Below are 47,536 nucleotides of genomic sequence, written 5' to 3'. Positions count from 1 at the left end.
GCGCGAAGCCGCGCGGCGATGCTAGCCGCAAATCCATGTCCGTAGATACCGCAACCGTGAAGAAGATCGCGAGCCTCGCCCGCATCGCGATCACCGAGGAGGACGCGACGCGCCTCGCCCCCGAACTGGGGAACATCCTGGGCTGGATCGAGCAACTGGGCGAGGTCGATACCCAAGGCGTCGAACCGATGACCGCGGTGATCCCGAACCAGCTTCGCCTGCGCGACGACGTCGTCAATGACGGCGGCATCCGCGACCTCCTCATGCAGAACGCACCGCAGGCCGAACATGGCTTCTTCACGGTGCCCAAGGTGATCGAATAATGACCGACCTGACCACGCTCGGCATCGCCGCCATCCGCGACGGCGTGCGCGACGGCCAGTTCAAGGCGCGCGAAGTCGCAGAGGCCTTCAACGCCAAGGTTGCGGGCGCCCGTGCGCTCAACGCCTTTCTGGTGGAAACCCCCGAGCACGCGCTCGCCGCCGCCGATGCGGCCGACGCGGCACGCGCGGCGGGCGAAACCCTCAAGCCGCTGGCGGGTGTGCCGATTGGCATGAAGGACCTGTTCGCGACCAAGGGCGTCGCGACCACCGCGGCCAGCAAGATCCTGGAAGGCTTCGTGCCGCCGTACGAGTCGACGGTTTCGCAGAATCTGTGGAACGCCGGTGCGGGCATGCTGGGCAAGCTGAACCTCGACCAGTTCGCCATGGGCTCCTCCAACGAAACCAGCGCGTTCGGCAATGTCATCTCGCCCTGGCGTCGCCCGAACGACACCGCAGCCCTCGCCCCCGGCGGCTCGTCCGGCGGGTCGTCGACGGCGGTGTCCGCTGGCCTTGCGCCGGGTGCGACCGGCACCGACACCGGCGGTTCGATCCGTCAGCCCGCTGCCTTCACCGGAATTTCGGGCATCAAGCCGACCTATGGCCGCTGCTCGCGCTGGGGCACGATCGCCTTCGCCTCCTCGCTCGACCAGGCGGGGCCGATGGCGCGCGACGTGCGCGACTGCGCGATCATGCTGGAGGCGATGGCGGGCTTCGACGCCAAGGACGCGACCTCGCTGAAGCTCGACGTGCCGAACTGGGAAGCCGCGCTGTCGGCGGACCTGCAGGGCAAGAAGGTCGGCGTTCCGAAGGAATACCGCGTCGACGGCATGCCCGCCGAAATCGAGGCGCTGTGGCAGCAGGGCATCGACTGGCTGCGTGATGCAGGTGCCGAGATCGTCGAGGTGTCGCTGCCGCACACCAAATACGCGCTGCCTGCCTATTACATCATCGCGCCCGCCGAGGCGTCGTCCAACCTCGCCCGCTATGACGGCGTGCGCTATGGCTTGCGCGAGCTGCCGGAAGGGGCGGGGCTTCAGGACATGTACGCCGCGACCCGCGCCGCCGGGTTCGGCGACGAGGTGAAGCGCCGCATCCTGATCGGTACCTATGTCCTGTCGGCGGGCTTCTACGATGCCTATTACACCCAGGCGCAGAAGGTCCGCACGCTGATCGCCCGCGATTTCGAGCGGGCGTTCGAGAGTTGCGACGTGCTGCTCACCCCGACCGCGCCCTCGGCGGCGTTCGCGCTGGGCGAGAAGCAGGCCGATCCGCTGGCCATGTACCTCAACGACGTGTTCACGGTGCCCGCCTCGCTGGCGGGGCTGCCCGCCATGTCGGTGCCGGGCGGACTGGACAAGGACGGGCTGCCGCTCGGCCTCCAGATCATCGGCAAGCCGCTGGACGAGCAGGGCGTACTGAATGCGGGCCTGGCCATCGAACACCGCGCCGGGTTCACCGCCCGTCCGCAGGCCTGGTGGTAAGCGACCGAGCCTTCAACGCCCGCAACATCGCCGTGTTGCGGGAGGCCCAGGGCGCCCTGAACGTCGCGTTCGGGGCGATCCTCAGCGCCTATGTCGGTGTGTCGTTGACCGATATCGACAATCACCCCTTCGACCACCACACGCTGGCGCGGTTCTTCCTGGGGGTGGCGTGCTTCATCCTGTGCCTGTGCGTGGGCAACAGCGTGATCCTGCGCGGGGAATTCCGGCTGGGCATCGCGTTTCTGATGCTGGGCGCGGGCGCGGCTTATATCGGGTTGATGGAGGCGCGGCATCTCGGTTTTGAAACCGCGATCCTGCGCATCCTGTCGACCTGCTGGATCGTCGCGCTGCTGGGCAGCAACGCCGTTCTGACGGCGATCAACTATCTTCATCATCGAGATCGAACATGAGCGAATATCGCATCCAGGGCGCGACGGGGGAATGGGAGGTCGTGATCGGCCTGGAAGTCCACGCCCAGGTCACCTCCAACGCCAAGCTCTTCTCGGGTGCGGCGACCGCATTCGGCGCGGAGCCCAACACGCAGGTCTCGCTGGTCGACGCCGCGATGCCCGGCATGCTGCCCGTCCCCAACATGGAGTGCATCCGCCAGGCGGTGCGCACCGGCATGGCGATCGACGCGCAGATCAACAAGTGGTCGCGCTTCGACCGGAAGAACTACTTCTACGCCGATCTGCCGCAGGGCTATCAGATCAGCCAGCTCTACCACCCGCTGGTGGGCGAGGGCGCGATCGAGATCAGCCTGGACGAGAAGAACCCCGACGGCCCGACCAAGTCGATCGGCGTCGAGCGCATCCATGTCGAGCAGGATGCGGGCAAGCTGATGCACGACCAGCATCCGACCCGTTCCTATGTCGACCTCAACCGCTCGGGCGTCGCGCTGATGGAGATCGTCAGCCGCCCGGACATGCGCTCGCCCGCCGAGGCCGGGGCTTACCTGCGCAAGCTCCGCGCCATCCTGCGTTACGTGGGTAGCTGCGACGGCAACATGGAAGAAGGCTCGATGCGCGCCGACGTCAACGTGTCGGTCCGCAAGCCCGGCGATGAGTTCGGCACGCGCACCGAGACGAAGAACGTCAACTCGGTCCGCTTCGTCATGGCCGCGATCGAATATGAGGCCAAGCGCCAGGTCGCGGTGCTGGAGGATGGCGGCAAGATCGTCCAGGAAACCCGCCTCTTCAACGTCGAGAGCGGCACGACGCGCTCGATGCGGTCGAAGGAGGATGCGCATGATTACCGCTACTTCCCCGATCCCGACCTGCTGCCGCTGGAGCTGACCGACGCCTTTGTCGAGGAATGCCGCGCCAGCCTGCCCGAACTGCCCGATGCCAAGCGTCGCCGCTATGAAGCCCTGGGCCTGACCGCCTATAATGCGGGCGTGTTGACCGCCGAGGTCGAGACGGCACGCTGGTTCGACGCACTGCTGGGCGCGCTGGAAGGCACCAGCGCCAAGCCCGCGCAGGCGGCCAACTGGGTCGCGGCCGAGCTGTTCGGTGCGCTCAACCGGCTGGGCAAGGACATCACCGAGAGCCCGGTCAGCCCTGCCCAGGCGGCCGAACTGCTGGCGCTGGTCGCCGATGGCACGCTGTCGGGCAGCCTGTCCAAGCAGGTGTTCGAGATCATGCTGGAAACCGGCGATGGCCCGTCCAGGATCGTAGAGGAACGCGGCCTCAAGCAGACCAGCGATACCGGCGCGATCGAGGCGGTGATCGCCGAGGTTCTGGAAAAGAACCCGAACCAGCTCGGCCAGTATCGTGGTGGCAAGGAAGCCCTTTTCGGTTTCTTCGTCGGCCAGACGATGAAGGCGATGGGCGGCAAGGCCAATCCGGCGGTCGTCAACGACCTGCTCAAGAAGGCGCTGGCCGGCAACTGATAATATCCTTCACGCTCCGCTACTTCTGGCGGGGCGTGAAGTATTGGCTCAAATTCCCCTGTCGAACCGTCGCCGGACGGCATAGACATGGCTCCGTCGAACATGGTGTTCGCCGGGGGTATTGGTATGAAATGGGGAATGCTGGCAGCCGCGTTGCTTTGCGTGGCGGCGCCCGCTGCGGCTGAAGTGTTGAACAATCAAATGGTTGTCACGCTGATCCGGGCGGGGCTGGGCGAAGAAGCGGTTATCGCGAAGATCAAGGCGTCACCGAATCGCTTTGATCTGGGCACCGATCAACTGATTGCGCTCAAGACGCAGGGTGTCCCGTCCGCAGTGATTGCTGCGATGCTGTCTGCGTCGCAGGAAGGCGGTGTGTCGGCCAAGGCGGCGTTGTCGGCGGACTCGCCCGACTGGCGCGTTCCGCATCCGTCGGGCATCTATCTGCTCGCGGACTGGGCGGCCGAGCCCAAGATGCTGCGGCTCGACCCCACAACTGCGAACCAGACCAAGACGGGCGGGATGCTCGGCTATGCGTTGACCGCGGGAATCGCGCCGATCAAGATGAAGTCGGTCATTCCCAATGACCATTCGCGCATCCGCTCGACCAAGGCGAAGCCCGAATTCTATTTCTTCTTCGATGAGGCCAATGCCAGCCTTTCGGGCGGCGCGAACAATGGTTCCTGGCTGACCGGACCGAACTCCACGATCACATCGCCCAATGAATTCAGCCTGGTTCGCTTTGATGTGAAAAAGGATCGCCGCGAGGCGCGGGTGGGCAGCTTCAACATCGCCGGGGCGAAATCGGGGGTGATGGACAAGGATCGCATCGCCTTCACCTATGACCGCGTCGCGCCGGGCGTGTTCCGCGTGACCCCCGACGCGCCTTTGGAAGCCGGGGAATACGGATTCCTCTATTCGGTCAGCGCGGGCAGCGGGCCGGGGATGTTCAGCAACACCATGACCACCAAGGTCTTCGACTTCTCGGTCGGAGCCTGAAAGCCGACACCCGGCGCGGAATGCCTCCGCGCCGGGGCGACGCCATTTGCCTATTGTGCGTCCAGATCCTGGTTGCGGACCACGCCGCCAGTGCCGCCGACACCGTCATGTTCGCCGTTGCTGGTGAAGGTCACCGGCTCCTCGCCGCCTTCGCCGCGCTTGACCGCGTCGGAGCGGGCCTCGACCGCCTGTTCGATATCGCTGCGCTCATCCTCGCGCGGCGGGCTGTCGGGATGGTTTTCGGGGTTGGTCGCCATGGGGCCTCCTCAAATCTGCAAGGGCTGCTGCGTGCCCGGATCGCCGGGGCCGACGCCGGGGGCGGGCTGGTCGATGTCCGGGCCGGGCGGCACGATCTCGGGCGGCGGCGCATCGGGCTGCGCCGGTTGCGTCGGCTGCGGGCTTTCGGGCGGCGGCTGGGTCGCCATTCTCGCTCTCCTGTCGGGGGTGGGGAGGGCATAAACGCACGGGCTACGCCGATGTTGCCTGTTGTCCCTTGCCCAAGCCGCCCATGGTGATATAGACGCGCGCCCATCGGCGGTGTCCTCGTGCGGGCGTGGCGGAACTGGTAGACGCGCTGGATTTAGGTTCCAGTATCGTAAGATGTGGGGGTTCGAGTCCCTTCGCCCGCACCAGTCCCCGGTCTAGAGCGGGGCGACAGCCACACGGAATTTCTCCAGATTGAAGGCCTTTAGATGCAGACTGTCGAGACGCTGAACGAGGGGCTGAAGCGCGCCTATACGCTCACCATCACTGCCCAGGACATCGAGAGCAAGGTCGATGCCGAGCTGAAGCGGATCGCTCCGCAGATGAAGATGCCCGGATTCCGCCCCGGCAAGGTGCCCGCGAATCTGGTCCGCAAGATGCACGGCCCGGCGCTCCTTCAGGACGCGCTGAACACCGCGCTGCAGGAAGGCGTGCAGTCGCTGATCGCCGAGCAGGGCCTGCGCCCCGCGATGCAGCCGCAGGTCGAACTGGCCGAGGGCTATGAGCAGGGTCAGGACGCCAAGCTGACCGTCACGCTCGAAGTGCTGCCGCAGGTGCCGACGCCCGCGATCGACGCGCTGAAGCTCGACCGTCTGACCGTGCCGGTCGCCGATGAGGCGGTGGACGAACAGCTCCAGAAGTTCGCCGACCAGCAGAAGCGCTGGGACGATGCCGGCGACAAGGCGGCCGAGCAGGGCGATCAGGTCACCGTCGATTTCGTCGGCAAGACCGCGGACGGCGTCGCCTTCGAGGGCGGCTCGGGCGAGGACATGGCGGTCGAGATCGGCGGAGGCCGTCTGATCCCCGGTTTCGAGGACCAGCTGGTCGGCGTGAAGGCCGGTGAAGAGAAGCAGATCTCGGTCACCTTCCCCGAGGACTATCCCGCCAAGGACCTGGCCGGTCAGCCCGCGACCTTCGACCTGACGATCAAGTCGGTGAAGACCGCCGGCGAAGCCAAGATCGACGACGAGATGGCCAAGAATCTGGGCCTCGAGAGCCTGGAGCAGCTGCGCGGCCTGCTGAAGGGGCAGATCGAGCAGGAGCATAACGGCCTGACCCGCACCTATATGAAGCGCAAGCTGCTCGACCAGCTCGCCGATGGTCACGACTTCGAAGTGCCGCCGTCGATGGTCGAGGCCGAGTTCTCGCAGATCTGGGCGCAGCTCGAACATGAAGCGACCCATGAGGAAGATCCCGAGGCCGCCAAGGCCGAGATGGAGAAGGAGCGCGACGATTATAAGAAGATCGCCGAGCGCCGCGTCCGTCTGGGTCTGCTCCTCTCGGAGATCGGTCAGGCGAACGGCGTCGAAGTGACCGCGCAGGAAATGAACCGCCTGATCGCGCAGGCCGCGCAGCAGTACGGCCCGGAAGATCGCCAGCGCTTCATCCAGTATGTCCAGCAGGAGCCGATGGCCGCCGCCCAGCTTCGCGCCCCGCTCTATGAGGACAAGGTCGTCGACTTCCTGTTCGGCAAGGCCGAGATCACCGACCGCGAAACCACGCGCGAGGAGCTGGAAGCCGCGATCGAGAGCGAGGACGGTTTCGCGACCGGCACGCACGTCCACGATCACGACCATGATCATGACCATGGCGCCAAGAAGTCGAAGGCGAAGGCCAAGAAGGCCGATGTGACCGAGGAAGCGGCTGCCCAGGACGCACCCGCCGAGGAAGCCCCGAAGAAGGCCACCCGCGCCAAGAAGGCGGCGGCCCCGGCCGAAGGTGAAGCCGAAGTGACCGAGGAAGCTCCGGCCAAGAAGCCGCGTGCCAAGAAGGCCGCCGCTCCGGCCGAAGGCGAGGCGGAAGCGGCCGAGGACGCCCCGGCCAAGAAGCCGCGCGCCAAGAAGGCGGCGCCGACCGAATAAGGACGGCATCGGACTTCGGTTCGTGACGAACAGGGAAGGGCGGTCGCGAAAGCGGTCGCCCTTCCTGCGTGAAGGCCTTCTCCCCTGCACGCGGAGGGGGGAGCCAGCGAAGCTGGTGGAGGGGCGTGACGTTCGTGCGTGTGGGGCTCCAGCCACGCGGATTCCCCTCCGCCAGGCCTTTGGCCTGCGACCTCCCCTTGCAGGGGAGGAATTCTGAACGGGCTGTCCCGCCCGGCCATGTTGGCGCATAGGGGCTTTGGGTTGTGACGGGGGGCCGGATCGCCCGCCCTTTGACGAGGATATGGTGTGAACGAACCCCGGATCGCGGTGCTGCTGCCCTGCTATAACGAAGAAGCGGCGATCGCGCAGACGATCGCGGGGTTTCGCGCGGCGCTGCCCTTGGCCACCGTCTATGTCTATGACAATAACAGCAGCGATCGCACCGTCGAGGTCGCGCGCGCGGCGGGCGCGGTCGTGCGGTCCGAGCGGATCCAGGGCAAGGGCGCGGTCGTGCGCCGCATGTTCGCCGATATCGATGCGGATATCTATGTGATGGCCGATGGCGATGCGACCTATGACGCGGCCTCTGCACCGGACTTGGTGCGCCGCGTCGTCGAGGAACAGCTCGACATGGTCGTCGGCCAGCGGATCAGCGAGGCGGAACTCGCCTATCGTCGCGGCCACCGCTTCGGCAATGCGATGCTGACGGGCATGCTTGCCCGGCTGTTCGGGCGGAGTTTCACCGATATCCTGTCGGGCTACCGCGTCTTTTCGCGCCGCTTCGTCAAGAGCTTCCCCGTCCTGTCGGTGGGGTTCGAGATCGAAACCGAGATCAGCGTCCATGCGCTGGAGCTGAAGATGCCCTGCGCGGAGATCGCGACCCCCTATTATGCGCGGCCCGAGGGGTCGGCGTCGAAGCTATCGACCTATTCGGACGGCTGGCGCATCCTGCGCACCATCCTGAAGCTCTATCGTATCGAACGCCCGATGTGGTTCTTCGGGGCGATCGCGGCGCTGTTCGCGGGCGTGGCGGTGCTGCTCGCGGTGCCGTTGATCCTGACCTATCTGCACACCCACCAGGTGCCGCGCTTCCCGACCGCGATCCTGTCGACGGGGCTGATGCTGCTCGCCGGGCTCAATCTTTTCACCGGGCTGATCCTCGATACCGTGGTGCGCGGGCGGCAGGAGGTCCGACGGCTCGCCTATCTGGCGCTGCCCGCGCCGGGGAATGGCCGCTAGTTCGATTTTCCTCCCTGAAAGGAACAATCGCCGCATCGCGACAGGGTCGGGATGCCGCCGGGGCTTGAATATGCGCGGGCATCACGCGACATAGGGGCTCTTCTGGGCATAAGAGAGAATTCCATGCACAATCCGTTCGAGACCGGCGATTTCGCGAGCCCGCTGGCGCAGGCTGGCGTCGGGCTTCGGCAGACGCAGGCCGGTCTGGTTCCGATCGTCATCGAGCAGTCGAACCGCGGCGAACGGTCGTTCGATATCTTCAGCCGCCTGCTCCGCGAGCGCATCATCTTCGTCACCGGCGGTGTCGAAGACGGCATGGCCTCGCTGATCTGCGCGCAGCTGCTGTTCCTTGAGTCGGAAAATCCGAAGAAGGATATCTACATGTACATCAACTCGCCGGGCGGTGTCGTCACGGCGGGCATGGCGATCCATGACACGATGCAGTATATCCGTCCGCGCGTCGGCACGCTGTGCATCGGCCAGGCCGCCTCGATGGGCAGCTTCCTGCTGGCCGCCGGTGAACCGGGCATGCGCTTTGCGACGACGAACAGCCGCATCATGATCCACCAGCCTTCGGGCGGGGCGCAGGGCATGGCGGCCGATATCGAGATCCAGGCGCGCGAAATCCTGCGCATGCGGCATTTCCTGAACTCGCTCTATGCGAAGTACACGGGCAAGCCGCTTGAGGAGATCGAGCGCGCGATGGACCGCGACAAGTTCATGAGCGCGGAGGAAGCCAAGGAGTTCGGCCTGATCGATCAGGTGTTCGACAAGCGTCCGGTTCCGGCCGAAGACGCATCGGCCGCCGCATAAGGCGGGTCGTTCAGCATGAACGGTTTATTTCGATTGTGACTTTATCGGGGTGCGGTACGATGCGCACCCCGGCAACGGTAGCGCACCAGTATCGGGTGCGAGAGGTGATTGATGGACAAGGTGAGCGGTGGCAACTCGAAAAGCACCCTCTATTGCTCGTTCTGCGGCAAGTCGCAGCACGAGGTGCGCAAGCTGATCGCGGGGCCAACCGTCTTCATTTGCGACGAGTGCGTGGAGCTGTGCAACGACATCATCCGTGAGGAGACCAAGTCCGCGCTGGTTTCCAAGAAGGATGGTGGCGTGCCGACGCCGCAGGAAATCTGCAATGTGCTCGACGATTATGTCATCGGGCAGAAACAGGCCAAGCGCGTCCTGTCGGTCGCGGTGCACAACCACTATAAGCGGTTGAACCACGGCGCGAAGGGCGCGGACGTCGAACTCGCCAAGTCGAACATCCTGCTCGTCGGCCCGACCGGCTGCGGCAAGACGCTGCTCGCGCAGACGCTGGCGCGCATCCTCGACGTGCCGTTCACCATGGCGGACGCGACGACGCTGACCGAAGCCGGTTATGTCGGCGAGGATGTCGAGAACATCATCCTCAAGCTGCTCCAGGCGTCGGATTACAATGTCGAGCGGGCGCAGCGCGGCATCGTCTATATCGACGAGATCGACAAGATCAGCCGCAAGGCCGAGAATCCCTCGATCACCCGCGACGTGTCGGGTGAGGGCGTTCAGCAGGCGCTGCTCAAGCTGATGGAAGGCACGACCGCCAGCGTTCCGCCCCAGGGTGGCCGCAAGCATCCCCAGCAGGAATTCCTGCAGGTCGACACGACGAACATCCTGTTCATCTGCGGCGGCGCGTTCGCAGGTCTGGAAAAGATCATCGGCGACCGTCTGCAGGGCAAGTCGATCGGCTTCGGCGCCTATGTGGCGGCTCCCGAGGAGAAGCGGACCGGTGAATATCTGCGCCAGACCGAGCCGGAGGATCTGCTCAAGTTCGGTCTGATCCCCGAATTCGTCGGCCGTCTGCCCGTCATCGCGACGCTGGAAGACCTCGACATCGCGGCTTTGGTCAAGATCCTGTCCGAGCCGAAGAACGCGCTGGTCAAGCAGTATCAGAAGCTGTTCGAGATGGAGAATGTCGAACTCGACTTCACCGACGATGCGCTGACCACGGTCGCCAAGAAGGCGATCGAGCGCAAGACGGGTGCGCGCGGGCTTCGTTCGATCCTGGAGGGCATCCTGCTCGACACCATGTTCGACCTGCCCGGCATGGACGGCGTCGACGAGGTGATGGTCGACAAGGATGTGGTCGAGGGCCGCAAGGAACCGATCCGCGTCTATGCCGAAAAGGCCAAGAAAAAGGACGGCGCGGCGGCCTGAGGGCTTCCCCGCGACGACCGGATGGATGACGGGCGCTCCTGCAAAGGGGCGCCCGTTTTCGTTGGGGTGAAGCGATGGTGACGATCCGTGATGCGCGGCCAGGCGACCGCGCGGCAGTGGCGGCGATGCTGGCCCGCGCCTTTGTCGACGATCCGGCCATGTCCTATATCTTTCCCGATGCCGCCGACCGGGCGAGGCGTTTGCCGCGGCTGTTCGGGCTGTTGTTCGACACCGATGCGGCGGGCATGCGGCTGGTCAGCCAGGCGGCGGACGCCGGAACCTTCTGGCGGCCACCGGGACAGGCCCATGTGCCGATCATGGCCTATGTGCGTCGCCTGATCCCGGTCCTTCATGCGCTGGGCGGCGCGCTTCCCCGCGCGATGCGGCTGGGCGAGGCGATCGAGGCGCATTTCCCCAAGGAGCCTTTCTGGTATCTCCACATCGCCGGGGTCGACCCTGCGCGACAGTGGTGCGGGCTGGGCGGTGCGTCGATCCGTGCCGGGCTGGCAAGGTGCGATGCCTCGGGCCTGCCGGCCTATCTGGAGACCGCGACCGAGAGCAATGTCGGCCTGTATGCGCGGTTGGGCTTCGTGCCGATCGGCGATTGGTCGGTTGCCGGGGGTGGTCCACGCTTCTGGTCGATGCGGCGTCCGGCGGGGGCACGATAAGCTCGTTTCCCGGGCGCTGTCCGGGCGGGCCCGGCCGTTTCGAAAACGCCGCCACGTGCGATGGCACCGATATATTGCGATATCGCAACGATTCGGTCGTTCACAAGGGAGCCAATGAGGCGGTTGGCGCATTGGCATAGCGGTGGGACCATGTCGGTCGCGCCTGATCCGATGTGGAGGCCTGACAAAGGATGAGCGAACCCGATGCCATCGTGACCGCCGGACAGAAGCGGGCGCTTCTCCATCGGCTGGTGATGCCCTGGTGGACGCTGGTATTCCCGCTGCTGGGGCTGCTGGCCATCGCTGTGTCGCTCTACAAGATGGGGACGGTGGGTACGGTCGCGGCGGCGTTCATCCTGTTCGGATGCGTGCTGGCGGCGGTGCATCAGGCAGAGGTCGTCGCCCACCGCGTCGGCGAGCCGTTCGGCACCCTTGTCCTGGCGGTCGCGGTGACGGTGATCGAGGTGTCGCTGATCGTCAGCCTGATGCTGTCCGATGCGGGCGATGCCTCCAGCCTGGCGCGCGACACGGTGTTCGCCGCGATCATGATCATCCTGAACGGTATTGTCGGCCTGTGCCTGCTGGCGGGGGGCGTGCAGCATGGCGAGCAGCGCTTCTCGCTCCGGGGTGCCAGTTCCTCGCTGAACGTGCTGACCGCGATGGTCGTGCTGTCGCTGGTCCTGCCCAATTATGTCTCGTCCGCGCCGGGGCCGACCTATGCGACGTCGCAACTGGTCTTCGTCGCGATCGTCAGTGTCATCCTCTATGGCACCTTCGTCATGGTGCAGACGGTGCGCCACCGCGAATATTTCCTCCCCGCGAACGAGGATATGCCCGCCGACGCCCATGCCGAGCCGCCGACCAATGCGGCGGCCTGGGCCGCGCTGGGCATGTTGCTGGTTGCGCTGGTCGGCGTGGTGCTGCTTGCCAAGGGGCTGTCGGGTATCGTCGAGGCGGCGATCCTGAATGCCGGGTTGCCGCTGGCGATCGTCGGCGTGGTCATTGCCGCACTGGTGCTGGCACCGGAAAGCCTGGCGGCCTATCGCGCGGCGAGGCGGAACCGGTTGCAGACGAGCCTCAATCTCGCATTGGGATCGGCGCTGGCGACGATCGGACTGACCATCCCGGCGGTCGCGATCGTGTCGCTGATGCTCGGATTGCCCCTGGCTCTCGGGATCGGGGCCAAGCAGATGATCCTGCTGGTGCTATCGCTGTTCACGATCACGCTGACGCTGGGCAATGGCCGGACCACCGTCTTGGGGGGCGCGGTGCATCTGGTGATCTTCGCGGCCTATCTGTTCGTGACGGTGGTGCCGTAAGCCGGTTCCGCCCCCCGGCCCGCCGTTCGGGCGGAACCGAGGGTGGGGGGCGGGGATCGTCCTAATTCGCCTTTTTCTTCGCCGCCTGCTCCGCTTTCCAGGCCTGGAACTGCTCGATCGCATCCGAGCGCTTCAGGATTTTCGCCCAGGGATCGATCACCACATGCGCGCCGGCGGGGATGGTCAGCGTGCCTGTGCCGTTCGTCATCGGCAGTCGTTCGATCCTGTCGCCCACCTGCACCTCGACCGGCAAGGGGAAGGGGCCACCGCCCGGCACTTTCCAGCTCAGGGTCAATTGATCGCCGACCCGCGTCTCGACGATATCGGGCAGCGCCGCCTGCCGCAGATAGACGTTGAAGAACCAGCCATAATCCTTGCCCGTCACCTGTCGGACGAACCCCTCATATTCCCTGGTCGAGCCATAGCGAGGCGTGAAATTCCCCGGCTTCGGATCGGTGCGGCCATAGACGGCGAGGCGCGTCACGTCCCAGAAGGCCTGGTCCCCGATCAGATTGCGAAGGGTATGGAGCATCCACGATCCCTTCATATAGATGTCGAGCCCCGGTCCGCCCTTGGCCGCTTCATAGACATCCTGCTCGGTCATACTGCGGTCATGGACGATGGGGGACTTGTTCGCGATCTGCCCGCGCTGCGCGTCCATCATCACGGCATAGCGCGCCTCGCCCTCGCGCCAGCGGCCATAGCTGGGCTGCATATAGCTGCCATAGCCCTCGTGCAGCCAGAAATCGTCCCAGTCGACATTGGTTAGCTGGTTGCCGAACCATTCGTGGCTGAACTCATGCTGGAACAGCCAGTCAAAGCCTTCGGGTGCCTTGGCATATTCATTGCCATAGGCGTTGATCGTCTGGTGCTCCATGCCCTTGTGCGGCGTTTCGACCACGCCCAGCTTCTCGTCGCCGAAGGGGAAGGGGCCGACCATCGACTCGAAGAAATCCAGCGTCGGCGCGAACTCGGCGAACAGCGCTTCCGCCTTCGCCTTCTCGCCCGGCAGATACCAGTAGAACATCGGGATGCTGTTGCCGAAGCGGCTCTTATACTGGCCCTCGACCACCTCATAGGGCCCGACATTGAGCGCGATCGCATAGGTATTGGGGTGCTTGGTCCGCCAGTTCCAGCGGGTGCGCCCGTCCGCCAGGGTATCGACGCCCAGCAGCACGCCGTTGGACGGTGCCTTCAACCCCTTGGGCACGGTGATGTGCAGCGTCACCACGCCGGGCTCGCCCATCGGATAGTCGAGGCAGGGCCAGAAAAGATCGCAGCCATAGCCCTGGCTGGTCGTCGCGAACCAGGGGCGGCCGTCAGGTGTTCTCGCCCAGACGACGCCCGTGTCCCAGGGCGCGCGCACCGCGACATGGGGCGTGCCGCCATAGCTGATCTTTGCGCTCACCTTCTGTCCCGTGCGAAGCGGGCGGGGCAGGGTGATGACCAGCCGCCCCTCGGGGTTGCTCCATCGATCGGACTTCAGCGGCTTGCCGTCGATCGCGATCGACCGGACCGGCAGATTCCTGTCGAGATCGATCATCAGGCGAGCGAGCGGCGCCCTGGCGGTAAAGTCCAGCACCGCAATGCCGTTCAATTCCTCGGTATCGGGCAGGACCTCGAACGACAGGTCGGCGCTGTCGAAGCGCATGGCCAGTTGCTCGGGCGGACGGACGCCGCCCGACACCATGGTTTGCGCGGTCAGCGGCGGCTCACCCTTGGCGGGAAGGGCCTTGGAGGCCTGGGCCGCGAGTGGCGCGCAAAAGAGCGAGGAGGCAAGCAGTGCGGCGGAGATTCGTATACGATCCATAGGCGAAGATGTTGCCCAACCCGTCCTGCTTGGCAAGGGGGCCGTTCGCTTGTCTCAGCGGGAATTGATGGATCGACAAACGTCACCATATATAGTGGCGAAGAGGCCCCGATCGGGGCCGACCGGAGTTTGCATGAACCAGTCCTATCCCGTCCTTCCGCTGCGTGACATCGTCGTCTTCCCGCACATGATCGTGCCCCTGTTCGTCGGACGTGACAAATCGGTCGCGGCGCTGGAAGCGGCAATGGCGGCGGACAAGGAGATTTTCCTGGTCGCCCAGCTCGATCCCGCCGAGGATGATCCCACGCGCGAGGATCTGTACGAAATCGGCGTCACGGCCACCGTGTTGCAACTGCTCAAGCTGCCCGACGGCACGGTGCGCGTGCTGGTCGAGGGCAAGGTGCGTGGTCGCCTCGCCGAACTGGACGAGTCGGGTGCCTTCCTGACCGCGACGATCGACGCGACGGTGGTCGAGTCCGACGAGGCCGCGCTTAAGGATCAGGCCGTCGAGGTGCAGGACCAGATGGCCTCGGTCGATCCGGCCCAGATCGCGGCGCTGATGCGCTCGGTGGTCGATCAGTTCGAGAATTACGCCAAGCTCAACCGCAAGCTGCCCGCCGAGACGGCGGTGCAACTGGCCGAGATCGAGGACGCCTCGCAACTGGCCGATGCGATCGCCGCCAACATCTCGGTCAAGGTCGCCGACAAGCAGGCGCTGCTGGTCGAAACCGATCCGGCCAAGCGGCTGGAGATGGCCTATGCCCTGATGGAGGGCGAACTCGGCGTCCTTCAGGTCGAGAAGAAGATCAAGAGCCGCGTCAAGCGCCAGATGGAGAAGACGCAGCGCGAATATTATCTCAATGAACAGCTCAAGGCGATCCAGCGCGAGCTGGGCAATGAGAGCGAGGACGGCGATGGCGACGAGATTGCCGAGCTGACCCAGAAGATCGCGACGCTCAAGCTTTCCAAGGAAGCGCGGACCAAGGCGACGGCCGAACTGAAGAAGCTGAAGACCATGGCGCCGATGAGCGCCGAGGCGACGGTGGTGCGCAATTACCTCGACGTGCTGCTTGGCCTGCCCTGGGGCAAGAAGTCCAAGGTCAAAAAGGACATCGCCGCCGCACAGGCGATCCTCGACCAGGATCATTATGCGCTGGAGAAGGTGAAGGACCGGATCGTCGAATATCTCGGCGTCCAGGCGCGCACCAACAAGCTGAAGGGGCCTATCCTGTGCCTCGTCGGCCCGCCGGGCGTCGGCAAGACCTCGCTGGGCCAGTCGATCGCCAAGGCGTGCGGGCGCGAGTTTATCCGCCAGTCGCTGGGTGGTGTGCGTGACGAGGCCGAGATTCGCGGGCACCGGCGCACCTATATCGGCTCGCTGCCAGGCAAGATCGTGACCAACCTGAAAAAGGCCGGCACGTCCAACCCGCTGTTCCTGCTCGATGAGATCGACAAGCTGGGCCAGGATTTCCGCGGCGACCCGGCCTCGGCACTGCTGGAAGTGCTCGACCCGGAGCAGAACGCGAAGTTCAACGATCACTATCTGGAGATCGATATCGATCTGTCGGACGTGATGTTCGTGTGCACCGCGAACACGCTGAACCTGCCGCAGCCTTTGCTCGACCGCATGGAGATCATTCGTCTGGAGGGCTATACCGAGGACGAGAAGGTCGAGATCGCCGAGCGTCACCTGATCGCCAAGCAGGTCGAGACGCATGGCCTGAAGGACGGCGAGTTCACGCTGACCCAGGAGGGCTTGCGCGCCCTGATCCAGCGTTACACCCGCGAGGCGGGCGTGCGCACCCTGGAGCGCGAGATCGCGCGTCTCGCCCGCAAGGCACTGCGCCAGATCCTGGAGGGCAAGGCGACGTCGGTGACGATCACGCCGGAAAATCTCCATGAGTTCGCGGGCGTGCAGAAGTTCCGCCACGGCCTGTCCGAGCAGGAGGATCAGATCGGCGCGGTCACGGGTCTGGCCTGGACCGAGGTGGGCGGCGAACTGCTGACCATCGAATCGGTGACGGTGCCGGGCAAGGGCCAGGTGAAGACCACCGGCAAGCTGGGCGACGTGATGAAGGAATCGGTGCAGGCCGCCTTCAGCTTCGTCCAGGCACGCAGTCCCAGCTTCGGGATCAAGCCGTCGCTGTTCCATCGCAAGGACATCCATATCCATCTGCCCGAGGGGGCGGTGCCCAAGGACGGTCCGTCGGCGGGCATCGGCCTCGTCACCTCGATCGTCTCGACGCTGACCGGGATCGCGGTGCGCAAGGATGTGGCGATGACAGGCGAGGTAACGCTTCGCGGACGTGTGCTGCCGATCGGTGGGCTGAAGGAAAAGCTGCTCGCGGCACTGCGCGGGGGAATCACCACGGTCCTCATCCCGCAGGAGAATGAGAAGGATCTGGCGGATATTCCCGTCAACATCCGCGAGGGGTTGAAGATCGTCCCCGTTTCTCATGTCGACGAGGTGCTACGCCTCGCCCTGGCGGAGCCGCTGGAGGCGATCGACTGGACCGATGCGGACGAATTGGCGGCCTTGCCCCCCGCGCCGATCGCGGCGGTGGGGGCCGAGCGTCACCACTGATCGTCATGGAGCAGTGCGGAGGCCGCCGGTCGAGGGACTGGCGGCCTTTTCAATCGATATCACGCGAAATGATTCCGGCTTCTGTTGGCGAAGTCGTTCGCTTTGCATAATGACAGGGTTTGACAGCACCGCCTGCCGCGTCATTATCAGTCCTTTAATATTTGAGCGGCACCGAGTCCGTATCATTAATCGTCGGCATCATAGGGGTTTATGGAATGAACAAGCAGGAGCTGATCGCTACCGTCGCGGATTCCTCGGGCCTCGGGCGCGCGGATGCGATCAAGGCGGTCGACGCCGTTTTCGAGACGATCACCGCTGCTTTGAAAAAGGGCGAAGAGGTTCGCCTGGTCGGATTCGGCACCTTCTCGGTTTCGAAGCGCAAGGCATCGACCGGCCGTAACCCACGCACCGGCGAGCCGATGACGATCAAGGCATCGTCGCAGCCGAAGTTCAAGCCGGGCAAGCTCCTGAAGGACTCGGTCAACTGATTTGACGATTTTTGGGCTGGACAGGCGGCGGAGCGCCGCCTAAAGGCCCGTCTCCCGGTTACCGGGCGCGTAGCTCAGCGGTAGAGCACACCCTTCACACGGGTGGGGTCACAGGTTCAATCCCTGTCGCGCCCACCATGCAAATGGCAATGGCCGCCCGTCACTTCCCCGCCGGAAGATGATCGGGCGGCCATTTTGCTTGTCGCTTGCTCTCCCTCAGGACTTGCCCGGACGGTATCGGCGCTCGACATGGCCCGCCAGTTCGCGACCGCAACGAAGCCGTCGCCGCTTGCTTCCGCAATAGCGCTTGGTTTCTGGCCAGGGCCTGGCCCCGAACGCGGCAAGGCTTCCTCATTGGGCAAAGGTGAACGGATTCCCGATTGCCAACCCGGCCCGATCACTCGCCCGCGAGATAGCGGGCGAGCGGTTCGATCATCTCCTTGGGGATACGCCGGGCGATGACGGGCATGGTCGCATGGCTCTTGCGGGCATCGACCACATTCTTGTCGCCCTGCCACTGGCGCAACCGCGCCGCGATGTAGCTGGCCCGCTGGCCCGCGATCACCGGATAGGACTTGCCTGGCGCGTGACAGCTTGCACAGGCGGGAAGCTGGCGTTCGGGCAGGCCACGCTCGACGATCCGTGCCGCGGGGGAATCCGCCCTGGTCGGGCGCGCAGCGCCGAGGCCGGGCATCGCCGCGAACCGACGCGCCGCCGCCGCCATCGCCGCGGGCTCCATGCGCATCGCCACCTGCTGCATGACCGCGCTTGACCGGGAGCCGTCGGCATAGCCTTTCAGCGCGGCGAGCAGATAGGCGGGGTTCTGGCCGCCCAGGATCGGGATGTCGGCGCTTCGCCGTCCGCGCCCGTCGGTGCCGTGGCATCCGGTGCAATTGTCGGGATCGACCGCCGGGGCGGCCTCCGCCACCAGCGCGCGATACTGTGCCGGTGTCATGCCAGGGAGCAGGCGGACAAAGGCGACCATGCGTCGCACCTCGTCGGGCCGGTCCTGTACCGCCCAGGCAGGCATGCCGGTATATTTGACGCCGTGCTGGATGATCCAGAACAACTGCCGGTCGGTCCATTCGCGCGCATTGACCGCCAGATCGGGGGCGGGGGGCGTCGCGGCCTGCATCACCGGCGCGGGCTTCTGCCCCGGCGCGCCGTGGCATACCGCGCAGGCATTGGCGAAATGCCCCGCCGCGCTGACCAGGCCGCTTGGGTCGGCGGGGTCCTTGGGGGCGGTGAGGGCGGCATGGGTGCGCACCGAGTTGCGCATCGCCCAATGCAGGAACCAGTCGGTGATCGCCCAGTGCCCGCTCGACGCCGCAAGGCTGATGACGCCCGACCAGGCAACGGCCATGCCCAGCGCGGCGAGGCCGATGAGCGTCATGATCACGCGTTTCCAGGTGATGCGGATCGTCATGCGTGCGCCTCCTGTCGGGTCCTGAGCAGGTGGCCGAGCATCGCCAGCCCGCCGGACAGATAGGCGATGCCGCCGACCAGCAGCATGACGACGCCGGACAATTGCTGATCCTCCAGCGCGCCTGCGCCATGATGGCTGTAGAGCGGACGCGGCGCGAGGCCGATCAGCGCGCCCAGCAGGGTCATGTGCATCGAGGTGACGAGCAGGGCCGCCACCCCCGCGGCACGATGGCGCGGCGCCAGCACGGCGGACCAGAGCAGCAGACCCGCCGCCAGGAAACTCGCTTGTTCGGCGATCAGCCAGATGGCCCGATGATCCGCCAGCCGTCGCAGCGCGGGCACGTGCCAGCCCCAGACCACCACCGCCTCGACCAGCGCGGCGATCAGCGGCGTCGCGAAGCGCGGCCAGCGCGCGGCCGCGTCGAGCCGGGTATCCTGAAGCCCCCAGGCGATGGCCGGCGCGGCGATCGCGACCGCGATCATGTGCGCGGCCATATGCCCGGTCATGCCCCACCGGCTGAGCAGCCAGCCCAGCGGCAGGAGTGCTAGCCCGGCGATCAGGACGTTCCGCCTCACCGGCAATCCCCCAGCATGATGACCGGCAGGGCGGTGAAGATCACCGCGACGAAGCTAAGCGCCGCCAGCAGCATCGTCGAATAGGCGAGGAAGCGCAGGCGATCGACATCGGTGCCTTCCTGATGCGGTGCCGGGTCGCCGGGCGTGCGCGACTGCTGCCAGGCGATGACGCCCGAGGCGACGATGACGATCAGGGCAATGGCCGTCGCCACCGCGAACGCGGTCGGAAACCGCGCCCATGCGCCGATCTTCGCACAGGATATCGCCGCCCAGAGATAGGAAAGCAGGAAGTGCACAGCCCAGACGCTGGGCGGCACGATCAGCGTCCACAGGGTGACGCGCAATTTGCGGGCGCGGCGGAGCCAGCGCCTCACAGCCCCGTCTCCGGGAACAGGCCGATGGTCAGATAGGTGACGATGGCGGTCAGTGCGAAGAAATGCGCATAGACGGTGATGTTGCGGAGGTCGGCGTCACGGCCGGGCGTCATCCGCCCCGCGATGCTGCGCGCCAGCGTATAGGACTGCATGATCGCGGCGACGGCGGCATGGACGACCGTCCACACCACCAGCACCCAGATGATGGCGGGATAGACATGGGCTTGCGGGTCCAGACCGTCGAGGCAGGCGAGCCCGGCGAACAGGCTGGCGATGGCCAGCGCCGCCGCGCCGATCAGCAGCGTGCGGGCGACCGTCACGCTGCCCCGCGCATGGACTTCGCGTGCGGCCAGCGTCGCCGCCCAACTGCCCAGCGACAGCGCCAGCGCGAACAGGGGTGCCCCGCTGCCCGGTCCGTCGAAACCCGCGCCGAAATCGGGATGGATCGTCCAGTAGAAATAATAGCCGAAGACAAGGCCCGAAAAGGCGGTCGCGTCGGCCATCATCGTGATGAACATCGCCCACCAGCCCGGCGCGGCGGGGCCGGAGATATAGAGCGGTAGGTGCAGACCGTGGCCGATCGGCTTTTCCGGCTTTTCGGGAATTTCGGCGGTGTCCCAGAGCCACCACAGGATGCAGCCGAGCGTCACCACCCCGCAGATCGCGGCGAGCAGATAGAGATGATAGGTGGTCAGGATGAACACCCCGCCCAGCGCGATGGCGGTGCTCATCGGCTTGACGCTGGGCGTGCCCAGGCGGATGACCGAGACGGGCTTGGCGTCCAGCACCGAGGTCACGATCGTCTCGCGGCGGCCTTCCTCGGCATCGGGCAGGAAGAAACGGCCTTCATCAACCTTGGCGACGAAATCCTTCTGGTCCCAGATCGGATAGCGGCTCTCGATCAGCGGGATCGACCGGATGCCCCAATCCTCATCCTCGGGATGCGCCAGCCATTCGAGCGTGCCCGCCGCCCACGGATTGCGCGGCGCCTTCGCCCGTGTCGGGGACAGGCAGAGATCGACGACCAGCACCAGCACGCCCGCCGCGAACAGATAGGAACCCGCCGTCGAGGCGAGGTTGAGCCAGCCGATATTGAGCTCGGCCGGATAGGTGAAGACACGGCGCGGCATCCCCTCCAGCCCCGACAGGTGCATCGGGAAAAAGGTCAGGTTGACCCCGACGAACATGATCCAGAAGGCGGTGCGCCCCATCCGATCCGACAGTTTCTTGCCGGTGATCAGCGGCCAGTAATAGTAAAGCCCGCCGAACAGGGGCAGCAGCGTGCCGCCGATCAGCACATAATGCAGATGCGCGACGATGAAATAGGTGTCGTGCGCTTGCCAGTCGAACGGCGCGATCGCGACCATCACGCCGGTCAGCCCACCGATCACGAAGATGGCGAGGCTGCCGCTGGCATAGAGCAATGGCGTCGACCATTTCACCTTGCCCGCCCAGAGCGTGGCGATGAAGGCGAAGATCTGAACCCCGGTCGGGATCGCGACGGCTTCGGATGCGGCGGAGAAGAAGGCGAGGCTGATCTTGGGCAGGCCGGTCGCGAACATATGGTGGACCCACAGCCCGAACGACAGGAAGGCGGTGCCGACCGCCGCCAGCACGATCCAGGGATAGCCCAGCAAATGCCGCTGCGCGAAGGTCGGGATCATCATCGCGAACAGCGCGATGGAGGGCAGGAAGACGATATAGACCTCCGGGTGGCCGAAGATCCAGAACAGGTGCTGCCACAACAGCGGATCGCCTCCGCGCGCGGCATCGAAGAACGGCCAGTTGAGCAGTCGCTCCATCTCGAACAACAGGTCGCCCGCGATCAGCGGCGGAAAGGCGAACAGGATCATCACCGCCACGACCAGGATATACCAGGCATAGAGCGGCATCAGGTTCAGCCGCATCCCCGGCGGGCGGCATTTCAGGACCCCGACGATCAGCTCGACCGCGGCGGCGACCGACGATACCTCGATGAAGGACAGGCCCAGCATCCAGATGTCCGCCCCCAGCCCCGACAGATCGGTACGGGTGGTGAGGGGGGGATACATGAACCAGCCGCCATCGGGCGCGGCGTTGAAGAAGATCGAGCCGGAGACGAAGACCCCGCCGATCAGGAAGCTCCAATAGCCGAAGGCGGAAAGCCGGGGGAAGGGCAGGTCGCGCGCGCCGAGCAATTGCGGCAACAGGATGATCGACACCGCCTCGAACATCGGCACGGCGAACAGGAACATCATCACCGAGCCGTGCAGCGTGAACAACTGGTTGAAGGTGTTGGCCGAGACCAGATCATTGTCGGGCACCGCCAACTGGGTACGCATGATCAGCGCCAGCACGCCCGCGAACAGCATGAAGCCAAAGGCGGTCAGCGTGTACCACACACCGATCTGGTTGTTGTTGGTATCGGTCCAGCGGAAGAAGAGCCCGGTCGGCGGCTTCCATACCGCGCGCAGCCGCTCTTCCTGCGCGGCGCGGAGGGCGGGATCGTCCTGGGCGTGGAGGCTCATTTCAGGCCCTGTAGATAGCGGGCGAGGGCGATCGCCTCGGCATCCGACAATTGGGGGAAGGAAGGCATGCGGACGCCGGGCTTGGTCTTTTCGGGATGGCGGATGAAGGCGGCGACATTTGCCTCCGTCATCGGCAGGATGCCCGCCGCCAGCGTCCGGCGCGATCCGAAATGGGTCAGGTCGGGACCGATCCGACTGGCCGGCGTGACCCCGGCGATGCCGTGGCAGCCGCCGCAGCCCGTGTTGGCGAACAGCCGCGCGCCCTCGCTCGCATTTCCAGCGGGCATGGCCGGACGCCGCTGCCCGACCAGCCATGCGTCGAAGGCGGCGGGCGGCATGGCGATGACGTCGAACGCCATCAGGGCGTGGGCGAGACCGCAGAACTCGGCGCATTGTCCGCGATAGCGGCCCGGTTTTTCGGCGCGGACGACCAGCGTGTTGGTCCGGCCGGGGATCATGTCCATCTTGCCCGCCAGCCCGGGTATCCAGAAGCTGTGCACCACATCGCCAGCGCTCAACCGAAAGGCGACATTGCGGCCGGTCGGGATCCGAATCTCGTTGGCGCTGTCGACCGGGGCGGCGCTCGCGGGCAGATAGCGGACCCGCCACCAGAATTGCTCGCCATCGACGGCGATCTGCAGGTCGGCAGGCGCGATCGGGCGCGGGCGCATATAGGGCAGCGAGTAAGCAAGCAGCCCGAGCAGGATGATGGTCGGGATGACCCCGCCCAGCCACAGGACCAGCCGCATCCCCCCTTCATGGCTGAGCCTGCCCCCGGGGGCGCGGACGGCATGCCGCATCAGCAGCGCGACCGCCCCGGCGATCACCACCGCACCGACCAGCATGATCAGGAACAGGTACCGGATATCCGTCGCATCCGCGCCGAACGGCGCAAGCGTCGACTGATGCCTATTGCATCCTGTCAGCAGGCCGCTCGTGACGGCCGAAATGGCGATGCTCTTCCCCCGCATTCCGCCCGAACGTTCCGGTTATGAAATTGTTCATGTTCCTGTCATGTTAATCGCGAACCCCGTCATGTCGGCCCCTGGGGCGCCGCTTTGCGTACCGCCAGTGCCGCCACCCGGTCCGCCGCCGCCACCGCCAGCAGCGACAGTCCGAACAGGGGCAGGGCGATGCCCATGACGACCAGGGCCGCGATGAGGCCACCGACCCGCGCGCCGGAAAGGGGCGCGGGCGCGCCGATCCGTCCGGCAGGGCGTCGTTTCCACCACATGGCGACGCCGCTGATCGTCAGGATCCAGATGGCGACGCACGGGATCAGCATCAGCAACTGGTTCGCCAGTCCGAAATAGCGGCCCATGTGCAGTTGCACGCCCATTTCGATCGCCCGGCCGACGGGGCCATATTGGGCAAAGCGCACCTCTTCCCCGACCGGGCTAAGCATGTAGCGATCGACATAGAGGGTCCGCTGGCCCTGGGGGCGGCCGGGATAGGTGAAGGCGGTATAGACGCCGTCCGCGCCCTTGGGGAGGAACAGGCGATAGCCGCGCGGCCAGCCGCGCTCCGCCAGCATCCGGGCCACGCGGTCCGTACCCGCGATCACGGCGGGATCGCGGGAGGCTCCGGGCGCCTCCGGGCTGCCATCGCCATGTTCCGCATGACCACCCGATGCCATTCCCGCCATCGCCGACCGGGGCATCGGCGCATCCTCCAGCGACCAGGGGGCATCCCCCAGCGCTCTCTTCATGGGCGTGCTATGGGGGATGTTATATTGGCGGAAGGAGGCAGGGTAGCCGATGCCCAGCGCTTCGCTTGCCCGGTGCAGGCGCGGCCCCGTTACCCCGGCCCAGGGCAGGCCCGTCAGGATCAGGAAGCCGATCAGCGCGACGGTCCACAGGCCGATCGGCGCGTGCAGGTCGCGCCAGAATCGTCGCCCGCGCCCCGAAAGACGCGGCCACCAGCGACCCGCAGCCGGCGCGACGCGACGTGGCCACCACAGGATGACGCCGGTGACGAGCAGCACCAGCGCCCAACTGACCGCCAGTTCGACCAGCCGTTCGCCGAACAGGCCCATCATCATCGACCGATGGGTCAGGTCCGCCCAGCCGACCAGCGTCCGGTCATAGGCCACGCCGCCCAGCACCCGCCCGGTGCCGGGGTCGACCGAGACGCGCAACGGCTCGCCCCGGTCGGGCGTCACGAAGATCACGGCGGCGCGGTCCGCCCGGTCGGGCATGTCGATGCGTGAGGCGGTGCCCGGATAGGTGGACAGCGCCGCCGCGATCATCCGCGATACGGGCACCGTCCGCACAGGCTCCGCGACGACGCGCAATTGCGGGTAGAGCGCGTCGTTCAACTCGTCATCGAACAGATAGATGGCGCCGGTCAGGCTGAGGACCAGCAGGACCGGCGCCACCAGCAACCCGGCCCAGAAATGCCATCGCCAGATCGTCCGGTGAAAGGCGGCTTGCGCGGCGGGCGTCATGGTCGGCCTCCGCGCAGGACCGGGGCGGGGACGGGATCGACCCGTCGGACAGTGGCTAAGGAGATGACGGGCGGCAGGGCCGAAGGCGATGCCTCCGGCGTCAAGGAAATCAGGGGCATGGGGCGCTTTCGGCCGGCCCCCGGCATGCGGAATGCGGGGAGCAAGGATCAGGCGGGCATTGCGGCGGCGCGATGCCCGATGAAGGCGGGGGGTCAGGACAGGGCGGGCGGCCCGCGCAGCGGCGGGCGGAGATATGGCGCAGCGAGATTGGGGGCCAGGACGATCGCCATCGTCGCCGACGCGATGTTGGCGATGACAAGCCGCGCCAACGGAATCGGGTCGACCGGCGGCAGCGCGGGGGTGGATAGCCCGGCAAAGGCGCAGGGCATCTCCGTACCGCCATGTTCGCGACCATGATGACCGCCCGATTCGTGCAGTGGCGCGGCGGCATCATGGCCGGAGCCATGGCCATGCATCCTGGCATGGGGCATCGGCGCGACCCGCGACACGGTGGATCCCGGGCAGAGGATGATCGCCATCCGCCCCTGTGTCGCGCCGATCATATAGCCGCTGGGCACGATCAGCTTGAGCAGCAGCGCCGCCGCGCACAGGAACACGGCCAGATGGCGTTGCGCGAACAGGCTGCGGATCGCCGTCACGCGAGCCGGGGTAACGGACCGGGCCTGCTGTGTCACCCTGACGATCACCGTGACCGGTTAAGTTTGCGTCGATCGCTTCCTAAATCACTGGACCGGAATGGCCGCATTGCTATCTTGCCTCTATATCAGATGATACGACGCCCTGTCTTGCGGGCTGCTCGTCCGTTGCAGACTGGAAGAATGGCGAAATCCCCCGCTTTGGCATTTTTGAACGGCATTTCAGGCCAGGTGGCGGCGGAGATCGCCGCGCTGGACTGGTCCGCGACCGCGCTGGGCGCACCGGAGGGATGGCCCGCCGCGCTGAAGTGCCAGTTGGCGACGATGCTCGCCTGTCCGGTGCCGATGTACATGGCCTGGGGACCGGACCTGATCTCCTTCTACAACGATGCCTATCGCCCCATGTTGGGCTATCGCGCGGAAACCGCGATGGGCACGCCCTTTCGCATCCTGTGGGCCAGCATCTGGGACGACATCGAGCCGCTGGTCGACAAGGCCCTTTCGGGGGATGTCGCGCAGGTTACCGACATGCGGCTCGACCTGGCGCGGAACGGCCGGCCCGAGGAAAGCTACTGGACCTTCTCCTACTCGCCGGTGTTCGACGATGCGGGGCGGGTCGCGGGCATGGTCTGCGTCACCGGAGAAACGACCGCGCGCGTGCTGGCCGAGCGGCGGCAGCAGGAGGCGGATGAGCGACTCGAACTGGCGCTGAGTTCGGGCGCGCATGTCGGGATGTGGGACTGGGACGTGATCAGCGACTCGGTCCGCTCGGACAGGCGTTTTGCCGCGATGTACGGGGTCGATCCGGCGGCGGCGGAAGCGGGAATGCCGATCGTGGAGTTCTTCCAGGGCATCCACCCCGAGGATCGGGAAAGGGTGGCGGCGGAGGTCGCCGCCGCGATGAAGGATACCGGACCGGACAAGCCCGGCCGGTTCGTGTCCGAATATCGCCTGATCCAAGGCGATGGAACGATCCACTGGGTTTCCGCGCGGGGCCGTTGCATCCCGGATGCGGAAGGGCGCTGCGTGCGCTTTCCGGGCGTGAGCTTTGACATTACCGAGCGCGTGGAGGTCGAGCAGCGGCTGCGCGAGAGCGAGGCCCGCGCGCGGTTTAATGCCGAGCGGGTGCAACTGGCCCTGGCGGCGGGCGCGATCATCGGGACGTGGTTCTGGGACCTGCCCACCGACCGCTTCACCGTGGACGAGGCGTTCGCGCGCACCTTCGGGCTGGACCCGGCGCTGGGTCATGACGGGTTGAGCCTGGCGCAGGTGGTCGCGACGGTGCACCCGGACGACCGCGCCGCGCTGGCCGAGGCGATCGACGAGGCGATCGCGCGCGGTGGCGCCTATGCGCATCAATATCGGGTCCGGCGACATGACGGCCAATATCATTGGCTGGAGGCGAACGGACGGGTCGACCATGCCCCCGACGGCACGCCGTTGCACTTTCCCGGCGTTTTGATCGATGTCGGCGGCCGGCGTGCGCTGGAGGCCGAGCGCGACAGCGCCATCGCCGAACTGCGCGCATTGACCGACCAGCTCGAACAGCGGGTCGCCGATCGCACCGCTGAGCTGATGCGCGCCGAGGAGGCGCTGCGCCAGTCGCAGAAGATGGAGGCGGTGGGGCAGTTGACCGGCGGACTGGCGCATGACTTCAACAATCTGCTGGCCGGGATTTCCGGTTCGCTCGAACTGATGGCGATGCGGCTGGCGCAGGGGCGGGCGGCGGATATCGACCGTTATATGGATGCGGCGCAGGGCGCGACCCGGCGTGCGGCGGCGCTGACCCACCGGCTGCTCGCCTTTTCGCGGCGCCAGACACTGGCCCCCCGTCCGACCGACATCGTCGCGCTGGTCGCGGGCATGGCCGACCTGATCCGCCGCACGGTCGGCCCCGGTATCACGCTGGAGACGCACGGCGCCGATGACCTGTGGGCCGTGCTGGTCGATGCGCCGCAGCTTGAAAACGCGCTGCTGAACCTGTGCATCAACGCGCGTGACGCGATGCCCGATGGCGGGCGGATCACGATCGAGATGGTCAATCGCCGGCTGGAGGGCGACCTTGCGCGCTTCGACGGCATCCCGGATGGCGAGTATCTGGCGCTGTGCGTCACCGATACCGGCACCGGAATGACCCCCGACGTGATCGAAAAGGCGTTCGATCCCTTCTTCACCACCAAGCCGCTGGGGCAGGGTACGGGCCTGGGCCTCAGCATGATCTACGGCTTTGCCAAGCAATCGGGCGGGCAGGTGCGCATCCGCTCGACGCCGGGCGAGGGGACGACCGTCTATCTCTATCTGCCCCGCCATCATGGTCCCGTCGACCAGGATGCGCCGGTTCGGGCAGCGGCGCCGGACAGCCCGAGCGGGGCGGGCGAGACGGTCCTGGTCGTGGATGACGAGGCCACCGTCCGGCTGATGATCGTCGATGTGCTGCGCGACATGGGGTATCAGGTGGTCGAGGCGGCGGACAGCGCGGCCGGGCTGGCGATGCTGCGGTCGGATCGTCGGATCGACCTGCTGGTCACCGATGTCGGCCTGCCCGGCGGCATGAACGGCCGCCAGATGGCCGAGGCGGGCCGGGAAGTCCGCCCCGGCCTGAACGTGATGTTCATCACGGGCTATGCGGAGAATGCGGTTTTGAACAGCGGGCACCTGTCGCCGGGCATGCGGTTGCTGACCAAGCCCTTTACGGTGGACGCGCTGGTGACGGGAATCCAGACGGCGATGGGCGCGAGCGCGCGGCGATACGAACGACGCCGCTCCTGACCGGCGCGGCGTTCCCTGGCTGTCCGGGGTTGCGCATCGCCGGTGAATCGTGATGGAAGCCCCGCGTCTGACGGGAGGAACGGCAATGGCGATCGAACTCATCTGCCTCGATGCGGACGACACGCTCTGGCACAATATGCGGCACTTCGCCGAGACCGAGGAGGCGTTGATCGGCCTGCTCGCCCCTTTTGCCGAGGCGCGGGTGGCACGGGCCACGCTGGAGGCGTGCGAGGCGCGCAATCTGCGGCTCTATGGATACGGCGCCAAGGGCTTTACCCTGTCGATGATCGAGACGGCGGTGGAACTGGCCGGGCCGACCCTGCCGACCGACCTGATCGCGCGGCTGCTGGAGGCGGGGCGGCAATTGCTGGGGCATCCGGTCGAATTGCTCGACGGCATCGCCGAGACCATGGCGGCGCTGGCGCAGCGTGGACGGCTGGTGCTGGTGACCAAGGGCGACCTGCTGCATCAGGAGGCGAAGCTGGCGGCGTCAGGGCTGGGGTCCTGTTTCGCCGATGTCGCGATCGTCAGCGACAAGACGCCCGACACCTTCGCCCGCATCTTCGATCGCCACGGCGTCGCGCCCGAGGCGGCGGTGATGGCGGGGGATTCGATGCGCTCCGATATCCTGCCGGTGCTCAAGGCCGGTGGCTGGGCGGCCTATATCCCGCAGCCGCTGGCCTGGAGCCACGAGGCGGGCGAGGTGCCGGTCGATCATCCGCGTTTCCGGCAACTGACCCGGCTGGGCGACCTGCCCGGCTGGATCGACGCCATCGGGTGAGCGGCCAGCCCGGGCCAGAATCCTAGCTCGGATCGCTTTCCTCGCCGACGATCACGCCTTGCGCGGGATCGGGGCCGTCATGGGAAAAGCCGTTGCGATGAACGCGGACGCCCGCCGTGACGACGGGGTGGCCGGAGGGGGGAGCGGGGGCGGTGGGGGCCTCTGGATTGGGAGCCGCACTCTGCTCGCCGCGATGGATGACGACGCCGTTCATCGTCTCGGGCATCGTTGCCGCCAGCGCGTCGGTCATCGCGGCGGCGCGGACCGGGATGTTCGGTTCCACCCCGGCATAATCCTGACGGAAGGACAGATCGCGCTCCAGCGCCCCGCGCCAGCGATAGAAGATGTGGGTGCCGATCGCGCCGATCCGGCTCAGGCTGGGGGCCCACCAGGGCAGGACGTAATTGGCGTGATAGAAGGTCGCGGCGCCGACCGGGGCATAGACCATGCCGGCAAGCGCGGCCTGCGCCACCGCCGCGGCGCGCGCCCAGGCGGCGGGATCGCGCGGGTGGTTCAACGATCCATCGCAGGTGAAGCTGAACTGGCAACCGGTCTGCCGCTCGGCCCCCTGATAGACGACGCCGCAGATACTCTTGGGAAAGGCGCGGTCGCGCACGCGGTTCAGGACGACCTGCGCGACCGCCCGCTGGCCATCGATCGGCTCGGACCGCGCCTCGTAGTAAATGGCGGCGGTCAGGCATTGGGCGGCGCGCGCGGCGTCGGTCGCGCTCCGGGCGATGCCGTTGAAGGCCGGGGCGGCCGCCATTTCGATCCGCGTGTCGCTGCCCAGGGTGGCGGGCAGATCGGTGTCGGGCACGTCGAGCGCGAGCTGGCGTAACAGCGTCCGCGCGGTCGGTGGCGGCACGTCCATCGTCAGATGCGCGGCCGTGCGCCGGGTCGGCGTGCACGAGGTCGCGAGCATGAGCGTCGCGACCAATATCAACCAGCGATGCACCTTGTCCGCTTCCCGACCCCGTTGTCCACCACGCGAATCTAGGTCCGGCAGGGTTAGGAAGCGGTTAAGTAGCCGAAAACGGACGTATCCATCAGGGCGCGCGCCCGCCGCGGCATCACAAGCGTGCGCCCAGTTCCAGGCCGTAGAAGCGCGGTTCGCCCGCGATATAGGTCGGTGTGCCGAACGTGGCCCCGGTATTGCCCGCGTCGATCAGATAATGCTTGTCGGTCAGGTTGCGCACGAACCCACCGACATGGAAACGACCGCCTTCGCCAAACTCCACCCCGGCCCGCAGATTGACGAGCATATAGCCGGTCTGCGAGATCGCCTCGCTGTTGGGCAGCTCGAAATACACTTTCGAGCGATAGGTGGCGCTGGGTGTCGCATAGAAGGTCGCCGACGACCCGACCGGCACCCTCAGGGTCGCACCGGCCGAGGCGGTCGTGTCGGGTTGGAGCCGGAAGCGATTGCCCGCATAGACGCCATTGGCCGGGTCGTTCGCGATGCCGCCATCGATATAGGCGAAGGTCCCGAACAGGCTGAGCCAGCGATGCAGCGCCAGATTGCCTTCCAGCTCGACCCCGACATTATTGGCCGAGCCCGCGCTGCGCGTCACCGCGAGCCCATTCTCGAATGTCGAGACCTGGAAACCGCGATAGCGTTGATAGAAGACCGAGGCCGCGCCGGTGAAGGCGCCGATACGCCCCTTGATGCCGGTTTCATAATTCCAGACATCTTCCTCCGGCACGATCTGGAGCCGGGGCACTGCGCCCGAATTGGCGACGGTCAGCGGCACGATCCGCTGCGCGTCGAGCTGGACCACCGGCGAGCGGCGGCCCTTGCTGATCGTCGCATAGAGGTTCACGTCGCCGCCCAGATGATAGAGCGCGTTGAAGCGCGGCAGGATCGCGGCATAGCTGCGCTGCGCCTCGAACACTTGGCCGTTGGTATTGGCCCCGCCCAACAGGCTGGTGAACAGCCCGGCCCCCGCGAGCAAACGGCTGTCGGGCATGACCGCGCTATAGCCCGAATGGCGATCCTCGATCAGGAGGCGCGCGCCCGCCGTCAGTTCCAGGGCGGCGGCCGGAATCCAGGTGGCGTCGGCGAAGACCGAATAGGTGGTGTTGCGGCCGCTATTGGTGAAGCTGGCGCTGTAGGGCACCACGTTTAGCGCGCCGCGTGACAGGATCGCGGTCGCCCGCGCGCCCGGGATGGTGCCGTTGGGCGCGACGCAGGCGGTGCCGGTCGGAATTCCCGCCGCGCCCAGGATCCGGCGAATGGGCGCGAAGTCCGATGCGGTCGAACAGGCGAGATAGGTGCCCTCCTCGGTCGAGAAGGGTACGCGCTGCTCGCCATTTTCGAAAAAGGCGTTCCAGCCGAAGGATGCGCGATACTGCGCGCCCTCGAAGGCGAAACGGCTTTCATGGCTCCACTGGTCGCCGCGCGCGTCTTCGCCGAACTCCAGATACCAGGCCGGGCCGCCGTCCGCGTCGAAGATTTCCAGCGCGTCGAACCGGCGATAGCCGTTGACGGTGGTGAAGGTGATGCCCGGCGCGACATCCACGGCGACCGTCAGGTTCGCGTCATAGACATTGCGGGTCAGGCCCAGCTTGCGCCGCCCCAGCACCTCGGCGGAATAGGGCGAACCCGACAGTTCGGCATAGCCATAGTCGCCGGTTTGCCCGCCGGTGGGGGCGAAGACGCGGCTCTTGAACGCGGTGCCGGGATTGCGCTGTCCGTCATAGGTCAGGATCAGGTCGGCGGTGACCGAGGAATTGGGCGTCCAGCGCAGCGACCCGCGGACACCGCGCTGGTCCTGCCCGTTGAGGTCGTCCTGGTCGACCCGGCCCTGATTCTGGTTGGGGACGTTCGGATCCCCCGCGATGTTGCGGACATAGCCGTCGCGATATTTGTACGCGAAGGCGATGCGGCCCGCGAGCGTGTCGTTGCCCGCGTTCCAATAGCCCGACACCTGGGTCCGATTGAAATTGCCATAGGAGGCGAGGATGCCGCCCTCGGTCCCGGCGTGCGGGCGGGCGGAGATGATGCTGATCGCGCCCACGGCGGCGGCGGTGCCGAACAGGGTCGCCTGCGGACCCTTGGCGACCTCGATCCGCTCGATGTCGTACAGGTCCTGATAGGCGCCCTGTTTCCGGCTGGTGTCGATGCCGTTGTAATAGACGGTCACGCGCGCGCCCTGCTGCGCCGAGCCGGAGTCCGAGGTGATGCCCCGGATCACGAAGCCGGGGCTGTTCGCGCTCTGCTCCTGGATTTGCAGGCCGGGGATATATTGCGCCACTTCGGACAGCGAGTTGACGCCCAGGTCCGCCATGCGCGCGCCCGAGATCGCGGAGACGGTCAGCGGCACATCCTCGATCCGCTGTTCACGCTTCTGCGCGGTGACGATGACGTCGGCCCGATGATCCTCGTCGTCCTGCGCCGGGACCATCGCCTGCGCGGATGCCGGCGGAATGAAGGCGCCCTGCGACAAGCCAGCCATCAGCGTCGCCACCGCCCAGCGGCGCACGATCGAAGTCATTCCCGAAACCCCCCGGTGATCCTTGTAAGCGCGGCCCCCTAGCGAAGAGATGTTACCAGATCATGTTCCGAATGCCGCAAAAAAGGGGCGAGGCCAGCGCCTTGCCGTGCGTGAGGGGGGCATGTGTCGCGGAACCGTCATGGACGCGCCATCGCATTGTCGCGGCTGGTGGCTAGGCGTGCGCGCCGAAAGGACAGACACGATGACCATGATGAACCGCCGCCGCGCCATCGCCCTGATGGGCAGCGGGGCCGCGCTCAGCCTGCCCGCCGGGATGGCCGAGGCCGCCAAGGGGGCGATCCGCTTCGACCACGGTGTTGCCAGCGGCGATCCCGCGCCCGATGGCGCGATCCTGTGGACCCGCGCCACCCCGGCGGAGGCGGACGGGGCGGGCGATGTTCCGCTGACCTGGCATGTCGCGCCGATCGGCGGCGGGGATGTGGTTGGCTTGCGTACCGGCAGCCTGTCCGCGCGGGCGGCGCGCGACTTCACCGCCAAGGTCGAGGTGGCCGGCCTGCGCCCAGGGGTCGAATATCGTTACTGGTTCGAGGGGGCGGGGGGCGTTCGTTCGGCGGAAGGGCGTTTCCGCACCCTGCCGCGCGGGCGGATCGAGGACGCGGTGTTCGCCGTCGTGTCGTGCCAGCTTTATCCCGGCGGCCTCTATAATGCCTATGACGCGATCGCGCGGACCGAGCGGCTGGATGCCGTCGTGCATCTGGGCGACTATATCTATGAATATGGCGCGGACGGATATGGTACGGAGATCGGGCGCAAGCTGAACCGGCTGCCCGAGCCGGCGCACGAGATCGTCACGCTCGACGATTATCGCCGACGCCACGCGCAGGTGAAGCGCGATCCCGACATGCAGGCCGCCCATGCCAGGGCAGCGTTCATCTGCGTCTGGGACGATCATGAGGTCGCCAATGACGACTGGATCGGCGGCGCGGAAAATCACGATCCCCGAACCGAAGGCGACTGGTCCAAGCGAAAGGCGGCCGCGATGCAGGCCTATTTCGAATGGATGCCGATCCGCGATCCCCGGCCCGGCCAGCCCTGGGAAGCGATCAATCGCAGTTTCGATTTCGGTGACCTGGCGACGCTCGTCATGCTGGAGACGCGGCTGCTCGCCCGGTCCAAGCAGGTCGCCGCCAAGGGCGGCGCGCCCGAGCCGTCCGAATATGCCGCGATGATGGCGGAGCGCGCGCGGCCTGAGCGGGAGTTGCTGGGTGCGGGCCAGTTGCACTGGATCGAGCAGGTGCTGACCCGATCGGTCAAGGCGGGCACGCCATGGCAGGTGATCGGCAATCAGGTGGTGATGGCGCGGATCGACGGCCCGGACCTGGAAAAGCAGATGGGGGCGGACGGCTATGCCAAGCTGGTCGCGCCGCTGTCCGCGCCGACCCGCACGCAACTGGCGGCTGCGCAGGCCTCTTACCGGGCGGGGCTGCCGCTCAATTTCGACAGTTGGGACGGCTATCCGGCGGCGCGCGAGCGGCTCTATGCCGCGTTCCGACGCGCGGGGAGCCGACCGGTCGTGGTGTCGGGCGACAGCCATGCCGCCTGGGCCAACGACCTGTACGACGCGAACGGCACGCTGGTCGCGGCCGAATTCGGGGGCACCGCGATCACCAGCCCCTCCTGGGGCGCGCTGATGCCGGGTATCGGGCGTGAGATCGCGGCGGCCAATCCCAAGGTGGTCCGCTTCTGCGATCAGGATGCCAAGGGCTATTTGCTCCTGACCTTGACGCGGGAGGCGGCGACCGCCCGGTTCATGACCGTATCGACCGTCATGGCCAAGCCCTATGCGGAAGGATGCGCCGCGACCTGGGCGACACGCGCCGGGGAAACGGGACCGATCGCGCCGGTCACCGCCTGACGCTCCGGGCGCGCCGCTTCCGCCTCCGTCGCCGTCCGGGCGGGGGCGGGGGAGGGCGCGCCTCGCACCGCCGCCATGACGCGTGCGACCAGCGCGGTGTCGTCATGGTTGAGGTAATGGCCGCCCGGCAGGCCGACCACCTGCGCGTGGCCGTTCTTGAGCAGGGGGCACAGGCTGTCCTTCTCGTCGAGGCCGTAGATGCAGGTCAGGGGTGCCCAGTCGATCGTCCGCGCGGTCGTGAGGCCCAGGCTGTCGGGCTTGCCCATATAGGCGAGGCCGCTGGGATCGGAGCGGAAGAAGGCGGTATCCCCCGGCACGACCAGCACGATCGCGGCCACCCGCGCGCGCAGATCGGCCGGCAGGCGCGCCAGTCCGGTCTGGAGCATGTCCGCGCCATAGGACTGGCCGATCAGCACCAGTCGCCGCTCACCCGCCTCCGCCGCCGCGCGCCGGACATGGTCGGCGATGACCGCATCGACCTGGTCGCGCGTGCGGCGGATGCGGAACAGGACCGGCGAATTGACGCCGATCACAGGGATGCCCGCCGCGCTGAGATGCCGGGCGATGACTCCGCCCATGCCGTAGCGGAGCCCCATGTCCCCCGAAAAGGACAGGACCAGAATGGGTTGGGCCCGCCCCTGCGCGGGAAAGCGGGTGATCGGGTCTCGCGCGAAATAGTCGCCGGAATAGAGAAGGATAGCGGCGGCCGCGAGGAGCAGCGCCGCCAATCCGCCAAGAATTGGGAGGCGGTGGCGGCCGAGGCGGGCGAGAAAAGCGGGCATGTCCTGTCCTAAGGTGCGATGCCGCTACTTGCCATGCGATGATGGGTGGCGGCGCGACCGGCGCGTGAAAAATCTGTAATGTTACGATCACCCCCTCTATGCGCGACTTCTGCCATCGGCGGATCGATGACAGCGTGCGACCGCCGGGGGGCGGCAACCGCATCGCGTCAGTATGGAACCGGGAATCGACACAGTGACCAAGCCGATCTTCTTTGATCCGACCGGACGGCGGAGCGCCTGGGCGCGGCGCGCGGTGGCCGCCCTGATCCTGTCGGTCGTGGTGGCTGCGATCGCCTTTGCGACCACGCTGGTCGCGGTGCCCAGTTCGGGCGTCCTGCCGCTGCCCTTCGCGCGGCGTCAGCCGATGACGCTGGAGCCGACCGCACAACTGAAGGGGCGGCGCGGCGAATGGCTGCCGCGCCGTGCGGTCGCGCAGCAGCATAGCCCGTTGACCATCGCCTTCTACACCCCGGGCAACGACTCCGCGCTGTCGTCGCTTCGCGCGCATATGGGCCAGATCGACTGGCTGGTTCCCGGACTGATGAACGTCGCCGGGGCCAATGCCGAACTGACGATCAGCAACGATCCCAAGCTGGCCAGCCTGCTCTCGCGTGCCGCCAAGCCTCCCCGCCTCCTGCCGATGGTCCAGAACCTGACCGCGGACGAGTGGGATGGCCAGGCGATCGCACGGGTCATCGCCAGCCCGGCGGCGTCCGAAAAGCTGGCCACTCAGCTCGGCCAGTCGGTGACGGCCAATCGCCAATCGGGGCTGGTCGTCGATTTCGAGAACCTGCCCGCCGGGGCGATGGCGGGCTATCCCCGCTTGCTGCAACGGATCAAGGCGCATCTGCCCAAGGGAACGGTGCTGGCCGTCACGGTGCCGGCGGAGGACGACGCGTGGCAGTTGGCGCGACTGGCCAAGGTGGTCGATCGCATCATCCTAATGGCCTATGACCAGCATTGGCAAAGCGGCGCCCCTGGCCCGATCGCGGCGCAGCCCTGGTTCCTGCAATCGTCGCAAAAGGCGCTGCGCGAGGTCGGTCGCGACAAGCTGATCGTCGCACTGGGCAGCTATGGCTATGACTGGCCCGCCAAGGGCCCGGCCGAATCCAAGTCGATCGAAGAGGCCTGGCTGATCGCGCATGACAGCCAGACGAAGGTCGCCTTCGACCCCGCGAGCGGCAATTCCGGTTTCGCCTATGACGAGAATGGCGAGCATCACACCGTCTGGATGCTCGATGCCGCATCGAGCTGGAACCAGCTCCAGGCGCTCAAGCGGCTGGGGGTCGATGATGTCGCCTTCTGGCAATTGGGATCGGAAGATCCGGGCCTGTGGGCAGACTTCGCCGCCTTTCGCAGCAATGCGCGCGGCGTGGTGCCCAGGCTGGGTGTCATCGCCTCGCCGTTGAATGTCGATGTCGAAGGGACGGGCGAGATCCTGCGCATCACCGCGCAGCCTAGCGATGGCCGCCGCACCGTTCGTTACGACAAGGACGGCATCATTCGCGACGAGGTCTATCAGGCCTATCCGACCCCTTATGTCGTGCAGCGCGCGGGCGCCGTTCCGAAGACGCTGGCGCTGACCTTCGACGACGGGCCCGATCCGACATGGACGCCGCCGATCCTCGACGTTCTGGAGCGCGAGCATGTGCCCGCGACCTTCTTCGTCATCGGCGAGAATGCGCTCCAGCATCCGGCCCTGCTTCGCCGCATCGTGGCGGGTGGCAGCGAGCTGGGCAACCATACCTATACCCATCCCAATCTGGCGACGACGGGCGACCGTACCACCAAGCTGGAGCTGAACGCGACGCAGCGGATGATCCAGGCCTATACCGGCCGTTCGACCACGTTGTTCCGCGCGCCCTATTTCGGTGACGCCGAGCCGACCACGGCGGACGAAATCGATCCAGCGCTGATCGCACAGAGCCTTGGCTATACGATCGTCGGGCTGCACGTCGATCCCAATGACTGGCAGCGGCCGGGCACCGATTCGATCGTCCAGCAGGTGATCGACCAGGTGCATGGCGCGACCGCAGACAATTCGGCCAACATCATCCTGTTGCACGATGGCGGCGGTGATCGCGAACAGACGGTCGAGGCGCTGCCGCGCATCATCGATACGCTGAAGGCCGAAGGCTATCGCTTCGTCCCCGCATCGCAGCTCGTCGGGATCAGCCGGGATCAGGCGATGCCGCGCGTCGAGGGCAAGGACCTTCTGGCGGTGCGGACCGATGTGGCGATCTTCATCGTGCTGGCCATGCTGTCGGCCGGCCTGGCGTGGCTGTTCTACCTCGCAATCGCACTGGGCATGGCGCGTGCGGTGGTGATGGCGGGGCTCGCCTGGTTCCAGGGCCGCAAGTCGAAGCCGGTGCCGCCGGACCATGCGCCCAGCGTCTCGGTCATCATCCCCGCCTTCAATGAGGAACGGGTGATCGTCCAGTCGGTCGCGCGGGTGCTCGCCAGCGACTATCCCGGCCTGCAGGTCATCGTCGCGGATGACGGGTCGAAGGATGCGACCAGCGGCGTGGTGCGAGAGGCGTTCGCGGACGATCCGCGCGTGACCCTGCTGACCCTGGCCAATGGCGGCAAGGCGGCGGCGCTCAACCGGGCGCTCAGGGACGCGACCGGCGAGGTGGTGATCGCGCTGGACGCCGATACCCAGTTCGAGCCGGATACGATCGCCAAGCTCGCGCGCTGGTTCGCCGACCCCGGGCTGGGCGCCGTGGCGGGCGATGCCCGGGTCGGCAACCGGGTCAACCTGGTCACCCGCTGGCAGGCGGTCGAATATATCACCGCGCAGAATCTCGAACGTCGCGCGCTGGCCGGCTTCGATGCGATGACGGTGGTACCGGGCGCGGTCGGCGCTTGGCGGCGCGCCGCGCTGGATGCCGTGGGCGGCTATCCAGAGGATACGCTGGCCGAGGATCAGGACCTTACCATCGCGATCCAGCGGGCGGGATGGCGCGTCACCTATGATCCGCGCGCGGTCGCCTGGACCGAGGCGCCCGAGAGCTTCAAGGCGCTGGCCAAGCAGCGCTATCGCTGGGCATTCGGGACGCTGCAATGCCTGTGGAAGCATCGTCGGGTGCTGCGCACCGGCAAGCCCGCCGGGCTGGCGCGGATCGGCCTGCCGCAGGCATGGCTGTTCCAGATCGTCTTTGCGGCCATTTCGCCGCTGATCGACCTGGCGCTGATCCTGTCGGTGATCGGAACGGCGATGCGCGTCGCCCAGCATGGCTGGGCCCAGACGAGCACCGACGTCTTCCAGATGGCGGCCTATTGGGTGGCCTTCACCTCGGTCGACGTGCTGTGCGGCTGGCTGGCCTATCGGCTGGACGGCAATCGGGTGCGTTATCCGGCGCATCTGCTGGTCGCGCAGCGGCTGGTCTATCGCCAGATCATGTATTGGGTGGTGATCCGCGCGATCAGCTCGGCGATCGGGGGGTGGATCGTCGGCTGGGGCAAGCTGGAGCGCACGGGCAATGTCGGGGCCTGAGTGCCGGTTCCTCCCCAGGCCCGGCCTGGGGAGGAGGGCGTGGTGGAGGGGCTCAGCCCAGCCGCATCTCCACCACCAGTCCGGGCCCATGGTCCCCGAGCGTCAGCGTGCCGCCATGAAGATGCGCCACCGCGCTGGCGAGCGACAGGCCGAGCCCCGCGCCGCTGCCCGTTCGTGACGCGTCGAGCCGCCCGAACCGCTTGAGTGCCTCCTCGCGCCGGTCGACGGGTATGCCGGGGCCGTCATCGGCGACGGTCACGACGGGGCCGGGCTCGACCCGGACCAGGACCTGGCCCGCGCCATATTTCAGGGCATTGTCGACCAGATTGGCCAAGGCCTGGCCCAGCAACTCGCGGTGAACGGTCGCGATCAGCGTCTCGGGGGCCTCGGCGCGGATGGACATGCCGCGATCCTCGGCCAGCGGCTCGAACATATCGGCGACGTCGCGCGCCATCGCGGCCAGATCCGCCTCCACAAAGGCGTCGCGGCCCAGTCCCGCCTCGGCCCGGCTGATCCGCAGCGCGGTGTCGAGCATGGCGAGCAGCCGGTCGCCTTCCTCCAGCGCGCGGCCGACCGATGCCCTCGCACCCTCGTCCTGGGTCTCGGCCATCGCCCGTTCCAGCGTCGCGCGGAGGCGGGTCAGCGGCGATCGCAGGTCGTGCGCCAGGCCATCGGTCGCGATCTTCAACTCGGTCATCAGCAGCGCGATCCGGTCGAGCATCGCGTTGACCGCCAGCGCCAGCGCGTCGAAGGCATCGTCGCCGCCCTTGGCCACGACCCGGCGATGCAGGTCGCCGCCCGCGACCGCATGGGCGGTGGCGACCGTATCCTCCAGCCGCTGCTCGATCATCCGCGCCGCGATCCAGGCGGCGAGCGCGGCCAGGATGATCGCCGCCGCCATGCCGACGGCCATCGCCTCCTCCATCGCCAGCGCGACGCGCAGTTCGCTTTCGATCACATGCCCCGCGAGCAGCCGCGACCCGTCGGGCAGGCGGGTCGCCAGCACCCGCATCCGCTCGGGCATGGCATGGCCGATGCGGAAGATCTCGATCGTCGCGGCATCGGGCGCGGAGACATTGGGCGGCCAGTCGGCGATATTGCCGGTCACGAAACGCCCGCGCGCATCGGTCAGCAACATGACCGACAGGGGCATACGGTCCGTGGTCATCCGGCGGTCGACCGCCACGCGGACCGCCGCCGCGCCGCCGACCCGCCAGGCACCGACCAGTTCGTCGCGCAGATCGCGCGCGGCATCCTCCGACTGCGCGGTGATCTCCCCGCGCGTCAGATGACGGACGGTCGCCACCATTGCCCCCGCGCCGACCAGTTGCAGCGCAAAGACCAGCAGCGCGAAACGCAGCGTGGTCGAGCGGAGGAAGCCCGGCGCTATTTCTCCACCCCCAGCTTATAGCCCGAGCCGCGCACCGTATGGAGCAGCGGTCGGGCGAAGCCCTCGTCGATCTTCTTGCGCAACCGGCTGATATGCACGTCGGTCACGTTGGTATTGGGGTCGAAATGGAAATCCCACACCCCTTCCAGCAACATGGTGCGCGTGACGACCTGGTCGACATGCTGGAGCAGATATTCCAGCAGGCGATATTCGCGCGGTTGCAGGTCGATCGGCTTGCCCGCCCGGCGGACCCGGTGGGCCAGCAGGTCCATTTCCAGATCGTCGCACACCAGCTTGGTCTGCGGCGCGTTGCCGGAGGTGCTCCCGCGCCGGATCAACAGGCGGACGCGCGCCAGCAATTCGGCGAAGACGAACGGCTTGGCCAGATAATCGTCCGAGCCGGACGTCAGGCCCGCCACCCGATCCTCGGGCGAAGACAAGGCGGACAGGATCAGCACCGGCGATTCGATCCCGGCGGCGCGGATCGCGGCCAGCACCGACATGCCGTCCATGCCCGGCAGCATCCGGTCCAGGATGATGCAATCATAAGTGCCGTCGGTCGCGTGGAAAAGTCCGTCGCGCCCATTGCCCGCATGATCGATCAGGAAACCTTCTTCCCGAAGCCCGTTGGCGATGTAATCCGCCGTCGAGCGATCATCTTCGATCAACAAAATCCTGTTGGCCACGCAGTCCTCCCGAACCGCTCCTTAGCAGCGTGATCGTGAGGAAACCATGCTCGCGCGCGACGCGCAGGCGGACGGGCGAGGGATCGTGGCGGGCGACCGCCTCCCGCAGCAAGGCGAAGGACGTGGCGGGCCGGTCGTTGATGGCCAGGACGGTGTCACCGACATGAAGGGGCGGTTTCACCATGGCGACGCCGTCATCCCGGACATCGCTGCGCAGGCTGGTGACGACAAGCCCCGTGCGATCGTCGGCGGCGGGCGCGAAGGTCGCGCCATAGAGCGACCGGGAGGGGTGGGTTCCGGCGTGCAGCGGCATATGGCCGACCAGCAGCGCCAACGCGGCCCCACCGGCCAGCGCGGCCACACCCGCGCCCCAGCCCACGATCCGCAACCCCTTCATGGCGCGATATCGTCCGCAGGACGGCCCGCGTGACAGCCGCATGGCCGTCCCTTCTTCATGGCTCCTTCTGCCGCGCTATTGGTCGATTCCGTCACCCTTGTCGCTATAAGCCGGGTCATCTGAGGGAAGGGTGGGCGTCACATGACGCTTCTGTCATTCAGGCGGCGCGTGACGCATGACGCACTTGTCATGCGACCGTAAGCCGAACATGGCGGGGATCATTCTATGCCCCGCGCCAACGCCTGGGGATGGACAGGTGATGAGAAAGTGGGCCGCGCGTTGACGACAGGGGGAGGCGATCGGGGGAATGGCGGAGGTCCGCCCATGGCGGTCGCGGTGAGGGGCAGGTGGTGAAGGACGGCGCGGACAGGTCCGGCACATGGACCGCGAGATGGGATGCGGCGATCGCCTGGGCACAGGCGCGGCGCGGCTATCTGGCGGCGGCGGCGATCGTGTTGCTGGTCGGCCTCGGCCTGTCGGCGCTGCATCACCTGACCCGCCAGATCCGGCTGGCGGACGTGCGATCGGCCTTTTACGCGATCGATCCGCCGCAGATCGCTTTGTCGGTGGCGTTGACGATCGCCAGCTATATCGCATTGACCTTCTACGACGTCATCGCGCTGCGCGTGATCGGCCAGCCGAAGCGCTGGCGGACGGCGGCGATGGCCAGCTTCACCAGCTATACGCTCAGTCATAATCTGGGGCTGGCGCTGCTGACCGGCGGATCGGCGCGCTACCGCGTCTATGCCGCCGCCGGGCTCGACGGTCCCGATATCGCGCGCGTCATCGCGATCGCCAGCGCGACCTTCTGGTTCGGGGTGTTCAGCGTCACCGGACTGGGTTTGCTCGTCCATCAGGGGCCGATCACCCTCGACGCGCTGGTGCTGGATCAGACCCTGGTCCGCTGGCTGGGGGCGGCCGTGGTGGCGGCGACGGTGCTGCTGATCCTGTTGTGCGCGCTTCGGCCGGGGCAGCGGGTCGGATGGCGCGCCTGGAGCGTGCCGCTGCCCACGCCGGGGCAGGCCCTGGCGCAGATCGGTATCGCGACGCTGGACCTGGCCTGCGCCAGCACCGCGCTGTTCGTGCTGTTGCCGGGCGCATCGCCCGCCCTGCTGCCCGCCTTCGTCCTGGCCTATGCGCTGGCGTTGATCGTCGCGCTGGTCAGTCATGTCCCCGGCGGGATCGGCGTGTTCGAGGCGGTGGTGCTGGCGACGGTGCCTGCCAACCGGACCGAGCTGTTCGCCGCGCTGATCGCCTATCGCGTCCTTTATTATCTGTTGCCGCTGGCACTGGGCATCGCCCTTCTCGCCTGGGACGAGGCGCGGCGGCGGCCGATCCGGGCGCTGCGCGATATTCGCCGGGTGCTCCTCGGCATCGCGCCGACGGTGCTGAGCGCGGCCTGTTTCGGGGGAGGCGCGGTGCTGCTGCTGTCGGGGTCGCTGCCCGCCATTCCAGAACGTGTGCACGAACTGGTCCATATCGTGCCCCTGCCGTTCATCGAGGCGTCGCATTTCGCCGCGAGCCTGGTCGGCACCGGCCTGTTGCTACTGACGCCCGGCCTCTATCGCCGGCTCGACGGGGCGAGCCTGGCGGCGCGTGCGTTGCTGGTCGGCGGGGCGGTCTTCTCGCTGGCCAAGGGGATCGATTACGAAGAAGCGCTGGTCTGCCTGACCATCGCGCTGCTGCTCCAGTTGAGCCATAAGGCCTTTTACCGCCGGACCTCGCTGGTCGCCCGCCCGCTCTCGCCCGCCTGGCTGTTCAGCGTCACGGTGGTGATCGTGGGGACCGGGTGGATCGGCTTCTTCGCCTATAAGCATGTCGATTATCGGGAAGCGCTGTGGTGGCGGTTCGCGCTGTCCGACGATCCCTCGCGCTTCCTGCGCGCCAGCCTGGGCGTCGCCGTGATGCTGGCGGGGGCGGGGCTGTGGCGGCTATTCCTCGCCGCGCCGCCGGGCGAGGCCGACCATCCCGCGATGGACCGGGTGTTCGCGGTGGTCGAGCAGGCCGAGCGCACCGATGCCGCGCTGGCCCTGCTGGGCGACAAGCGCTTCCTCTTCTCGCCCGAGGACGATGCGTTCGTCATGTATCAGGTGCGGGGCACGAGCTGGATCGCGATGGGCGACCCGGTGGGGCCGCGGGCGGCCTGGGCCGATCTGCTCTGGCAGTTGCGGAGCATGGCGGATGCCGCCCAGGGCCGGTTGCTGCTCTATCAGATCACCCCCGACACGCTGGAGATCGCGATCGAGATGGGACTTCAGATCATCAAATATGGCGAGGAGGCGCTGATCGACCTTGGCGCCTTCTCGCTCGACGGCGGCCGGATGCGCGGACTGCGCCAGACTCTCAACAGGTTCCGTACCCGCGAGAATGCCCGTTTCGCGATCGTCCCCGCCGCCGGGGTGCCCACGATCCTGCCGCAGTTGAAGGCGGTGTCCGACGACTGGCTGGCGGCCAAGGGGCATGGCGAGAAAGGGTTCAGCCTCGGACGGTTCGACCCGGACTATATTTCGCGGACCGACTGCGCCGTGGTGTGGGTGGAGGACCGGATCGTCGCCTTCGCCAATATCTGGGCGGCGGGCGAGAAGCGCGAACTGTCGGTCGACCTGATGCGTCATGTCGAGGATGCGCCGGGCGGGGTCATGGACTATCTGTTCGTCGAACTGATGCTGTGGGGACGCGAACAGGGCTATGGCCGCTTCGCGCTGGGGCTGGCGCCGCTGTCGGGCGTGGGTGGGCGACGCATGGCCCCTACCTGGGCCAAGGTGGCGGCGCTGATCTTTCGCCATGGTGAGCGCTTCTACGGCTTTCGCGGCCTGCGCGCCTATAAGGAGAAGTTCCAGCCCGAATGGGCGCCGCGCTATATCGCGGGACCGCGCGGGCTGGGCCTCGTCAAGGCGCTGCGCGATCTGAACGCGCTGATCGCCGACGGAGGCGAGGCGGCCTGAAATTTCCCCCATGCTCCACCCCGACGGAGCGATTGGAAGTCCCGACCGGCCATTCCCCAACCATCGCGGCCTTCGCTCGGATGGTTGAGGACGGTTTTGCAACGTCCCCCGGTTTCAAGCGAGGAACGCCTTAGGCCTTGAACAGCGACGGCGCCTTTTCCACGCGCGTCCGCCCGGTTGAATCCGTCACGGCATAGGTAAAGCCCGGCAACAGGCAGAAGGCCCCGATCCGGCCGCCGGGATCCATGGCGAGGAAGCCGACCTGAACCCCCTTGATCGCATCGCCGCGCAGGGACGCGATATGCTTCGCCGCCTCCTCGCAGGCGGCCTGTGGGCTCATGCCGTGGCGCATCGAGGCGACGACGCGCGCGGTGCCGCACGTCCGCGTCACCTCTTCGCCCAGCCCGGTGGAGGTGGCGCCGCCGACGCCGCGCTCGACATAAAGGCCGGAGCCCACCTGCGGCGAGTCGCCGACGCGCCCACGCATCTTGAACGCCATGCCGGACGTCGTGCAGGCCCCCGCCATCCGCCCCGTCGCATCGCGCGCCAGCATTCCGATCGTGTCATGGTCCAGCGCGCCGCCCGGCGTACCCGGCCGTCCGGCGCCATAGGTGCCGGTCTCACTATTGGCGACGGGACGGTAATTCTGAGTCTTCAGCCAGTCGCGCCATGCCTTTTCGGCCTCCGGCGTCAGCAGGTTGACGCGCGGAAAGCCGCGGTCCCGCGCGAAGAGGGTCGCCCCTTCGCCGACCAGGAAGGTATGGGGTGTATGCTCCATCACCGCGCGGGCGACCGAAATGGCATGGACCGTATCCTCCAGCGCGGCGACCGCGCCGACGCCACCCGCATCGTCCATGATCACCGCGTCCAGCGTCACATGGCCGTCGCGGTCGGGATACCCGCCATAACCCACCGAGTGATTGTTGGGATCGGCCTCCGGCACCTTCACGCCCGCCTCGACCATGTCGATCAGCGATCCGCCCGCCCGGCCCGCCGCGAAGGCGGCGTCATTGGCGGGCGCGCCGAAATCCCAGGTGGACAGGATCGTCGCACGCGGTGCGGCGGCCTGTGCGAAGACGCGCATCGGCGCGGCGGCCAATCCCGTGCCCATAGCCGAAAGCGTGGTCATCCCGCCCAGAAAAGCGCGTCGTCCCTCATTCATGCACTCGCTCCCCCGCCCATGCCGCTCGGGCGTTTCCTGGGGCCGATTGTGCGGAGGGAAGCGCCGCTCCGCAAGCCCGTCTTCATGACCTATGTGTAACCAATAATGCCAGATCAGGGTGGCCGGATCGGTCCGATCGGATGGTCCGGCCCTTATGGGTTCTTATGGGTTATTGGGAAGATGAAGGAATCATAACATAAGTTTCTGTAATCGTTTTAAATTGTGTCTTTACGGTTACAGTGGGGGCGGAATGGGGGCTTCGGAACCATATAGGTATGCTTTAGGTATTGACCAGATATCATAAAATGTTTGTTTTTCCCCGCGTGCCCAACAGGAAATCAGATTTGGGCCAAGGGGAGATGTATGAGAATCCAGCAGTCCGCATCGTGGTTGGCCCTGACCGCCGCGACGGTGTCCGCCGCAGCGACGATGGTCGCCGCCCCCGCCTTCGCGCAGCAGGCCGGATCGACCGCGACCCAGGATGCCGCCCAGGCCGATGGTCGCGACCCGGGATCGATCAGCGCCGATGCGGCCGCCACCCGTTCCGCCGCCATCACCGGCACTCCGCAGGCGTCGAGCAGCGGCGATGTCGTCGTGACCGGCACACGGATCACCCGTCCCAACCTCGCCTCCGCCGCGCCGATCACCTCGGTCACCCGCCAGGACATTCAGGCGCAGGCGGCGGTCAATGTCGAGGACGTGCTCAACCGCCTGCCGCAGGTCGCACCCGACAGCCAGCAGACCTATAACGACTCCGATGGTCGCCAGCGCATCAAGCTGCGCAGCCTGGGCTTCGAGCGCACGCTGGTCCTGATCGACGGCAAGCGTCTGGGTACCCAGAACGGCCAGGACGTGGGCATCATCCCGACCTCGCTGTTGCAGCGCGTCGACGTGCTGACCGGCGGCGCCTCGTCGGTCTATGGCTCGGACGCGGTCGCGGGCGTCGTCAACTTCGTCCTGCGCAAGGATTTCGAGGGCGTTCAGCTCGACGCCAACTATAATTTCTTCAACCATTACAACAAGGACACGATCGTGTCGCCGCTGGCGCGGGCCGCCGGCTTCGGCAGCGCGCATGGCCTGACCAATGACGGCGGCCGCGCCGACCTGACGCTGACCGCGGGCACCAAGCTGCTTGACGACAAGCTGCATGTCAGCGGCTTCGTCAATTATCGCCAGACCAACGAGATTCCGCTGACCTCGCGCTCGAACGCGGGCTGCTACCTCACCCAGTTGCAGCTCAACGGCCCTCTATCGTGCGGCCTGACGCCGAGCAGCTCGACCAGCGGCCTCATCACGCCGCAATCGGGCCCGAACGCGGGCGCGCAATATGTCAACAACCCGGATGGCACGCGCAGCTTTGTGCCGTTCGGCGCGGGGCAGGGCAATGCGTCCAACTATTTCAGCGGCTATGCCTATCAGCGTCCGTCGGAGCGGGTGAATGCGGGCGGCTTCGCCACGCTCGACCTCGCGCCGGAAGCCGAACTCTATGCCTCGGGCATCTGGTTCCGCGACAAGTCGTACACCAACTATCCGACGATCGCGAGCGGCACCGTCAACGTCAATTGCAGCAACCCCTATCTGTCGGGGACGCAGGCGACCGCGATCGGGTGCGGCACCGGGGTGACCAGCGTGCCGGTCACGCTCGCCTATCGCCTGGGCGAGAATAACGACCGTCCCGACACCTTCATCAACACCGGCGTCCGCCTGACCGGCGGCGTCCGTGGCAAGGTGGGCGATGCCTGGACCTATGATGTCGGTGGCGTCTATGCCCGCAACCATCAGGACTATACGCCCAGCTTCCGCATCCCCGGCAATCTGCAGAATGCGGTGAACGTCGGCGGCACGGCGGCCAATCCGATCTGCGCCAGCGGCGCGGCGGGCTGCGTCCCCTTCGATATCTTCAGCGCGGGCAACACCAATCCGGCGCTGATCAACTATCTGTTCGGGACCGGCACCTCGGCCACGACCGGCACGCTGTATGACGTCCAGGCCAACGTCACCGGCGACCTGACCAGCTATGGCATCACCTCGCCCTTCGCCGAACAGGGCCTGGCGATCGCGCTGGGCACCGAATATCGCAAGGATACGCTGAAGTCGCGGGCCGACAGCGCCTATCGCAGCGCACTGGGCGGCACCGACACCGATCTCAGCCAGGATGTGGTGGAAGCCAATATCGAGGTTCAGGCGCCGCTGGTCGAGCACAAGCCGTTCGCCGAACTGGTGCAGGTCAATGGCGGCTACCGCGTCTCCAAGTACAGCAGCAACCCGAAGTCGTTCAACACGTGGAAGATCGAGGGTGTCTATGCCCCGGTCAGCGACCTGACCTTCCGCGCCTCGTTCAACAAGGCTCAGCGCGCGCCGACGGTGGTCGAGATCCGCCAGGCGAGCAATGTCGAGATGGTGGCGGGCGGTTCCGGCACGTTCGCCGACTTCT

General features: G+C 66.7%; 36 protein-coding genes and 2 tRNA genes (1 of these 38 only partly in view). 21 read left to right on the top strand and 17 right to left on the bottom strand.

Annotation, left to right across the window (positions count from 1 at the left end; all coding sequences use genetic code 11):
* Positions 1 to 35: 35 nt before the first annotated feature.
* The 5 genes from gatC to ABDV78_RS03065 all read left to right on the top strand — a co-directional run bounded on the left by gatC (position 36) and on the right by ABDV78_RS03065 (position 4,691).
* Complete coding sequence (gatC, locus tag ABDV78_RS03085; RefSeq protein WP_037568622.1) at positions 36 to 323, top strand: Asp-tRNA(Asn)/Glu-tRNA(Gln) amidotransferase subunit GatC; 288 nt, start codon at positions 36 to 38, stop codon at positions 321 to 323.
* Positions 323 to 1,804 carry an Asp-tRNA(Asn)/Glu-tRNA(Gln) amidotransferase subunit GatA gene (gene gatA / locus ABDV78_RS03080; RefSeq protein WP_343525717.1) on the top strand — a complete coding sequence of 494 codons (1,482 nt, stop codon included), beginning with the start codon at positions 323 to 325 and terminating at the stop codon, positions 1,802 to 1,804. The genes gatC and gatA overlap by 1 nt, the downstream gene beginning before the upstream one ends.
* Complete coding sequence (locus tag ABDV78_RS03075) at positions 1,798 to 2,214, top strand: hypothetical protein (protein WP_343525716.1); 417 nt, start codon at positions 1,798 to 1,800, stop codon at positions 2,212 to 2,214. The genes gatA and ABDV78_RS03075 overlap by 7 nt, the downstream gene beginning before the upstream one ends.
* Positions 2,211 to 3,695 (top strand): Asp-tRNA(Asn)/Glu-tRNA(Gln) amidotransferase subunit GatB, encoded by a 1,485-nt coding sequence (gatB, locus tag ABDV78_RS03070; protein WP_343525715.1) that lies wholly within the window; start codon positions 2,211 to 2,213, stop codon positions 3,693 to 3,695. The genes ABDV78_RS03075 and gatB overlap by 4 nt, the downstream gene beginning before the upstream one ends.
* A 201-nt stretch (positions 3,696 to 3,896) precedes the next feature.
* Positions 3,897 to 4,691: a hypothetical protein gene (locus ABDV78_RS03065; protein WP_343525714.1), complete on the top strand. Its 795-nt coding sequence runs from the start codon at positions 3,897 to 3,899 to the stop codon at positions 4,689 to 4,691.
* 50 nt (positions 4,692 to 4,741) lie between these two features.
* Here the strand turns inward: ABDV78_RS03065 and ABDV78_RS03060 are convergent, their stop codons facing one another.
* Together ABDV78_RS03060 and ABDV78_RS03055 are read right to left on the bottom strand one after the other, a co-directional pair.
* Complete coding sequence (locus ABDV78_RS03060; RefSeq protein ID WP_343525713.1) at positions 4,742 to 4,948, bottom strand: hypothetical protein; 207 nt, start codon at positions 4,946 to 4,948, stop codon at positions 4,742 to 4,744.
* Positions 4,949 to 4,957: 9 nt separating this feature from the next.
* A complete protein-coding gene (locus ABDV78_RS03055) occupies positions 4,958 to 5,116 on the bottom strand; it encodes a hypothetical protein (RefSeq protein ID WP_007405040.1) in 159 nt (52 codons plus the stop codon).
* A gap of 122 nt (positions 5,117 to 5,238) precedes the next feature.
* Between ABDV78_RS03055 and ABDV78_RS03050 the strand changes: the two genes are divergently transcribed.
* From ABDV78_RS03050 to ABDV78_RS03020, 7 genes are all read left to right on the top strand, one after another.
* Positions 5,239 to 5,323, top strand: a tRNA-Leu gene (locus ABDV78_RS03050).
* Between the two features lie 60 nt (positions 5,324 to 5,383).
* Positions 5,384 to 7,036 (top strand): trigger factor, encoded by a 1,653-nt coding sequence (gene tig / locus ABDV78_RS03045; RefSeq protein ID WP_343525712.1) that lies wholly within the window; start codon positions 5,384 to 5,386, stop codon positions 7,034 to 7,036.
* A 306-nt stretch (positions 7,037 to 7,342) separates the two neighbouring features.
* Positions 7,343 to 8,275: a glycosyltransferase family 2 protein gene (locus tag ABDV78_RS03040; protein ID WP_343525711.1), complete on the top strand. Its 933-nt coding sequence runs from the start codon at positions 7,343 to 7,345 to the stop codon at positions 8,273 to 8,275.
* A 123-nt stretch (positions 8,276 to 8,398) separates the two neighbouring features.
* The gene (clpP, locus tag ABDV78_RS03035) at positions 8,399 to 9,088 is read left to right on the top strand and encodes an ATP-dependent Clp endopeptidase proteolytic subunit ClpP (protein ID WP_343525710.1); all 690 of its coding nucleotides are present in this window, start codon (positions 8,399 to 8,401) and stop codon (positions 9,086 to 9,088) included.
* Between the two features lie 111 nt (positions 9,089 to 9,199).
* Positions 9,200 to 10,471 carry an ATP-dependent Clp protease ATP-binding subunit ClpX gene (gene clpX, locus ABDV78_RS03030; protein WP_037568616.1) on the top strand — a complete coding sequence of 424 codons (1,272 nt, stop codon included), beginning with the start codon at positions 9,200 to 9,202 and terminating at the stop codon, positions 10,469 to 10,471.
* Positions 10,472 to 10,545: 74 nt separating this feature from the next.
* Complete coding sequence (locus tag ABDV78_RS03025) at positions 10,546 to 11,139, top strand: GNAT family N-acetyltransferase (protein WP_343525709.1); 594 nt, start codon at positions 10,546 to 10,548, stop codon at positions 11,137 to 11,139.
* Positions 11,140 to 11,330: 191 nt separating this feature from the next.
* A complete protein-coding gene (locus ABDV78_RS03020; protein ID WP_343525708.1) occupies positions 11,331 to 12,458 on the top strand; it encodes an ionic transporter y4hA in 1,128 nt (375 codons plus the stop codon).
* Positions 12,459 to 12,519: 61 nt separating this feature from the next.
* Here the strand turns inward: ABDV78_RS03020 and ABDV78_RS03015 are convergent, their stop codons facing one another.
* The gene (locus tag ABDV78_RS03015; protein ID WP_343525707.1) at positions 12,520 to 14,268 is read right to left on the bottom strand and encodes a M1 family metallopeptidase; all 1,749 of its coding nucleotides are present in this window, start codon (positions 14,266 to 14,268) and stop codon (positions 12,520 to 12,522) included.
* 133 nt (positions 14,269 to 14,401) lie between these two features.
* On the opposite strand from ABDV78_RS03015, the gene lon reads away from it, so the two are divergent.
* The 3 genes from lon (at position 14,402) to ABDV78_RS03000 (ending at position 17,478) form a co-directional block, all read left to right on the top strand.
* The gene (gene lon, locus ABDV78_RS03010; protein WP_343525706.1) at positions 14,402 to 16,852 is read left to right on the top strand and encodes an endopeptidase La; all 2,451 of its coding nucleotides are present in this window, start codon (positions 14,402 to 14,404) and stop codon (positions 16,850 to 16,852) included.
* Positions 16,853 to 17,067: 215 nt separating this feature from the next.
* Complete coding sequence (locus ABDV78_RS03005; RefSeq protein ID WP_343525726.1) at positions 17,068 to 17,340, top strand: HU family DNA-binding protein; 273 nt, start codon at positions 17,068 to 17,070, stop codon at positions 17,338 to 17,340.
* A gap of 63 nt (positions 17,341 to 17,403) precedes the next feature.
* Positions 17,404 to 17,478, top strand: a tRNA-Val gene (locus tag ABDV78_RS03000).
* Positions 17,479 to 17,737: 259 nt separating this feature from the next.
* Here ABDV78_RS03000 and ABDV78_RS02995 read toward each other — a convergent pair.
* From ABDV78_RS02995 to ABDV78_RS02965, 7 genes are all read right to left on the bottom strand, one after another.
* Positions 17,738 to 18,766, bottom strand: a complete 1,029-nt coding sequence (locus ABDV78_RS02995) for a c-type cytochrome (protein ID WP_343525705.1) — start codon at positions 18,764 to 18,766, stop codon at positions 17,738 to 17,740.
* Positions 18,763 to 19,341 carry a cytochrome c oxidase assembly protein gene (locus ABDV78_RS02990; RefSeq protein WP_343525704.1) on the bottom strand — a complete coding sequence of 193 codons (579 nt, stop codon included), beginning with the start codon at positions 19,339 to 19,341 and terminating at the stop codon, positions 18,763 to 18,765. The genes ABDV78_RS02995 and ABDV78_RS02990 overlap by 4 nt, the downstream gene beginning before the upstream one ends.
* Complete coding sequence (locus tag ABDV78_RS02985; protein WP_343525703.1) at positions 19,338 to 19,715, bottom strand: hypothetical protein; 378 nt, start codon at positions 19,713 to 19,715, stop codon at positions 19,338 to 19,340. The genes ABDV78_RS02990 and ABDV78_RS02985 overlap by 4 nt, the downstream gene beginning before the upstream one ends.
* Positions 19,712 to 22,222, bottom strand: coding sequence for a cytochrome c oxidase subunit I (ctaD, locus tag ABDV78_RS02980; RefSeq protein ID WP_343525702.1), 2,511 nt, complete (start codon positions 22,220 to 22,222; stop codon positions 19,712 to 19,714). Before ctaD ends, ABDV78_RS02985 begins: the two co-directional genes overlap by 4 nt.
* Positions 22,219 to 23,193 (bottom strand): cytochrome c oxidase subunit II, encoded by a 975-nt coding sequence (coxB, locus tag ABDV78_RS02975; protein ID WP_343525701.1) that lies wholly within the window; start codon positions 23,191 to 23,193, stop codon positions 22,219 to 22,221. The genes ctaD and coxB overlap by 4 nt, the downstream gene beginning before the upstream one ends.
* Positions 23,194 to 23,255: 62 nt before the next feature.
* The gene (locus tag ABDV78_RS02970) at positions 23,256 to 24,668 is read right to left on the bottom strand and encodes a PepSY domain-containing protein (RefSeq protein WP_343525700.1); all 1,413 of its coding nucleotides are present in this window, start codon (positions 24,666 to 24,668) and stop codon (positions 23,256 to 23,258) included.
* A gap of 212 nt (positions 24,669 to 24,880) precedes the next feature.
* Positions 24,881 to 25,363 carry a hypothetical protein gene (locus ABDV78_RS02965; protein ID WP_343525699.1) on the bottom strand — a complete coding sequence of 161 codons (483 nt, stop codon included), beginning with the start codon at positions 25,361 to 25,363 and terminating at the stop codon, positions 24,881 to 24,883.
* Between the two features lie 162 nt (positions 25,364 to 25,525).
* On the opposite strand from ABDV78_RS02965, the gene ABDV78_RS02960 reads away from it, so the two are divergent.
* The gene (locus tag ABDV78_RS02960; RefSeq protein ID WP_343525698.1) at positions 25,526 to 28,093 is read left to right on the top strand and encodes a PAS domain-containing protein; all 2,568 of its coding nucleotides are present in this window, start codon (positions 25,526 to 25,528) and stop codon (positions 28,091 to 28,093) included.
* 85 nt (positions 28,094 to 28,178) lie between these two features.
* On the top strand, positions 28,179 to 28,874 hold the full coding sequence (locus ABDV78_RS02955) for an HAD family hydrolase (RefSeq protein WP_343525697.1): 696 nt from the start codon (positions 28,179 to 28,181) through the stop codon (positions 28,872 to 28,874).
* Between the two features lie 22 nt (positions 28,875 to 28,896).
* On the opposite strand, the gene ABDV78_RS02950 is transcribed toward ABDV78_RS02955, so the two are convergent.
* A complete protein-coding gene (locus ABDV78_RS02950; RefSeq protein WP_343525696.1) occupies positions 28,897 to 29,829 on the bottom strand; it encodes a cell wall hydrolase in 933 nt (310 codons plus the stop codon).
* A 115-nt stretch (positions 29,830 to 29,944) separates the two neighbouring features.
* A complete protein-coding gene (locus tag ABDV78_RS02945) occupies positions 29,945 to 32,368 on the bottom strand; it encodes a TonB-dependent receptor (RefSeq protein ID WP_343525695.1) in 2,424 nt (807 codons plus the stop codon).
* A gap of 202 nt (positions 32,369 to 32,570) precedes the next feature.
* Between ABDV78_RS02945 and ABDV78_RS02940 the strand changes: the two genes are divergently transcribed.
* Complete coding sequence (locus ABDV78_RS02940) at positions 32,571 to 34,244, top strand: alkaline phosphatase D family protein (RefSeq protein WP_343525694.1); 1,674 nt, start codon at positions 32,571 to 32,573, stop codon at positions 34,242 to 34,244.
* Here the strand turns inward: ABDV78_RS02940 and ABDV78_RS02935 are convergent.
* Positions 34,169 to 35,026 (bottom strand): AcvB/VirJ family lysyl-phosphatidylglycerol hydrolase, encoded by an 858-nt coding sequence (locus tag ABDV78_RS02935; protein ID WP_343525693.1) that lies wholly within the window; start codon positions 35,024 to 35,026, stop codon positions 34,169 to 34,171. The genes ABDV78_RS02940 and ABDV78_RS02935 overlap by 76 nt on opposite strands.
* A 193-nt stretch (positions 35,027 to 35,219) precedes the next feature.
* Between ABDV78_RS02935 and ABDV78_RS02930 the strand changes: the two genes are divergently transcribed.
* Positions 35,220 to 38,522: a glycosyltransferase gene (locus ABDV78_RS02930; RefSeq protein WP_343525692.1), complete on the top strand. Its 3,303-nt coding sequence runs from the start codon at positions 35,220 to 35,222 to the stop codon at positions 38,520 to 38,522.
* 52 nt (positions 38,523 to 38,574) lie between these two features.
* On the opposite strand, the gene ABDV78_RS02925 is transcribed toward ABDV78_RS02930, so the two are convergent.
* From ABDV78_RS02925 to ABDV78_RS02915, 3 genes are all read right to left on the bottom strand, one after another.
* Positions 38,575 to 39,831 (bottom strand): HAMP domain-containing sensor histidine kinase, encoded by a 1,257-nt coding sequence (locus ABDV78_RS02925; RefSeq protein WP_343525691.1) that lies wholly within the window; start codon positions 39,829 to 39,831, stop codon positions 38,575 to 38,577.
* 77 nt (positions 39,832 to 39,908) lie between these two features.
* Positions 39,909 to 40,598 (bottom strand): response regulator transcription factor, encoded by a 690-nt coding sequence (locus ABDV78_RS02920; protein ID WP_343525690.1) that lies wholly within the window; start codon positions 40,596 to 40,598, stop codon positions 39,909 to 39,911.
* A complete protein-coding gene (locus tag ABDV78_RS02915) occupies positions 40,567 to 41,037 on the bottom strand; it encodes a PDZ domain-containing protein (RefSeq protein ID WP_343525689.1) in 471 nt (156 codons plus the stop codon). The genes ABDV78_RS02920 and ABDV78_RS02915 overlap by 32 nt, the downstream gene beginning before the upstream one ends.
* A 305-nt stretch (positions 41,038 to 41,342) precedes the next feature.
* Between ABDV78_RS02915 and mprF the strand changes: the two genes are divergently transcribed.
* Entirely contained in the window at positions 41,343 to 43,940 is a 2,598-nt protein-coding gene (gene mprF, locus ABDV78_RS02910) for a bifunctional lysylphosphatidylglycerol flippase/synthetase MprF (RefSeq protein ID WP_343525688.1), read from the top strand.
* A 130-nt stretch (positions 43,941 to 44,070) separates the two neighbouring features.
* On the opposite strand, the gene ABDV78_RS02905 is transcribed toward mprF, so the two are convergent.
* A complete protein-coding gene (locus ABDV78_RS02905; protein ID WP_343525687.1) occupies positions 44,071 to 45,051 on the bottom strand; it encodes a N(4)-(beta-N-acetylglucosaminyl)-L-asparaginase in 981 nt (326 codons plus the stop codon).
* Positions 45,052 to 45,465: 414 nt separating this feature from the next.
* Here ABDV78_RS02905 and ABDV78_RS02900 point away from each other — a divergent pair, with 414 nt between their 5' ends.
* A protein-coding gene (locus ABDV78_RS02900) for a TonB-dependent receptor (protein ID WP_343525686.1) crosses the window boundary here: on the top strand, positions 45,466 to 47,536 show its 5' portion. It continues 992 nt past the right edge of the window; 2,071 of the gene's 3,063 nt are visible here — the first part of the coding sequence; it begins with the start codon at positions 45,466 to 45,468; the stop codon falls past the right edge of the window.

The organism is Sphingomonas sp., assembly GCF_039594485.1.
GTDB lineage: Bacteria > Pseudomonadota > Alphaproteobacteria > Sphingomonadales > Sphingomonadaceae > Sphingomonas.
The sequence above is the reverse complement of the archived record's forward strand: the minus strand, read 5'-3'. Positions and strand labels throughout refer to the sequence as shown.

Excerpts from the sequence above, each read along its gene's own strand:
- clpX (WP_037568616.1), top strand. The coding sequence starts at position 9,200 with ATGGACAAGGTGAGCGGTGGCAACTCGAAAAGCACCCTCTATTGCTCG.
- coxB (WP_343525701.1), bottom strand. The coding sequence starts at position 23,193 with ATGCGGGGGAAGAGCATCGCCATTTCGGCCGTCACGAGCGGCCTGCTG.
- ABDV78_RS02970 (WP_343525700.1), bottom strand. The coding sequence starts at position 24,668 with ATGACGCCCGCCGCGCAAGCCGCCTTTCACCGGACGATCTGGCGATGG.
- tig (WP_343525712.1), top strand. The coding sequence starts at position 5,384 with ATGCAGACTGTCGAGACGCTGAACGAGGGGCTGAAGCGCGCCTATACG.
- ABDV78_RS03025 (WP_343525709.1), top strand. The coding sequence starts at position 10,546 with ATGGTGACGATCCGTGATGCGCGGCCAGGCGACCGCGCGGCAGTGGCG.
- ctaD (WP_343525702.1), bottom strand. The coding sequence starts at position 22,222 with ATGAGCCTCCACGCCCAGGACGATCCCGCCCTCCGCGCCGCGCAGGAA.
- ABDV78_RS03055 (WP_007405040.1), bottom strand. The coding sequence starts at position 5,116 with ATGGCGACCCAGCCGCCGCCCGAAAGCCCGCAGCCGACGCAACCGGCG.
- ABDV78_RS03065 (WP_343525714.1), top strand. The coding sequence starts at position 3,897 with ATGGTTGTCACGCTGATCCGGGCGGGGCTGGGCGAAGAAGCGGTTATC.
- ABDV78_RS02995 (WP_343525705.1), bottom strand. The coding sequence starts at position 18,766 with ATGACGATCCGCATCACCTGGAAACGCGTGATCATGACGCTCATCGGC.
- gatA (WP_343525717.1), top strand. The coding sequence starts at position 323 with ATGACCGACCTGACCACGCTCGGCATCGCCGCCATCCGCGACGGCGTG.
- gatB (WP_343525715.1), top strand. The coding sequence starts at position 2,211 with ATGAGCGAATATCGCATCCAGGGCGCGACGGGGGAATGGGAGGTCGTG.
- lon (WP_343525706.1), top strand. The coding sequence starts at position 14,402 with ATGAACCAGTCCTATCCCGTCCTTCCGCTGCGTGACATCGTCGTCTTC.
- ABDV78_RS03060 (WP_343525713.1), bottom strand. The coding sequence starts at position 4,948 with ATGGCGACCAACCCCGAAAACCATCCCGACAGCCCGCCGCGCGAGGAT.
- ABDV78_RS02915 (WP_343525689.1), bottom strand. The coding sequence starts at position 41,037 with ATGCGGCTGTCACGCGGGCCGTCCTGCGGACGATATCGCGCCATGAAG.
- ABDV78_RS02940 (WP_343525694.1), top strand. The coding sequence starts at position 32,571 with ATGACCATGATGAACCGCCGCCGCGCCATCGCCCTGATGGGCAGCGGG.
- ABDV78_RS03015 (WP_343525707.1), bottom strand. The coding sequence starts at position 14,268 with ATGGATCGTATACGAATCTCCGCCGCACTGCTTGCCTCCTCGCTCTTT.
- ABDV78_RS03020 (WP_343525708.1), top strand. The coding sequence starts at position 11,331 with ATGAGCGAACCCGATGCCATCGTGACCGCCGGACAGAAGCGGGCGCTT.
- gatC (WP_037568622.1), top strand. The coding sequence starts at position 36 with ATGTCCGTAGATACCGCAACCGTGAAGAAGATCGCGAGCCTCGCCCGC.
- ABDV78_RS02935 (WP_343525693.1), bottom strand. The coding sequence starts at position 35,026 with ATGCCCGCTTTTCTCGCCCGCCTCGGCCGCCACCGCCTCCCAATTCTT.
- clpP (WP_343525710.1), top strand. The coding sequence starts at position 8,399 with ATGCACAATCCGTTCGAGACCGGCGATTTCGCGAGCCCGCTGGCGCAG.
- ABDV78_RS02945 (WP_343525695.1), bottom strand. The coding sequence starts at position 32,368 with ATGACTTCGATCGTGCGCCGCTGGGCGGTGGCGACGCTGATGGCTGGC.
- ABDV78_RS02925 (WP_343525691.1), bottom strand. The coding sequence starts at position 39,831 with ATGGTGGCGACCGTCCGTCATCTGACGCGCGGGGAGATCACCGCGCAG.
- ABDV78_RS02955 (WP_343525697.1), top strand. The coding sequence starts at position 28,179 with ATGGCGATCGAACTCATCTGCCTCGATGCGGACGACACGCTCTGGCAC.
- ABDV78_RS02905 (WP_343525687.1), bottom strand. The coding sequence starts at position 45,051 with ATGGGCACGGGATTGGCCGCCGCGCCGATGCGCGTCTTCGCACAGGCC.
- ABDV78_RS03005 (WP_343525726.1), top strand. The coding sequence starts at position 17,068 with ATGAACAAGCAGGAGCTGATCGCTACCGTCGCGGATTCCTCGGGCCTC.